Origin of the sequence: Mucilaginibacter sp., assembly GCF_039207105.1 — a bacterium.
In the GTDB taxonomy this organism is placed as follows: Bacteria; Bacteroidota; Bacteroidia; order Sphingobacteriales; family Sphingobacteriaceae; genus Mucilaginibacter.
In genome coordinates, this window is sequence record NZ_JBCECK010000038.1 from 1 (window position 1) to 41,087 (window position 41,087).

A 41,087-nucleotide genomic window follows, 5' to 3' on the forward strand; every position below is an offset into this window, starting at 1 on the left:
TCCTTTTTAAATAATGGGGCTGCCCACCGGTTTATCAAACTGAACGGCCATCGTAATATGTGTTGGGTATAAAAGGGCTATCATGGGTAGGTTATAGATCTCCTTTACGAGATAAAAAAACAAAGCGGCCCGGTCGTCACAATCACTGTATTTGGCAAACAGTGTTTCTTCGGGCGAGAGGCGTTTCTCCTTACCGAAGTTATTTTCATCATCCTCATACAAAAACGCGTACCGGGTAAAACGCATGAGGTAGTCCACCCCTTTTTTCTGGTTCATGCCTGCTGTATTCTTTTTCAGCAGCGGTATCAGCGACCCATAGGTTTCTTTACTCAACGGGATATTAAAGTACGAAGCAAAATCAACCACAGGGTAATTGGCAAAAATGTTTTCTACGTCCCGGCTCAGTTTGATGTTGAAATAATAAACCTTGTGCTTGTAAGTAAACTGTAGCTCCTTATCAACATAATCCTCGGGTTTAAAATCGGGCATTCGGGTAACCTTGTAGGAGAAAGCGTTAACCGCACCAGCAATATCAATAGTCACCGGCACCGGCGGATCAAGGTTTAGATTAGCGTTAGCATAATCATGATAGTTAAGGCACATGTACTTTTTATTATCTACCATAAAAAATGGGATGTCCTCAATATCCTCATCGTTATACACATAAAATATAATCTTATCACGTGTAAGGGCCAGCCGGGCATCATAACCTGATTTAGCCAGTAAAAACCATTTATACAAGGTATACAAACTATAATTTGCTGACTTGGGACTTATTTGTTGAGCAGTTTTACGAATTAGTTGGTAATAAAGCCAGTCATTTAAGTTATACCTTTGCTTGTAGGTGATGAGTGAATCAACCAAGGGTTGGTAATTACCGGCATTAATCGTTTGATAGAATGATTTGATAGCTTGCGGCGATAGCTTTTCGGCAATACTAACCTTCAGGTTCTCGTCTATGCCGCCGTTGAAGGTGCTTCCATAAAATTCAAAGCAAATGCGCTCGTCGTTACGCTGACCATAAACAATTGTCGTTGTAATGACCAGCAAAAATGTAACGAATACATGGATGAGCCAGCGCATGAGTGCATGATTTGAATATATTAAACTTACATAAAATTAATAATATTTTAATATTAAGTTTATGTAAACAATACTCAACACACCATTACTGAATCATGGTTAATTAATGATTATAAGGAAGATACAGGTTGAGATCTACATTTTGCTCTCTTCTATTAATTGAGCAATCCGGTATTGGTAGTATTCTTTTTTTACCGTATCCAGATCAAGGTACAGGGCTTGGGCAAGCTCCTTTAATTTATCAACGTTCAATGATTTTTTGCCGCATTCTACTCTGCTTAACTGCGCACGTTCTATATTGATCTTTTTAGAAAAATCTTCTTGTGATAAGCACAGTTCCATACGACGCTTTTTTATAAATGCGCCAAAACTGGTAAAACTACTAATGTGTTCTTCCTTTTCTTCTTTTTGGTTTTTGAAAACTGCAGGAACAATTACTGGTTGGGGCACATCAACCTTCCGGGGATTAAGCTGGCTAATGCTTTGAAACATATTGGTAAAACTCTCTGCAATTTGTTTTGATACGTTTTGGTCAATGCTGTAGGTAATTTGTCCTCTGGCGCCGTTGATCTTCAAAATTCCGGCTGCCTTTAGCTCCAGCAAATGTTTATTAATGTTTTGCTCGGTAAAAGCATGAGAGTACAACTGCTGCTTGCTGATAGAGTTATCATGCTCAATGATCATTCTGATAATAAAAACCCTGATGGGCAGTGCAAGTACACGTGCAAACTGCGCCAGTTCAAAATCCATATTGTGCAAAAGAGAATGCAGAGGAGCCATCAGAATGCTTAGGTTGTAATATGTTTAGTTGAATAAAGAAGCCTAACTAAATATAGTCAGGCCTCTTTACTAAATTATTAAGCGCAGATTATTTTCCGTAAACAGTCCAGGCAGCTTTTGACCAGTCGTTTGCAGGGTCAATAGCACCAATGTAAGTTGTTTTATCAAAGAAAGCATCGGCAAAAGCACCATCAAATTTACCGGCGACAAGTGCAGGTGAACCTGTTTTAGGGATCAGGTTTGGCGCAGCGTTGTTAAACGGATCGGTTAACTGTACATCAGCAGCAGTTGCAAACAGTTTAGTACCGTCACGACCTTCAACCAAAGCCTTTAAACCGGCAGCATCTAATACGGCAGCTGTAAGCTTATCCAATTTATAAGGCTCAGCAACAGCAGATAATAAGCTATTTTTAAGCGTGCTTGCTCCGTCTTTATAAGCCTGGGCAGTAACATCATTATCAATATCCAAACCAGCTTTTTGGCCGCCAATTACTATAGCGTTTACTAAATTAACTTTAGCACCTCTTCTCCAACGGATACCGTAACCATAATCGGCAGATGTACCTGCAGCATTGTTAGGGCCAATAGCCGTGAAGTTTGATAATACCGGTGAAGTTACCGGGGTTAATAAGTAACCTTTAGCATCAACCGTGTTATCAATTTCAAAGTTGTTTGAAATATCACCGGTAGTACCTTTAGCATCAGTAAAAGCAGGATCTTTTACTGAAACCGCATACTGGATTTTACCGTGGTATCCGTCGTCAAAATCAAAGTCGTCATCAGCGTTATTGTAAGCTATCAGGTATTTAGCGTTAAATGAACCGCCAAAAAACTCATAAGCGTCATCTAAACCGCGTAAAACCTCAATATGGTCAACTTTGGTAGCGTTACCTACGGTGTACATGCTTAGTCCGTTAACCTCATCGCCGGGGTTAACCGCTTTACCGGCATACTCAATGCGTACATATTGTAATACACCAGAGTTATCAGCATCATTAGTGCCGCCAAACTGTTGGTGAGGTACGTCAACACCACCTTCTAAAACAGCATGGTTACCGTTACCGGTTGCTAAACCAACTATTACAAGGCCGCCCAAATCGCCAGGTTTTGGAGATGATTCGGCAGATGTAATTACGATTGGTTTATCAGCAGTACCTGCAGCATTGATCTTGCTGCCTTTGTAAATGATCAATACACCCGCTGAATCTTTATTACTTACAATTTTAGTTCCCGGATCAATGGTTAATGTAGCGTTGTTATCTACATAAACATAACCACGCAGTCGGTAGGTAACACCGGCAGTCCAGTGGGTATCTTTGGTGATACTTCCTCTAACATCCTGCTTAGTTACCGTAGGCGGAGGTGGAGGGTTAGTACCCGGATCGGTGTCGTCATTTTTTGAGCAAGAAGCCAGACCTAATACGGCCAATGAGCTTAATAAGAAGATTGCTTTTTTCATAATAATCGTTAATAATTCTTGTTTATATTTCTTAGTTTTTGGGGTAAGGTTTATTTTTTGAAATCAAAGTTGTACTTGAAAGACAGCGTAGTTCCGAAACCGGCGTATTGGCTGCGGATAATCTTGTCTTCCCTGGCGTTATAAGCTGTACTGTTTGCCGTGCCGTAATTGTTATACCATGAGAATGGCTGGGCTAATATGTCAGATACAGTTAACTTGATCTCGGCATGTTTTTTAAACAAGCCTTTGCTTAGCTGCATATCTATCACGTTACGTGGTTTTTCATAGATATCAACACCACCGGTTACAGCCCTGAAGCGCAGGCGCTCACCGATACGGTTGTACAGCACGTTGAATGAGAAATCGCTGCTGGTAGGCGTATAATAAAGGCCGGCATTGATAAGGTAAGGCGATTGCCCCTGTAGTGGTGTTGAAACATTACGGCCGTCGGCAAGTTTTACTTTAGCGTTAATGTATGATGCATTTACATAAAAGGTTACATCCTTTAAAAAGCTGCCCTCGGCTATGAAATTCAATTTTTTGCGCAACTCAGCTTCAAAACCAAGATCTTTTGCATCAAGTGCGTTTTGATAGGATAAAATATCGTTACCCTGGTTAATTTGCTCAATAGGGTTCTTGAACTTTTTATAGAATGCCGAGATAGAAACGATCTCGCCGCCAGATGGGTAAAATTCAAAACGCAGGTCGGCATTATCAACAGTACTGCGTTGCATATTAGGGTTACCAGCTATGATAAAGTTGGTTTGGTAATCAAAATACCTGAAACTTGCCAACTCCCTGAACTCAGGCCGGTTTACCGAACGGAAATATGAAGCCCGCAGATTGGTTTTTTCGGTTAAGTTATACGTTAAGTTACCTGATGGCAAAAGATCTGTATTGGTATATTTTTGTTTAGGCTGCCCCAGCGGACTAAGGGTTTGAGCGTAACGTTCAAGCCTGGCGCCCCAAACCAACCTAAGCTTATCATTAAACTTGTTATCAAGCATTACATAGCCCGCATCTTGGTCAGCTGTACCTTTATAATCGGTTGAGCTTAGGTCAAGGCGCGACAGATCGATACCGTTTTGCTGTATACTTTGTGCGCTAAAAACGTTAAAAATAGTATAGCCGTTAGTAAAAGGAATAACCTTATTACCAAAGCCTATGGCGTCGGTATAACCCAGCGCGTCTATGCTGAAATCACGATCGCGACGCGATACCAAGCCACCAAATTTTAACCGCTGCGGCTGATCCATCCATTTAAATGGTATGGCCAGGTTAGCTTTGGCACCATAAATATTTTCATTCAATTTTGAATATACACGCCCCAGGTCATTAGGCTTAGGGCTGTTTTCACTTGATAAAGAAATATATTCAGGCTGATTTACCGGCGTATAAATAGTTACGATACGCTGATCGGGCTGGTTTCTGTATGACAAGCCGTATGATGCGTTCCAGTCAAAAATAATATTGCGCTTACCCAGGGTGTGCTGGCCTTCTAAAACCGAACTGTAAATACCGTTCTGTGTGGTTTCTACAGAATAACCTCTGTACCTTAACGGATTGGTTTGGCTGGTTTCAAAGTTTAAGGCATTGCTGGTTTGCTCATAATCAACCGCGAAATCATTGTTATATAAATTTCGTAACGCGATTTTATTTTTACCAAACGTGTACGCAAAGTTTAATAAGCCGCCAAGGCTTTTGTAATTGGTAAATATGTTACGGTCAAAGCTGTACAAGGGGAGCTCCTTAGTAGCATCGTTAAAGCCGGTATATCCTATCCTATCGCCAAAGGATGCACGATGACCATTGCTATAGTTGAGGCTAAAGTTATAACCAAAACGGTTGTTGTTTTTGGTGGTTTTTGAGTTTCCGGTAGAAAGCTGGAAGCCTATATTGGGGATACTTTGCTGGCCTTCTTCATAAAAAAACGTATTTGGGAACTTTTGGGCAATGGCAATCTTTTGTTCGCTGGTTGTTCCGGAGGTATAATCTTTTTTAACGTTGGAATAAGCAGACGGCAATTTTCTTGATCCATCATCAAAACCCAGGAAATCCCATTTACCCGATGGCCTTGCATCAATAAAGTTATTCTTAAAGGTTGTTTTTGAATTGTAGCCAATACTTAAGGCAGCTTCTAAAAACTGGTTATCAGGAATATCTTTAGTGATGGTATTGATGGTACCGCCCGAAAAATCGCCGGGCAGATCAGGAGTAGCTGTTTTGTAAACCACAATATTATCAACAAGGCTTGAAGGGATAATATCAAAGGCAAATGCCTTACGGTCGGGCTCAGAACTTGGCAGTGTTGAGCCGTTAAGCATATTATTATTATAACGCTCGGCCAAACCGCGTATCACCACAAATTTACCGTCCTGTACAGATGTACCGCTTACCCGTTTCAGCACATCGCCGGTATTTCTGTCGGGCGAGCGTTTGATCACATCGGCAGAGATGCCGTCCATAACCTGTACGCTATTTTTTTGCCGTGCATATAAAGCGTTAACCGATTCCTGGCGGTAGGTAGCCTTAATGGTTACCTCTTTTAATGCCTGGGTGGTGGCCTCATCCAATGTGGCATCAAGCTGGGTTACCGCGCCTGCTTTAATTTCAATATCTGAAATAGATTTGCTTTGATAACCGATGTAACGGATAATTAATGTATACCTGCCAGGTTGTAATTGGCTTAATATATACCGGCCTTCGGCGTTGGTGGCGGCGCCTTTGCTGCTGCCTTGTATGCCTATAGTTGCACCAATAAGTGTTTCGCCTGTTTTTCTATCTGTGATCTTACCTGCTAATTTACCATCGCTTTGTGCAAAAAGCTGAGTATTACTTAACAAGAACGAAACAATTAAAAGAATGGAGTATTTGATTTTCAACATAATATTTTATGACGGGTCAAAACTACCCCGGCACAGTTAAGCTTATATTATCTGAATATTATCAAATCGAATATCTTAGATAATAGATTAAACATTGTGTACACATTAGTCAAACCATAGTTTTATGAAGAAATTATGAAGAAATTATGTGTAAAAGTTATTTTACAATGAAGGTTATTTTATGATCCTACCTTTGCATACTATAATGGCTAATCATAAAAAAAGCGAATTTGCGTCGGTTGATCAACATATCTCATTAGTTGGGAAGGCTATGTCGCACCCGGCCAGGATCGCCATACTACGCATTTTAGCAGAAAACCCAGGATTTACCTGCGGCGAAATTGTTGAAGTATTACCACTGGCGCAACCCACCGTATCGCACCATCTGAAAGAATTGCTTGACTCAGGACTTATCACGGTAGCAACAGATGGTAAAAGATCATTATATAATGTAGCCTGGGTAAGCTGGAATGAATATACCCAGCAGTTTAGCCACCTGATGGAAGCTATGCACAAAAGGCAATCAATTGCCTCATAGCCCCCAATAACAATACTCTAACATCACCTATATCAATAAAAAAGCCTAAAGAACAGCAATGGTCTTTAGGCTTTTGTTTGTTACATGGCCCAACAGGCCTGCATTAAAACTTATCGTCGTTTATTTCTATCCAAAAGTTATCAGGATCTTGCAGATAAATCTGTTTAACGCCATCGGGCCTTAATTGCGGCGATTTTGAATTGCCTTTCCAGTTACCATATTTTACATGCATTTCATCTAAATGCTTGCTGAACACAGCCAGGTCAGGTACCGAATAAGAATAATGAGTGTTGATATCATGCTGCTCAATCGCGGCAGCTCCTTCAATAACATGCAATTGGGTATGCTCGCCTGTGCGGAACCATACGTGCTTGTTATCATGAAAGGGCTCTGGAATTACCTCCAACTGTATTACATCTTTATAAAAGGCAGCGCTCTTTTTAAGATCTTTTACAAAAATGGCTACGTGGTTTGCCTTTGTTTTGCTTTGTGCAAATACCGTTGTACCGATAAATGATAATAAAATTATTACCAGCGATTTTCTTGTCATGTTTAAATAATTTAAGTTTATCACAATAATAATAATCTGACAGCACTTACCCCGCATATAAACTTTATATAGCCAACTATTTACAATTGGCACCTTTTTAAGTCTATAAAAGATGAACAGCCGCTGTTACCACTAATGGTAACAAGCGGCTGTCATCCCACTTATCAATCAAAAAAATCTTAGCAAAAATTAATTAGCCGCAACTGCACTATTGAGCTGAGCTATTAATTTTTGAGCCACCAATAAAGCCGACGCAGGATTTTGACCGGTGATCATTAAACCATCCTGAACGGCAAATGGCTGCCAGTCCGTACCTTTTTTATAATCAGCGCCATTTGATTTTAACATATCCTCTAAAGAAAACGGAACCACAGTTGTCAATTGTACTGCAGCTTCTTCGGTATTGGCAAATGCCGATACTTGTTTTCCCTTAATATAAGGCTCGCCGTTGCTGGCTTTAACATTTTTCAAGGCAGCGGGTGCATGACAAACCAATGCAATTGGCTTATTGTTGCCGATAAAAGCTTCTAATAACTGAGCAGAATTCTTATCTTCAGACAGATCCCACATCGGGCCGTGACCACCGGGATAAAAAACAGCATCATAATCTTTCTGATTAACTTTTGACAGTAAAACAGTATGTGCTAATTTTTTTTGAGTAGCCGGATCAGCGAAGAATTTCCTGGTAGATTCTGTCTGAAATGAAGCCTCATTACTTTTTGGGTCAATTGGGGCCTGGCCCCCCTTTGGTGAGGCTATGGTTATTTTTGCTCCCTGGCTAATTAAATAGTAATATGGGGTAGCAAACTCCTCTATCCAAAGACCGGTTTTTTTACCCGTACTACCCAGTTGATCATGTGAGGTTACAACAAAAAGGATCTTTTTACCTGAATGTGTTGCTGGTTGGTTTTCCTGAGCAAAACCCGTCAGACTTACTATAGAAAGTAATGCTGACATTATTAATTTACCTGTGAATTTCATTTGTGTTTTTATATTTTACACAAAGGTGTAACGATTACAAAAAACCTCACAGGACGTATGTCACAAAATGTATGTGATCTACATCAAATTATTTTGCAGCTCCATACAGCCTGCTCAAGGTTTCCCGCGTAACGCCCAAATATGAGGCTAACAATTGCTTCGGTACAGTTTTAAATAATGCGGGGTATTGTTTTAACAGTTGTTCATAACGGTCTTTGGCGTTACTATTCAATAAGCTTAATATCCGTTGTTGCAAGGCGACATAGCCCCAATTTGTTTTCTTTCTGAAAAAATGTTCCACCTTATGCATCTCGGAGCATAATTTATCTTTATTCTCTGCGGTGATGCTCAGTATTTCTGCACCATCAATTGAATCTATGTAAAGGGTACTTGGCGTATTGCTATATAAGGCCTGGTAATCGGTAATCCACCAGTCAGGAAGCGCGAATTGCAGAATATGGGGTTTGTCCTCATTATCAACCATGTACGATTTCAGACACCCTTTTAATACAAAATATTCATTGTTAACATGATCTCCCTGCTGAATAAGAAACTGATGTTTTATTATTTTCCGATAAACAAAATGATCAAAAATATAGTCAAACTCACTGTCGGTTAACAATATGTTTCTTTCAAAATGTGTTCTGAGTAATTCTTTCATCCAGGTTATGAGATTGAACGACAAAATTGCTAATAATCTACCTTATTTATCTATCCTTAAAACACTTCTCCCAAATACCATTGAGCATTATCAGAAACTATTTCTCAGGAAAGTCTGGCAAACCTGGCGGCCATCGAGTATAGCCAGGTAAGCCGGATCGAGCGGGGACTACTCAACACCAGCATCTCGGTGGTCTTCGCGTTGGCCAAAGCACTTGAAATAGAACCGGCTAAACTGCTACAACGCTAAACTAACATGTGTCAGATTATCGGTCGGCATATCAATGGACCAGAAAGGTTTGGAAGCAGTGTTGAGGCGGTTTGAAGTATTCCGTGACGGTACTGTTGTGTTGGGATACACGGCCGCAAATCGTTTCACCATAGAGGTATTGGAGAAGATCACCGCCAAAAGTAAACCGACAAGGTGAGTCAGGCAGTGATTATCATCCCGATGTGATCTGGTGAAACAGTTCAGATTGCAGCCGCGTCATATTAACGGCGCTAAATGCATCTAAACTTTTCTCCTTATAAACCGGCTTTGGGAGTGTTCCGGCGATAAATTGTTTTATAAAATCGTGAATATGAGCACCCAACCGGGCGGACTGGTATCCATAAGCATGCTCAGCACCACAATGATGTAATGTTTTAAGGGCAGGACTGTCACTATTGAAAATAGCCAAAATGGGCTTCCCGCTTAACAAATAAGGGTAAAGCTTGGACGCCGTGTATTTCGGGTCATCTGAACCGGGAAGAAAAAGCGCATCTGCTTGTTGTAAAGTGGATAGTGTATGATAAAAGGAAATCCTGTCACTGATTTCGACTACATGATTTTGCAAGCCATAAGCAAGCGCCAGCGGCTGGATACTTGGTTTGCCCTGACCGGCCGGCGCGTAGCTGGTGCCAATAAAATAGATGCGGAATGCAGACAAACTGTTATCCTGACGTGACAATAACGACGATTGAAGGCACTCAAATAATGGAATAATGGCTCGGTACATATCCTCCCCTCCTCGCCCTACATAGACCAGATTTTTGCTTTCTGCTGATAATAAATCAGGGTAATCTTCTTGATTTGCCCGGGCGACGGCAACATCGTTTTCATCAAAACCGAAAGGGATGACCGCCGCGGGCACTTTCCTTACTGTCGGATAACGTTCACTTAAGTCTGTCAGGTAAGCAGCCGAAACACTAATTAACCCGTCGACGTGCCGCATGGCGATGGGCTCAAGATACTTATTAAGTCGATAAGAGAACCAGTATTTCGGCGGCCGCTGCGATTTAGGTTTATCCATATAATAATTCGAGTGCCAGGGATCTTGAAAGTCGATAACAAATGGCACCCCAAATTTTTTCTTCCAATAGGTTCCTAATATACAAACGGGAAATTGGGTTGTAGAGAAATAAATGAGATCGAACTTACCTGTCTTTAACAAGCGGTTGATCTTTTGTTTGTAAAACCAAAGTGAACGCAGTGCGAGGCTGCCTAATCCAAATTTGGATGTCCACTTCTTATCAAGCGCGTTTACTTTATGAACTTTGATAGTTGTAGGTAAACTTTGTAGCAAGAGTTCATCTTTAGACGAGTCGGAATAACGTTCATCAACTGTAACTACCTCTGCTTCCCAGCCAAATTGCAGAAAATAGGGCAAGCTCATCCGAACACGCTGCATGTCGGCGGCATTAGAAGGTGGGAAGTATGGCGAAATAATGAGCAGTTTTTTATTCAATGCTTACAGCTTTTGTATAAGGTTTAAAAATTGACGGCTTTCCAGTTCCCAGTTTAACTCCGTTTGGCCAAGCTGATAGTTTTGCAACCGGGTTTGGTGTAAAGTTTCCGGGTTCTGGAGGTAAAAGTTGATGCAGTCTGTTAGTGATTGCAGGTTACTTTTGTCGTACAGTATCCCGGTACCGGGATATTGCTCCATAAAAAGGGTTTGCGCTTGTGTGTCGCTTGCAATCATGGCTAGGCCGCATTGCACATAGGTGAAAATCTTATTGGTAAGGCAGATATTCCTGTTTAAAGGCACACTGGTTTCGGTTGCCATGCCGATATCAAATTGCACGGCCAGCTTAAAAATTTCATCAGGTGCAACAGGCCCATAAAACCATAGTTGGCCCTGTTGTAATTCAAACTGGGCGGCAAGTTGTACCATGGCCTGTTTATTGCCCTCGCTGCAATTGCCTAACAAGTGCAACTGTACATGTCCTTTGCTTGCTGCCATCGCTTTAATAACGTCTTCCAGGCCGCGTTCGCGGCCTATCGTTTGCGAAAACCAGAATAGTTTTAAAGGCTGGCCGGGTTTGTAGTTTTGGCCGATGTTCAACGTTGTTTTTGGAAATACATTGTTTATAACAACCGGGGCAAGGTAACTGTATTCGTGCTTGTAATACCGGGCAATGAGCGGACTGGCCGCCGTAAAATAATCAACCCGCCCAAAGTATTTTTCTTCAATGTATTTATTGAGCCGGTAGCCCTCATCAGCAGTTGAAGCAAATTGGCCAGAATGCATATCCTCAGCATCGTAGCCAACTTTTGCCCCGGTTTGCTTTGCTGCCAGTACGGCCGCAGGCAATGCGCCAAGGTTATGGGCTATATAAATGTCTGTTTTTATTTTTTTGGCGATGGCCATGGCCTCCGCATGGCAGCGGCTTATGGCATTTTCCGGCACACCAAAACCGCGGGTATATTTAAAAAGTAATGTGCTTAGCTTTTGGCGGAGCCGGGTTTTAAAATAAGCCGCTTTGCGTTTAACCGGATCACCGCCGCAATAAATGTACGTGCCCGGGTATTTGCGGATTAATTCCTCATCAGCTTTTTGCGCCCAGCCCTGGTAAAAGCAGCAGATCACTTTTACGGAATAACCCAACCCATGCAAGGTTTCGGCTTCTTTAACCAACCGCGGATTGGTTGCCGGCTGACCGGTAGTTATAAAAGTAACGTGCTTCAATTTTTGCCTGTTGCCAATTGGTATAAATCTTCGTATTGTTTGGCCAGTACCCCGGCGCTGAACTTTTGCTCTGCCACCTGCCTACAGGTTTTCCTGCCTACACTGCCGATATTATTTATAGCGGCTTCCATCTCGGCTTCACTATCGCAAACAAAACCATTAAAGCCATTTGTTACCACTTCAGGAACGGCGCCGCGTTTAAAACCGATAACCGGTGTACCGCAGGCTAAGGCCTCAGCCATTACAATGCCAAAGGGTTCATCCCAGGTTACGGGCATCAGGAAAGCTTTTGAATTACGGAGCAACTCGTTTTTCTGGCTGTCATTAACTGGGCCTATATATTTGATCTGCTCGCCATCAATATGCGGCTTGACCTGTTCATTAAAATATTGCTGGTGCTGGGCCTCGTTGGGGATGTTGCCTGCGATGACCAGTTTTTGATTTGTTTTTTTTGCCGCCTGTATAGCGATAGCTGTCCCTTTTTCCTGTTGGATGCGGCCTAAAAAAGTAAGTGGGGCATCTTCGGCAATATGGGCATTAAACTGGTAATCATTAATATCAACGCCGTTGTAAATGGTAGTTACATTAGCAAAGGGACTGATTTTACCTGCTATATAATTACTGCATGCGGTAAACCTGAGTGAGTTTTTAGGTGCAATACTTACGGCTTTTTTTACCTGCGATACCGTGGGCGGCAACTGGTACGATACTATTTTAGGGATACGGCTTAGCATGAGCAGGGCAATGTTGTTCATCCTGCCGAAGGTATGCACGAGATCAAAATGCTGAAAGGCAATTTTTGATGTAAGCCGGTTGATCCTGAGCATGTCTTTAACGCCATATTGTGCTGATTCGCGGTAGCCGATAAGTTTGCAGCCCGGCTGCGAATGTTCATTGGCATACAGGGTAACATCGTGCCCGTTTTCGATCAACTCCTGTATCAGCATAAAAACAATGCGTTCAATGCCGCCATATTGCTCAGGTGGTACAGGGATCAGCGGATTTACTATAATGGCTATTTTCAATTTTGTTTGTGTTGTTCACCTTCCCGATACCGCAACTGTGTTTGTTTTAGCAAAAATGCATAGGTATCCCGTTGCGATGCAAGATATTGTTTCAGGTAATTTAATTTGTGGCCATTGCCCAGCAGCCATTTGCCAATGCTAAGCCAATCGGTAAGGGTAAAGTATTTATATAATCCGCGATCCTTCAGGATCAAATAATTGGCCAGGAAAAAATTAGCCGTGGGAACCGGCCGCTGCATCCGGTAATATGTCAGGCTTTCTCTCATTGTTTTATCGCTATCCTGCGAAGCGGCAATAAAGCTGGCCAGCAGCATCACCTGGGTACCTATCCATGTGTAGCGGTCATTATCGCGGTTTGTAGTGAGTGTAATCGCAAAATTAGCGAGCGGCTTGCCCTGCAGGTAAACAGGATGTTCAAATGAACGTTCCCTTACCAATTCAATGGCGTTAAGCAGGGTACCGGAAGGAGCGAGATAATTTGAGGCGTATTGCCCGCGGTATAGCATTGCCCCTGTTGAGTGTAAAGCATTTATAGCCTGCCTTATGTGAGGCCACTCAAAAAAGCGCGATTCATTGGATGGCCATGTTGTTTTGCCGGTATCTGTCCAGGTATTTCCTGGTTCTTCCTGCCATAGTTTCATGTTGCTCCATGATACTTTTATGGTAGGATTGACATCCATAACGGCTATCATATCTTTTAAAAAATCGGGTGCCCACCAGTTGTCATCTTCCAGGATGCTTGCATAAGATTCGGAGCAGCCTGCAAATGCGAGGTTGAAGCTAACCACGGCGCCAAGATTTACAGGATGGTTCTTGATTATAAATCTCTCGTCGTTTAATGAAGCGATGAATTCGGCAGGAAAGCCATCCTCAGGGCAATCATTATGTACCTCGCATACCCAGTCGGTAAAAGTTTGATCGATTAAACTTTTCACAGCGCGCGGCAGCAGGTGGTTCCTTTTATAAGTAAACAGGTATATGCGGCAGCAGGCCATTATTTAGGGCCTCCCGATAGCAAGAACTTTAGTTTTTTAACATTCTTCCAGCCGATGACGCTTTGGAGCAAACGGGTATAACCGCCGGATAGAAAGGGAGCAGTTGAGCCCCCAAGTTCTTTTACCTTACTTTCGGCAAGGTTTACCAGCGCTTTGTGGTAAGGATAAAACGAATAAACAAAGTTTTGGAAGCAGGCGGCGCATACCTTTCTTACGCGGTTGCTTTGTTCAAAGGCCAGCATCTGCGAGGTACCCCAATTTATTGAATCGTAAGCTGATTGAGCCCCTTTTTGCGATTTTAATGAAGATAAAGAATTTGGCAGGCCGCTCCTGTAATAAAGTATGGAGTTTTCGGCAAAGCGGATCTCTCGCGCGTAAAGCAGCACCCTGATGATAAATTCAAAATCATTGATGAGGCTCAGGCGCTCGTCCCATAAACCCGATTCTTCGAGTACAGCCCTTGGGATAAGCCATATGGCGCATTGCATCATGACCTGCTTACCATCCATTGATGACACCAGCCAATCGATAGGTTTACTGTCATGCCTGATCAGATCGTCATTTAATTTAAAGGTGCTGGTATCATCATTGTAAAACCGGCCCCAGGCAGCAGAAGCTATAACATCATCACGGTTATCAATGCGTTTTACCTGCCCGGCGATATATCCGGGTGATATCATGTCGTCGGCATCCATGAATTTAATAAACCGTCCTTTTGAAAAACTAAAAGCGCGGTTAGCAGCCGCGCACTGCCCGCTGTTTTGCTGCTCGTAGATCCTGATCCGCGGATCGGTAAATTGCCCAAGCACGGTAGCTGTATCATCGGTCGATCCGTCATTAACAATGATCAGTTCCCAGTTGGTATAGGATTGCGACAATACCGATTGCACAGCTTCGGCAATGTATTTATCTGCGTTGTAGGCAGGCATGCAGACAGAAACTAACGGACTGTTTTCCATTCGGAAGTAAAATAAGGCTTTTTAGCCTTGAAAATATAATGGCGAACTATTTGTGGCTGCGTTAAATCGGGCTTATCGTCGTAAAAAATGGTGTACGTTCTTTCGTCAAGAGGCAGGGCGTTTTGTTGATACAGCACATAACTCATAAGCGTTTGCTCAACTTGTGCAGGGCCGGCATTTGGATATTGCTCAAGGAGCAGCTTTGCCTTCGCTTCCAGATCAGCATAATCTACCTTATTATTATCGTAAGCTATGATGCCGCCATTAACACTTTTAATGCAGTCAATTCCATATTTATCCCTCAGCAGTTCCTCATTATCAACAAAATAAGAATCTGTTAGCCCCTCCTTCATGTACAGGGCTGTCTTACGCTGATAAGCATCCAGAATCTGTACGGGTTTATCGAAAAAGATCATATCGCTATCCAGGTGGATGGCCCATGACGGCGAGGTATGTATATCTATCAGCCGGCGGAAAAACGGGTGCCAGTTGCGCAAATATCGTAACGTTGGGAAGCTATCCTCAGGTAAAACAATATCGAGCTGCCTCACTACCTCTGTTTCAGAAACTGCTTCAACGCCAGGCAATGCTTTTTTGATATAATCGATGTATTCATCGGTCAGCGTTCCATCCGAATAAAGTTTAATGCCCACCTTGCCATCCAAATGTTTGGCCAGCGTGTATGCACAAAAAATGGTTTGATGCCAATGCAGGGCCCCGGTAAGATAATTAACTTCAAGTGTTTTGTTTACCGATAAATTGATAGGCGGCAATTTCAGGGCACTTTTTCGCATTTGCCGCTCGCCACGCTCCATATTATACGACCCTATTAACCCAAAATGACCGATATAATACCTGATTTTCAAGGTAGGTTTAAAAAATAGCTTATAAATTATACTGCCTAATGTCATTTAGGGAAAAAGTGTTTCCAGCCCTGTTTAAAATAACCCTCTTTTGAAAGATCAACGTAATGATGAAGAACGCCGGTTTTATTCTTAATCTGATCTTTACCAGGGTTTACGATATATGTTTCGGCTTTTAGAGTAGTGGCATTGCCATCGCCTATCAGCATGGCCGAAAGGGCTTGTTCGAGATAGTAGGAAGTACCTTCCTGTTCTTCCATAACTTTGATCCAGTTTTCCAGCCCCTGCCAATTAATTTCTTCACTTTTTAAGCCAATGGCGCCCACGTTAAGCAATGGTTTTATGGGCGAACCGGCCAATTGTTCCATCAATTTCTGCGAATAGCCGTAGGCCTCAACACAATCAATCATATGCAAAGGCTGCTGCGGATGCCTGAGCCAGCTTAGCAAGTCGACAGGTTCGTTCCAGAACAACATATCCGAATCCAATACCAGTTTCCATGCATTGCCTGGAATGGTATGTACATCGGTTAATTTCCTGAGGTGGGGATATACTGCTCTTTTTTTACGAAGATTAGGATAGCGCGATTCGGGCAAGGTGTTTTGCAGGTTTCTATTGATCTCACCAGCAGTAAATACCCGCGCACCGGGCAGTTGTTTATTCACCTGTTCAATCAGCTGGTTATCGAAACTGCCATCATCAACCAAAATAAATTGAAACTTGTTAGTTGTTGTTTTGCTGAGTGATTGAATGCAGTATAACGTTTGATACAGGTAGTTTTTACCAGTTAAAAAGTAAACTGGCAATCCATCAGCATATGAGGTTACCGGAGGCAGTTTAACCGAATGCTTTTCCATTTCCCGTCGACCGTTCATCATGCTGCGGTAATTGAAATAACCACCAAAGCGCTTGAACTTTTGTAAATGCGAACGCGGGTTGCGGTATAAAAAATCGATGACTCGCTGTAACAAGGTTGTTTATAAATTAAAAAATGCGTCGCGCCAAAACAGGTGCCTTACATTGGCGGTATAGTGCCTGCCTATCACATCTTTTGGAGACATGGGCCTAATCTGCTGGTGGTCCAGGTTGTGGTTTTTGATAAGATCCCTGGTCCAGGGCATACCGATTGATTTACTGGCTATATGAGCAAAAATAGTTTGTTCGGTAAAATAATGCACATAATTGCTTACTTCAAGCAGTAACTGCTCAAGCTGAAAATCGTCATAAATAGTGGGCCCGTAAATATTCAGTAAGCCCGAGCTGAAAGTATAATGATCATAAAGGTTGTTTTTATAAAAATCCAAAACGCGGTCATCATAAAGCGAGTGTCCTTCCTCGCTGCCGCCGCAAACAAAACCGCTATGGTGCGTAATATATTTGTTAAAGTCCTGGTAAAAGATAATGTCGCTATCCACCCATACTACCGGCTGTATTTCGGCCTGGTGAAGAACAACTGCAAGCTTTTTTCCAAGTACATGGCTTTCGGCGTATTTTAAAAGATTTACCCTGTTTTTTTCACGGTGATAAGTTTCACTTTGCTGCCAGTCATTTATAATCAGCTCGCCGGGCCAAAACCTGAGCTGTTTTTTAATTTCGGCAGCGGATACGGAGCCATCGGAGCTTACGATTAGTTTAGGGAGCGTATCCCAGTTTTTAGCGATGGAAAAAACGGCAAGACGGGTAAGGTCCATGATCTTTTTGCCGGCCATCATGAGCACCACCTGATCTGATGTGCTTTTTTGCGATTTGATAACAAGTGGTTTGTACCGGAGTAACTTGCGGTAAAGGAGCGGTAAACGAAAAGCCAGCGAGTTATTTATTTTCTTGATCATGTATTGTTTTGGTGTACAAGTCCATCATACTGGCCGCAGGCGCCCCGCCATTTGATATAACCTGTTTTATTTTTCCATGCACGGTAGCTAAACCATGCCTTGGTTTTTCTGAGCAAAGCGCCGGTTTTTGTTATCGGTTTCCATGGGTTTATGCCCTGGCTTTGTAATAGCTGCGCCCATGATTTATTAGTGTTATTAAGCAAGCGGGCTATGTAGCCGGGTTGCATGCGCTGAACTGGTATAATGTGCTGTAATATAAGCCCGGGAAAGTACCCAACCTGCCAGCCGCTTTTAAGGATCTCGATCACCATATCATTATCACCGCCCGAGCTCAGGGAATTGGCTGTCCGATCGGTAATGTTATTTTGGCCTGAGCTTATTTTTTTTATGTATGCCGATAACGCATCACGCCTGATAGCCATTCCGGCGCCGATAGGGGCGGCAGTTGGATATTCATTGTTCCAGGAGGCCGTCATCGGTTCATTGCCCAGGTTGCGCAGTGCAAGGCTGTCATAAAATTCGCTCAGCCATTCGGGCGGTTCTGTGTCAAACAAGGGAACGGATTTGCCGCCGATGGCGCCCAATTTGGGGTTTTGTTCAAATATGGCTAAAGCTTTCTCCAGGTAATCGCTGTTTAAAATATTATCGTCATCAACCATTATAATGATACCGCCTGCCGATTCGTTAAACCCTCTAAGCCGGGCGTAGGTAAGCCCCTGTTTTGTTTCCTTTACAATTTTGGCTGCCGGATGCCAGCTTAAGTTAAGTTGCCGCTCAAAATTGTTGGATGAGTTATTATCGATAATGATAAGCTCCCATTGGTCTATAGCCAGCGACTGGCCTTTTAACGCCGAAAGCGTTTGCTCCAATCTTGTCAAATGGGGGTTATAAGTTGGGATTATTACCGAGAGCAGCATCAGTTAAAATCAGCAATGAGTTTGTTATAATAAGTTAGAGAATTTACAGCCAATTGCTCGCCTGTAAATTTATCTTCGACAGTTTTGCGGGCGTTTTCGCCTAATTGTTCTCTTAATTCTTTGTTATTTACAAGCTGTATAATTTTATCGGCGAGGCTTTGCGCATCGCCGGTTTCGGCAAACAGGCCGTTGTATTGATCTGCGATAATTTCAGAAACACCGCCAACATTACAGCCAATAACCGGTTTGCCGTAGCTCATAGCCTCAATAAAGATCAATCCAAAGGATTCATACCGCGAGGGGGCAACAAATACATCGCATGTGCGGTAAGCCTGCGCCAGGATTTCGTTATCAACCTTTCCCCTGAAAATAACTTTTTGGAAAACCGGATCGGCGTTACCGGCCCTGAACCTGTTCTGGTAATCGTTGCCGGGATCATTACCAACCAGTTCAAACAAAACATCCGGATTTTGCGCCAGTGCAAGCGGGATGGCAGCAAGCAACACATCGGTACCCTTACGGTATTCCAGCCTGCCTGTGTATAATACTTTGATTGACCTATCTGTGGGTTCATTTTTATTTATCACAGGCAGGTTAACACCATGCGGGATAATTTCAAACCGCGCCGCGTTAATACCATAAAGATGTTCCAGCTCCTTTGCATGGCTATAAGCGTGAGTGAGCAAATGCCTGCTCCTTTTAATAAAGCGGATCTCCATATTGGCTATCAGGTCCATCACTCTCGATTTAAAAGGATAATGTTCATTCATAATCTGCGAAAAGGTAGTACTTACCCTTACAGCCACCGGTGCTTTAATTCTTTTTTCGTTCAAAAGGTGGCACAATGAAAAATAGCTGGTGGTTTCAATAACATCAACATTATACTGCAGTACAATTTTGCTTACTGCTTGTGATGCGACGCGCATACTGGTTAGCTTCAATGCAAAATCAATAATGGCCCACTTATGTTTAAAAAATCTGGCTACGAGACCGGGTGCTTTTACTTTGTAAGTGTGCACCGCAATATTTTCGGTAAGGAAATATTGGCTAAAATCATCAGCATCTGTTTGGTAACGCGGGCGAACATGCAGCACAATAACACGGTTCCCTTTGTCTGCCAAACTTTGGGCCAGCAGCAGGTAGTGATTTGCTATGCCGCTATCGATAGTTTGCTCATCGGGCAAATATGGTGTTACCAGTGCTATGGTCATGGTTTTAGAGCCTTGTTGGTTTCATTTACCCAAGTATCCAGCCCTGCCGGGTTCCAGTGCGAATCGGAGCGGTAAAACAGGTTGCGCCGATCTGTTTTGAAGATCTTATACAATGGTACCGTAGGCAGATCGGTTTTTTGTTCAACCCTTTCGAGCAGGTGGTTATATGGCATCCGCTTATCATCATAAACCGAAGCCGGGTTAGGTATTATCGACAGGAAAACTTTTTTAAATCCGATGGAGCGATAATAATCGCGTGCCAGATCAAGATTTCGAACAATGGAATCTACGGCCTGGTCGCTCTTAGGCCTGAAGGCTGATTGCTGGCTTGCGGTATCAACGGTGATATTAAAAAGCAATCTTTTTTTATCGGTACTTACAGCTACCTCTTTCGCAACGCGGTCAAAAAGCTTGTAGTTTAAAGCGGCTTTGGCCTCATGAAATGGCGCTGCCAGTTTATTATCAAAAAGGATAATTTCGAGGTTGCGGCTTAGATCTTTATTGAAGATAATTTTGTTAATCCTCTCAAAAATTGATGCGGAAGGCTGGCTTACTGCCTGTACCGGCGTGTTGCGGAGGTTAACCTTATTTTTAATCTCGTTTTCTGTCCAGCGCACTTCGTCGGTTTTATTGATGTCGTAGCCATTCAAGTTGCGCTCGGCAAATTCAAGCAGCAGGTAGTTTTGTTTGGTAGTATCAATTTTAGTTGGTCCGAAGGCAAAGCGGCGGTCGAGAAAAATAACGTTGTCAAAATCATCAAAAGCGCCGGTAAGAGTTTTGTCAGCCAAAAAGCTATCGCCTATAATATACAATATATGGTTGGTGCTTTGCCTGCCTGGTTTAGGGATATAGCGCTTAAAAGGCTCCAGCTCAAATTTGTACTGACGCAAAGAACTCATTCCATAAAGATCGCCATAAGCCCATTTGTTTGAATGAACGAAGGCGGCTTTAAACAAAGGGCTTTCATGTACTGCCTGCGGGTCGAGGTGATCGAAATATTTTTCAGACTTTATTTTATTAATGAACGATTGGTTCATCGCGCTGCCCAACAGCATAACGCTTACTATCAATATAACCAAACCGGCGATCTTACGCATCAAAACTGAAAATATATAAATTGTGCCTCATTAAAAATCCCCAGGAAGTAACAAGCAAGTGCCAGGCCGCTTATGATCAATACTTTTTTTGCATTGGAATAATCTTTTGCCTTGCGCAGATAGCGCTCGCCTAAGAGCAGGGCTATGATGATGAAAGCACAATACCAAAGTTCATGAACCGACATCAGGCTGTTTGCCGAATAACTAAAACCATTGCCCGTAAGAATTTTATTTAAGATGTAAAATGCATCGATAACGGTATTGGCCCTGAAAAACACCCATGCAAGGCAAACCAGGTTGAACGTAATGAGCCACTTAAAAAAAGTTAAGCCTTTAATACGGATGTTAAATTTATTTAATAATTGATAGGCTACCAATAACAGGCCATGAATTAAGCCCCATACCAGGTATTTCCAATTAGCGCCATGCCACAACCCGCTTACCATAAATACAATGAGCAGGTTAACACAGGTTACCCCAAAATTTACCCTGCTGCCCCCCAGCGGGATATACAGGTAGTCCCGAAACCAGGTGGAGAGGGAGATATGCCAGCGTTTCCAGAAATCAGAAATATTTGAAGCAAGGTAAGGGAAGTTAAAATTCTGCATAAGCTCGATACCTAAAACCAATGCGGTACCTATTGCAATATCCGAGTAGCCGCTAAAGTCGCAATAGATCTGGAAGGCAAAAAAATACGTGGCTACAAGCAGCTCAAGTGCCGAATGCCCATGCGGATTGGTAAACACCGGGTCGACGTAAAGGCCAAGCCTGTCGGCAACTACCACTTTTTTAAACAGGCCCATCGCCATAAAAAAAAAGCCGGTTATTAAGTTGCTGCTCTTGAAATTATTAACCCGGTGCAGTTGCGGTAAAATATGCTGGGGCCTTTCAATAGGGCCTGCCACCATTTGCGGATAAAACATCACGTACAAAGCGTAGAGGCCAAAATGCCGCTCTGCAGGTTGGTTGCGCCGGTAAACCTCGATGGTGTAACTCATGGCCTGGAACGTATGGAATGACAAGCCTATAGGCAAAATAAAATCAAGCAACGGTATTTGCGGGCCATGGAATGCGCCGGATAATATGTTCAAGTTGCCGGCCAAAAAATTAAAATATTTATAAAAAGCCAGTACCCCAATATTGGTAACCAGGCTTAAAATAAGATAAAACTTGCGGGCCCTGCCGGAAGATTTTTCGATCAGGATACCTGCGCCGTAATCAACAATAATGGTGAAAAGGATAATGAGGATATAAATTGGCTTAAAGTACATGTAAAAATAGCTGCTTGCAGCTAACAGCCACATCCACCTTAGTTTATGGGGCAGCAGGTAATAAGTGATAGTGATCACCAGGAAAAATACAAGGAACAGCAGCGAGTTAAAAAGCATTAAAACCGGTTAGTTGAGTTTGAGTATCTTATATAATTTTATCCTGATCCTGTTTAAAAAAACAATCCTTTTCCACTCGTGCACGGTGCCGTGTGCATCGGCTGCCCATATTTTTTGATGGTCTTCTTCCCACCGGGCCTTCATTTCTGGCGAATGGGTTTTGGCCTGATCGTGTACGTTGGCTACCGAAAGTGGTTCTTTGATCAATGCCCTGCTGTGGCCTTTCACTAGTCTGAGCCAAAGTTCATAATCCAATGAACAATGCAACTCTTCCCAAACCGGTTCATGAATGCGCGCACTCCAAAAAGCAGACGGCTGCATGAGGGTAGGGATTTTAATAAAATAATCAATAAAGGGCAACACTTTGGTTGTTGTCATTTGGCCCGATAGCACGTTGTATTGGTTCCCGTAGCCATACACAAAATCAACTTTGATGCTTATAAATTTGGTTATCACCTTATAAAAAACGTCTTTAATGTAATAGTCATCGCTGTTTATCCAGGCATGATAAGTACCCGATGAAAGGCTAAAGCCCAGGTTAATAGCATTACTTTGCCCGCCATCTTTTTCGCTTTGGTGGTAACTTAGCCAGGACGCATACTTTTCGAGGATCTGTTTGGAACCATCGTTGCTACCGCCGTCTATAATGATATATTCCAGATTGGGGTAATTTTGCAAAAGCACCGACCTGATGGTTTGCTCCAAGAATTCGACCTGGTTGTAAGAAGGGGTTACTATGGTAAGCTTCGGCCAGTTTATTTCAGGATCATAAATTACCGGATCAGTTTCCTGGCCCCATGGCCAGCCTGTTTTACCGGCAGGTGGATCAGGGAGTTGCCCAAGCAAGCCGTCTGCATCGGCCGGTACTACTGTTAGCGGCAGTGCTATCCCTTTGCTGGCAAAACTATTCCGGTATTTATTCAGATCAGGAAGGTTCATTTGCCTGTGTTATTGTTGAAGCAATGAAGCATGTATTTTTTTAACGTTACGCGGTCAATTAACCGAAGCAGTTTTGGGTGTGCTGCTTTAAGCATTTTATACTGCAATGGGTTAAACAAGCTGCTGCCGGCAATGCGGTAAATTAAACGGATGCCCCGGGCGTGTTTTTTAAGATGATTATCAATCCATAAAAACTTTTCGGGATTTAGTGTCCGTTCAATGTTGATCAGTTCCATGAACCGGTTTACATTATTGTCGTTTGATTTTTGATCGCCATGCACGCGGTACACGGCGTAATATTTTGCCGAAGGGATAAAGTTTACTCCTTTTGATTGGGCACGGGCATACCATTCCCAGTCGAAACCAAAATGCAGGTCTTCCCTTAACGGACCAGTAAGTTCAAAGGCCCGTTTTGTCCAAAAGCTACTGGGCTGTACAATATAATCGCCCTGCTTTATATCCCAGTTTTTAAACGGATCAAAATAGCTGCCATATGTTTGATTGTCTTTTTCATTCAGGTGGATGCAATTGCCAAACACTAAATCCAAGCCATTTGCGGCAAGCCTGCTGCCAATATCAAGCAGTGTTCCGGGCAGGTAATAATCGTCAGAATTCAGCCAGCATAATATATCGCCGGTGGCGCGGGCAAAGCCCTTATTAATGGCATGGCTTTGGCCTGCATCTTGCTCGCTCAACCAATAAGTGATATGATCTTCATATTTTTTAATCACATCCACGGTATTATCGGTGCTGCCGCCATCAATAATGATATACTCCAGGTTAGGGTATTGCTGCCCAATTACTGACAGGATGGTTTGCTCAATAAAAGCGCCCTGGTTGTATGATGGGGTTATAACAGATATTTTGGGGAAAGACATGTACTGCTTAATTAATTATCTGAACAAACCGCGGAGCAGTTTTTTTACCTTTTTGATAAAAATGTTCAAAGGTTTTTTATCTGCGTAAAACGCCCTGATGACCTGCCAGTCGTTACCCATTGGTTTTTCATTGATATCAACCCTTTCACCTATAAACCGGTATCCATCTCTTTTAGCCGGGAAGGGCGAACCTGAAAAAAACTCGTCATGAATGGTTGCCGAATCCCGGAACCGGTTATAGATCTGGTTCAGAAATACCTGGTCGCTGCCGTAGCCGAGTTCTTTTTCGGTACAATTTGCAGCAATCAGTTCTTTCATGTTAACCAGGCCGCCCTTAATGCCCCACATCCCACCTAAAATATAATGGGGGGTATTATCTACAGGGTCGAGGTGATAGGGGTGATCGCGCATAATATGGATGGTGCTATCATTTGCTATCCACTCATCCACTGCCAGCCGCTCCCGTTTGGATAGCCTGGAATCGCTGTCGCGGAAAATAACGCGATTGCAGCTGGGTAAATCGACAGCCAAAAAACGCCAGAACATACCGTAAATGCCGCCTGTCATATTAACAGTAAGCGCACCCGCCGCCCGGATCTGATCCAGCGATTGGACAGGAACCGTATCATCATAATAAACTACAACCTGCCAGCCAGGATAAATGGCATTTGCCTGAGCTATGTTACGCAGCATGCCGGTGTTGTAAAGCGGATTATTTCCCCAGAGGCTGTAAGCGATGTAATTTGTTTCGGGGTGATCCATAAATTAAGTTTAACCGTGCTTTTTTTTGAACATAAACGCCGGCGGAAAGCTGATTGACAACATCATGAACAGGAGGCCTACAACACTGCTGTTCAAACCTGTTTTCAGTGCTCTTTTTGCAATAAACGGGATTTTTTCCTGCAGCATGCGTTGATGATAAAGCTGGTCATCGGTGCTTAGCAAGGCTTTGTGGTAGTTTTTACAGATCACATATAAACTTGCAACAAGCATTGCAGCTCTTTTGGCCGACATAGCATTGTCATGCACCCGGTATTTGAACAGGCGTTGTCCAAGCCCTAAAAAAATGCCTCCTGCGCGGCAGGCCCTCAGCCAGTAATCCCAGTCTTCATTGCCATAAACAATGGGTGTGGTATCCTGCCAGCCTATCTGCATCAAAAATGCCTGCCTCATCATTACCGAAAGCACCGGAATATAGTTGTGCTTCATTAGTACAGGGTACAAGTCCTGGCCGGTATAAAAGCCGCTTAAACTATCGTAAGGTTTTAATTCACCTTCGTGGCCGGTCAGGTAGTAGCCTGATGTGAAAATTACATCAAGCGGTATTTGATGGCTGGCTGCTGCATCTATCTGGACTTCCAGCTTATCACTCATCCACAGGTCGTCAGCATCTAAAAATGCTATCCATGTGCCGGTGGCGAGCCTGAAACCGGTATTCCGGGCAGCTCCAAGCCGCTGGTTTTCTTGGTAATGATAAATTATCCTGCTATCCTGATCTTGAAAACTCTTTATGATTGATACAGTATCATCAGTAGAGCCATCGTCAATAACAATGAGTTCCCAGTTGTGGTAGGTTTGCTGCAGTACAGATTCAATGGAATCTTTGATAAATGCCGAAGCGTTGTATGCCGGCATGATGATACTGATCAGGTCCTGCTGCTTGGTCAAATTTTAATCCAGTTGTTGGGCACTATATTTCCGGCCTGATTGATGGCGCTGCTATCCGCAAACCACTTTTCGGGGGCGATAACAATTTTTTCGTGGGCAGGGTTTAACCAGGCTGCCCACCAGCTGAAAGAGCTATTGGCTACAACCTGGTGGTTGCAACTGCTCATCAACGCCAGATCTACCCAATCCTGTTCGCCAACGTCGGTAAAGGTTATTCGATCCTTTAAAAAGGCAAAGTTTTCCCGGCACCATGGCATATCATCAGAGAAAATGAAATAATGTGCATGAGCTGTGACGCTGTCAACGTATGCAATGGCCTTTGTATAATATGAAAGCGGTAACACGCCGTGATAAGCAGCTATTTCGGGTTTTAAATAATCGCCATGTCTTACGTGAATTGCTACCGATGTTTTACGTGCTTTTATATTGTTCATCATTAGCGCCGGTTTTCCTTGCAATTCAGAAAAACTAAATTCACGAAGCAACAGCGGCCTGATGTGATTAAAGTATTTCTCGCTTTGAAAATAACCATCCAAATAAACAGCGCCTTTCCTTTTTAAATTAAGATGAGTGGCAGGCGAGGTGCCATGATCGTTAATTGTTTTAGAACCGGGCCACAGCAGCTTTTTTAAAAGCCGATAGCCCAAACCTCTGTCCATGATTATTTTCCGGCGGAAAGGTTTGAGCACTTTAACGCTGATGTTCTTAAATACATCCAGCCTGTATTTTCGGCTGGTAAAAGCATCTGTTGAGGTTGTGTTATTTTTTAGGAAGGAAAGATCAACGGCAATAATTTCATCAGGCGAGCAGGCACGCGCCGCTGCATATTGAAACATCTGGTTACCTAAGCCTCCCTGTAGTTTGGTAATGATCATTAAGCCGGGTTAGTTTCCCATGCGTCTTTCCTCAAAAAAATTGTGTTGATATAGGTATCGGCATAAATGATATAACCACACGATACAATAAAATCAATAAGCGCCTTATTCTTAACACCTTTACGTGAGGTTGAGAAAGAAATGGTTTCAACACACATTACAATCGGGTATTTTTTTGAGTAGTTTATTGATTTAATAATCAGCTCATCAATCCCTTCAGCATCTAAATTTAAAAACTGGGGAAACACGCCATGATTAATTTTTTCGATGATATGATGAAGCGAGTTTATTTTGGTTTTAATTACCCCGGTAATCTTGTAATCGCCTTCATGGATATAATTTTCGGCCTCCTGCTTTGAAAACGTGTTTAATGTTGGTGATGAAATAAGATAAAAATCGGCTTCGCCTTCAGTTTCACCAACGCCGATATTTAAGTTGATGTCTTTTTTCCGGTATTTGGTAAACCGTTTAAATAGCAAAGGGTCGGGTTCGATATTGATGCCCCTGCTGCCCGATTGATAAAACAATGCGGTATTGCTCAGGTAAAAAGGATGGTGCGCACCGATATCAATGTATGATGGATTTTTGATTTGTAATTCATCAAAGATGAACCTCACTATCAAATCTTCACCGGATTGTGAATACGAGGGCTTTTGATATAACCGATTTTTAGAGACAGTTAAGCTTCTTGACCGATAGTATATATTCAATATCCTATGCTTTAAGCCGGATAAATTCATGACGATGATGTAAGGTTTTTAAAACTGGCTTTTATTTTTTTAAGGGATAGTAATAATTTAAAGGCAAAAGGGATTTTACCCTGATAACCTGCTGTCCTTATTTCCTTAATGTTTGATACTTTGAACCGGTGTATGAGGTGCAGCAGAAAAACAGCGAAGTTGAACTTTTCAGAAACAGACAACCGAGGGTACAGTTTGTGGTATAAATAAAAGTTTTCAAATATTTCTGTTGCCGCGTTGTTATAGCTAATAGAAGTTACTGTGTGATCTGCATCTGTAACTATCGTCATCAGGTTTTCATTAATATGATAAAACCCGTTTTTTTTTAGAAGGTAACTGATGTAAAAATCTACATCAACCAGCCATTTAAGCTTTTTGTCAAATTTAAGGTTTGTGTTTTTTCGATACAATGTCATGCTTGGGGCACCTATAAAATTTCCGAGAAACAGTACTTCCGGGCTCTTAGCAAGCTTTTGCAGGTTACTTTCGCCGGGGAAGTGAAAACCGTTTTTTTCGCTATTTGCAAAAACAACATTGGCATTTGAGAAAACAAACGATGTCTGGAAATCTTCAATTGCATCAACAAATAGCTTAAGGCTATCAACGGTGCTAAACCAATCATCATGATGCATTATCTTGATATACTCCCCTGTAGCTTTACTGATGCATTGGTTCCAGTTTTCGGGCGACCCTAATGTAACTTCATTTTTATAATACCTGATCCTGGAATCGGGTTGAAATGAATCAACCAGTTCTTTTACTATAGCCGAAGGTGAATCATCTGTTATGACAACTTCAAAATCAGTAAACGACTGGCTGAATATGGATTGTAAAGTACATTGCAGGTAATGGGTATGGTTATAAGCCGGTATACAAATTGAAACCAGTGGCATTTTAATTCAGCCTTTTTAAATATCCATTTACGTTAAACGTGGCATTTTTCCCAAATAGATCGCACCACTTCCTGTCAACTTCAAAGTTTTTATTTGATTGTAAAAATTCACGGATAGCCCTTAACGGCCCCCCGCCATACTGTAGTTCAAAGCCTAATGCGTTAACTATGCCATCCTCCACAATTAAATAGGAGTTTTTGGTTATCAAAGGCGCAAATTTATTTAATGCGGCAAGGGTATTTTGGTAAGTATGAGACGAATCTTCGATAATCAGTACACTGCCGTATCCCTCAGCCAGGCTTGTATCGTAGTTTTCCCAGCCGTCGGTAAATAGCTTTATTCTTGGATGCAGGGCAAGCACCGGATCTGATTGTTTAATTACATCAATAGTATGCAGCAGGCCATGACCGATACTTTCCATCAGGTCTGCAATATATAGAGCACCGCCACCGTTGTTTGTGCCAATTTCAATTACCAGATCAGGTTTTAGTTCACAAATGATCATCTGATAAATAACGTAATCAAAGGGGCAGCGGATGGCTTTAATACCTTTATAACTAACCTTGTGATGACCGTCACTTATGGATTTTACGCTTATTTCAATTTTTTCGTCTGCTGGTGTTTTTTTAAAGAATCGTCTGAGCATGTGGGTCTGAATTAAGAAGTTTTATCTGAGGTCCATTGTAAAAATGGGCGTAACAGACCCGGAAGCCCTCCCCTGTATTCTCCGCGAGTGGGATTATTGTCAGTTTTGTCTACCATGTTAAAAGCAATAATATCAGCTTCCTGAAAATGAATGCTGAAAGGGTTATGCGTTACCATTCCGGCACCGATGATAATTGTCCCTTCAGAAAACGTATTGCCCGGCACACATACCCGCGATTCATAATAACCGGGATCTAATCTTTGATTATAAATGGCGTTAGTGGTCATGTGCGAGTCGAATAAGTTTACCCCGTTGGCGTTCAGGAAATTTAAGGCCGGCGTTAATCTGTGCCCCGCTTGTATGATCTGATATTTTAAGGTGATAAAAACAGGCTCGGTTACATCAAAAACTTCTTTTACCAGCCCCGCCGAATCCATCGCCTGAACCATTAATAATTTTACAATATCATTTCCAGGCGGCGAGCCATTTTCCCAGCTCCTGTAGGCCGTTGTGCCAAAATCTGATCTTAAATAGCTGTCAACTATCTTATTTGTTAATCCAAAATCAGTCAAAAAACCTTTTTTTAAGAGTATGGCATGTGTACAAAGCCTGGTTACTGCATCCATATTATGGCTAACAAACAAAACGGTTCTGCCTTCGCCTTTACTCACATCGCTCATCTTGCCCAGGCATTTTTTCTGAAATTCGGCATCGCCAACGGCCAGCACCTCGTCCACAATTAATATTTCCGATTCTAAATGTGCAGCTACTGCAAATGCCAAACGTACATACATGCCCGATGAGTAGCGTTTAACCGGGGTATCTATATAACGTTCAACGCCCGAAAAATCTACTATCTCATCAAATTTTCGTTTAATTTCGGCTTTGCGCATACCCAGTATCGTGCCATTAAGGTATATATTTTCGCGCCCCGTAAGTTCCGGGTGAAAGCCGGTGCCTACTTCAAGTAAGCTGGCTATCCTGCCTTTTAGCTTTACCGAACCGGTAGTAGGGGAGGTAACGCGGCTCAGGATTTTGAGCAGGGTACTTTTGCCCGCCCCGTTACGGCCTATGATACCCACGGCATCGCCTTGTTCAACTTCAAAATTGATATTGTTTAAACTCCATACCACATCGCTTTCGCCCTTTGTGGCGCGGTCGTTTACTTCGCCTATTTTCAAAAATGGATCTTCCTTTCCGCGCATCCGCGCCCAAAAGCGTTCCAGGTCGCGGGAGATGGTGCCTGTTCCAAAATCGCCTAACTGGTAGGCTTTTGAAAGGTTTTCAACTTTTATTGCCTTGCTCATTTATTCAAATTCATAGCTTCGCCCCGTCAGTCCCAATTTTTTAAGTTCGGACCGCTAATGTTTAACAAGTTGGCTATTCCATAAGTAATTTAAGTCATCACCGCAGGAGGCTATACGCTATAAAGTTATTATTTTAGTTTATTTTAAGCTCCGTCATATTGAGATTATTCTAAAAATTCTTTTAAAAGTTGAAAGTTATTTTGTGGACATGCTATCCATTCTTGAAAATAATATTTACCGATTACCTAATGTAGAATATCCAACAGTGGGATTGCAACCATCAATATTGCCCAACGGAACTTAATAAAAAGCAAAACACTTGAACGTCAGAAGTTTTCTAAATATGACTCTTTTAATGAATTATGGTAGTGTGGATACCTAACAGCTTGAAATGTCGACCCCAAAAATATACCGTTTCTCTTTTTCAGGCAGAAAATGACGAGGTAAACACAGTAAAAATCAAAGAAAGTGTTGTACCTGTAAAAAAATCAGGCTTTTAGGACTAAACCTAAAAGCCTGATAATCAATTTGTGGAGAATATCGGAGTCGAACCGATGACCTCTTGCATGCCATGCAAGCGCTCTAGCCAGCTGAGCTAATCCCCCGTTGCGGGCTGCAAATATATCATATTAACCAATAAAATAAAACTCTCTTTGAGAATTTATAGCATTTATTTGATATTTGATTAATTTATAAATAATGTATGGCTTAAATATCGCACCTGCCCCCAAGGCCAATTTAAGTTACCGATCATTAATCTGACCCTTAATTCAAAACATTTTTTTAGTTTAGTAACCCTAAATACTTTGCATGAATATAGATAATTGCAGAATTTGCGGGAACGCATTTACTCAAAAATTTGATTTTAAAGAGATGATGTTTGGTTTTCGGGACCGGTTTGATTACGCAACTTGCGGTAATTGCGGTGCTTTACAAATCCTTAGCATCCCCTCCAATATCGATAAGTATTATCCATCTGATTACGTATCCTTTATTCAATCAACACTGCCATTGAAAAGGCAACCGTTATTAAAACGATTAGTTAGCGATCTAAGACTAAAACGAAAATACAGAATTTCAAATAGTCATTTACTTGATTACCTAAGGCCAATAAAAGCGAAACCCAGCGCAAAGATCCTTGATATTGGATGCGGAAAAGGAGCACTTATTTGCGCGCTATTTAATCTGGGCTTTGAAAATATAACCGGGGTTGATAAATTTATCCCAAAAGAGGTAGACCACGGATATGGAGTTAAAGTTTTAAAAAAAGACCTAACCGAACTACCTGCCAATAGTTATGACTTATTAATAATGCACCATGTTTTAGAACATGTGGATAACCAAATAGCCGAACTAAAAAACTGTCACAAACTATTGAAAAAGAACGGTATCCTCATGGTTAGTATTCCACTATTAGGAAAGGCCTGGGAAATTTACAAGGATAATTGGGTACAATTGGACGCCCCGCGTCATTACGTATTGCATACGATGAAAAGCATTTCGCTTTTAGCAGAAAGAACCGGCTTCAAAATTGGTCAAACAATATTTGACTCTACTGCTTTTCAGTTTTTGGGCAGTGAGCTATATAAAAAAGACATACCACTCACAGATCCGGAAACTCATGAATGGATTACCTTCGATAAATATTTTACGGCAGAAGAAATAGCGAAATTCGAAAAACAAGCTCAAACGTTAAATGCTGCTCAGCAGGGCGATGCCGCAAGGTTTTATCTGTACAAGCTTTAGTACTTTACGTATAACTTCTAAAACTTTCTATAGCCAAACACTCAATTAAACAATGGAGAATATAATTGTTTTTACCATTTAGGTAACCTTATAAAATAAGTAAAGCCCCTGATGGGCAGGGGCCTTTACTAACCAATTATAAACCTAAATTATGAGAAGACTTTTTTGTGTTTTTTATTATGGTGTAAAAGTAACACTAAGTTTTCAAATCACCATAAATTATTTTGTAATTTTTTTGTAACATTTATCAAATAACACCACATCGGCTATTTGACCATCAAAACTACTAATAAAAATTTAACAATATGGTAATTTTTCAAAATCAACATTATATTACCTATAAAGAACAGATCATTTGTTAAATTATCTCAATAAAGCACTTTTATTTTAACATTTTTATAAAATTCAGTTAATTTAAAGCCAAAAAAAATTCAAAAAGCTTATAAAAAAGCAAATAAATTGCAAATAGCATTAAAAAAACAACATAATCACTTAAAAATAGTTATAAAACAAAAATACTACTCCATAATTGAAACAAATTACTTAAGTAAGTATAATTATTTATCAAAATATAAAACTCCCGAATTTGGTTCTTATTGTTATTGTGTGAGAAAAATTACTTAAAACAGGCATCATTTTAAAAATGCTTTGTCACTTTTGCAGCAGATTTATATACAAAAGGCAATGACCACTACCACGGCTACTAAAACTCATCCGCATTTAACGCAGTTTACTTTATGGATCATGACCATAGCAACCGCATTGGTTGTGGCCAATATATATTATAACCAGCCCCTATTGGCCGATATCGCGCATACTTTTCGCATATCTGATAAAGATGCTCAGCAGCTTTCTTTATTTACACAAATAGGTTATGCCTGTGGTTTATTATTCATTGTTCCGATGGGTGATATGGTAAAACGCAAGCGACTTATATTGATAGACTTTGTTTTGATGATCATATCGCTGCTCATCAGTGCCGTTGCTCCCTCTATCCTGGTATTAACTATAGCTGGTTTTTTACTGGGCTTATCGTCAATAATACCTCAGCTATTAATACCTATGGCGGCCCATTTGGCACAACCGCACGAGCGAGGCAAAAAATTGGGCTTCATCATGAGCGGCCTACTTATCGGTATATTATTATCACGTACCTTAAGTGGTTTTATCGGGGAGCATTTTGGCTGGCGATCTATGTATTATATAGCTACCGTCCTAATGGTAGCTATGTGGCTAATGATATTTTTCTTTTTACCTGAGGTTGAGCCCGATTACAAGGGCAACTACAAAAAGCTGATGCAATCACTTATCCATTTGATTAAAACACAGCCGAAGCTGCGCATGGCATCGTTCAGGGGTGCTTTGTGTTTCGCCGGGTTTAGCGCTTTCTGGACCACCCTGGTGTTCTTATTAAAACAACCGCAATTTAATGAGGGTAGTGCCGCCGCCGGTGCTTTTGGTCTGGTTGGCGCGTTTGGCGCTTTGGCTGCCGGGTTGATGGGCCGTTTAAGCGATAAGATGGATGCCTTTAAACTATCGGGCTACACCTTGTTGCTGGTAGTAATATCTTATGTGATATTCTATTTTTCGAGTCATAGCATGGTTGGGCTTATTGTGGGCGTAATTATTTTAGATATGGGAGTACAGGCGACGCACATTTCTAACCAGTCTATCATCTTCGCGCTGATACCTGAGGCCCGTAACCGGTTAAATACCGTGTACATGGTGTCTTATTTTATAGGCGGTGCCTCCGGAACCTTTCTGGCCAGTATGCTTTGGACCAACTTTGAGTGGACAGGTGTTTGTGTTATAGGCGGCGGTTTAGCCGTTGTAGCACTCATCGTACACTTGTTTAGCCACCATAAAACTGTACGAAAATAGTACTACTGTACGGCTACTGACCGCTTTTGTATAGCATCCTGAATATTGAATTTTATACATCTGTATATAAAAACCGAATTTTTATTTAGTATAAAAACCTGCCGGGAGGCAGGTTTTTTCATGTTGCTGCAATATTTTTCACATACTTCTGTGACTTTTTTTACTCCATTTAATTTTTTGGCATTGATTTGGAATAGTACTTATCAAACGTAACTGTTATGGAAACTAAAAAGAAAGCAACGGTTAAGGAAGATGAAAAAGAATGGGAGAACCCGGTTGAACCCACCAAAACATCAGACGAACGTGACGAAGAACAGTTATTAAGGCAGTACAAGGAAGCTAAACGCCGGAAAGATAACCTGACTGAGGACGAAGACACTGAAACAAAACATTAAGAAATTTAAAACATACAAAACACAAAACTATGAAAGCCTCTAAAAAACCATCTATCAGCAAATTAGTAGCAAGCTTTGATAATCAGCTTAAAAAAATAATTATGAATGATTTGAAAGCTATAAAAGCTAAGACTCCGTTTTTGTCAACTGCCGCTTAATACAAAAATTACCTATAAACTACCACATATATGAAAACCACTAAAACACCATCTGCAAGTAAATTGGTTGCCCGCTTTGACACCGAATTGAAAAATATTTTATTGGAAGATCTTAAAAATTTCAGAGCGAAAAATAAAGTAATGAACATCAATCCTCAGACTGCCGATACTGAAACACGTTCTGCAGCCTGATCAACATATACATCACACACCTATGAAAACGATAGAGCCCTGTACCAGCAGGGCTTTATTTGTTTTTAGCATATTTGATGATCAGATCGGCTGTTTTTGCTGATGCTCCCGGCTCACCCATTCGTTCGTCAAGTTCGGTATAATTAGCCAGCATGGTATCCCGGTAATCCGTATCATTTAATATCAGATCAAGCTCTGCATTAATTTTTGCGGAGGTGCAGCTTTCCTGTATCAGCTCTTTGATCACCTCCCTACCCATGATCAGGTTAACCAGCGACAGGAACTCCACTTTGATCACCATACGACCTACGGCTATAGTAAGCGGATTTGCCCTGTAAACAACTACCTGCGGTACCTGAAACAGGGCTGTTTCTAAAGTGGCGGTACCCGAAGCCACAACGGCCGCTTCAGCATGGCTCAATAAATTATAGGTAGCGTTAAATATTATAGGGATGTTTTTATCCCCCATAAACTGTTTGTAGTAATCTATCTGAAATGATGGCGCTCCGGCAATTACTACCTGATGACCGGGAAACCTATCGGCCACTTCCATCATACAGGGCAGCAAATTACTAATCTCCTGTTTGCGACTTCCAGGCAGCAGGGCAATGATCTTTTTACCTGCAAGCCCTTGTTGCGGCAAAAAGTCAGGATCGGGTTTAAAGGCAGCTATGGCATCCAGCAGTGGATTGCCCACGTAATCAACCTCCATACCCCAGCTTTTATAAAAGTCAACCTCAAAAGGCAAGATACAATACAGGTGATCAACTATCTTTTTGATCTTAAGCACCCGCTTCTGGTTCCAGGCCCAAACCTTTGGCGATATATAATAATTTACATCCAGGCCAATAGTTTTGGCGTATGCAGCAATTTTAAGATTAAAACCCGGAATATCTATCAATATCAGCACATCAGGTTGCCAAGCCTTAATATCATCCTTACATTGATGAATATTTTTGAGAATGGCCCGCAAATGAACAATTACCTCTATCAAGCCCATGAAAGCCATTTCGCGGTAGTGTTTTACCAGCGTACCCCCTTCGGCCAGCATCAGATCGCCGCCAAAAAAACGAAACTCCGCTTCAGGGTCACGTTCTTTCAGTGCTTTCATCAAATTAGCCCCGTGCAAATCGCCCGAAGCCTCGCCGGCTACCAGGTAATATCTCATCGTATAGGTTGTAATTTAAATACAAACACAGCTATCAAAAATATAAACGACACAGCAATGATGCCGGTGGCTATTTTATCCATGCCTTTCCGGGCGCAATAGCGCATGATCAGTAAATTAAAAAAAACAGCTGCCATGTACGGCACACCGGGCTTGTTGAGTATTACAAATTCCCCTTTTAATATGTACAGAAAAATGAACAATGATATTGCCGGCAATATCAACCCGATCATAATGCCCCTGGTTATGGTATTAACTTTAAACATTAAACTTCCAGTTGTTTAAATAAGGGATGGCATGATGAGCCGTCATATCAAACTGCACAGGCACTACTGATGCGTAATTATGCTCCAGCGCGTAAACATCGGTATCCTCGCCGTGGTCATTTAACTGAAAAACACCGGTGAGCCAATAGTACGGGCGTTTATGCGGATCAACCCGCTCGTCAAACTCCTCGGCCCATTTGGCCGCCGCCTGCCGGCAAACTTTGATACCCTTGATGTTATTGGTATTGGGGAAATTTACATTAAGCAAAGTAGCCTGCGGTAAGCCATTGGTCAAAACCTGTTGTGCCAGTTCTTTAACGTATTTAATGCAATGGCTAAAATCGGCCTGCATGGTAAAATCATCTAACGAAAACCCGATAGACGGAATACCTTCGATAGCGCCTTCCACAGCCGCCGACATGGTGCCGGAGTATAATATATTGATAGAATTATTTAAACCATGATTAATACCTGATACACACAGATCGGGCTTTTGACCTTTGAATATTTTATTCACAGCCAGCTTTACACAGTCAACCGGGGTACCTGAGCAGCGGTACATCTCAATGCCTTCGTATATTTCTTCCTTGTCTAACCGCAATGGTTTACCAATAGTAATGGCATGCCCCATGCCCGATTGCGGGCTATCTGGTGCTACCACCACTACTCGGCCTATCTCGGTCATAGCATCCATCAAGGCTTTTATACCGGGGGCCGTTATACCATCATCATTAACAACAAGTATGGTTGGCTTAGTATTTTTCATTAGGCGAAAATACTTATATTTTGGTTGATATAGGAGATTAAAAGAAAGGCGCAAAGGGCTATACCATCACGTTATTGACGCGTTTTTAAATCTGTCTGAAAACTTACGAAGTTTTGAAAACTTCGTAAGTTTAGAAATAACGAGGAGATATCCCCTACGCACGCTGGTTGGGCGCTTAAGATTTCTCCTTATGGTCGAAATGACAATTAAATTGAGTTAATAAAGAAACTTTTTACTCCTCTGTCAGAATCGTAAACTCAAAAGCCAGCGGTTCAAAGTTCCGCACAAGTTCATCGATAAAGGTTTGGCCCCATTTTACGTACATCAACCCGAAGTTCTCTGTCCGTTCCTGTAGGCTGTCTTTAGGGAAAAGTTCAGCTTTAATAGCTGATAGCTGCTCTAACCTTACCTCATAATTGCGCTTTTCGGCACGGATCAATTTCTTCTCCAGGTTATCAACTGCATGTTTAAGGCGTGCCTGTACAGCCGCGGCAGATGGTGATAGTGTAGGATCGATCTTGTAAGAGCGTAGTTTTATTTTTTCGAATACACAGGTCAGCTCCCGCCATTCTTCTTCGAGCGACAGGTTATGCTCACTATGTTTTTTGATCCATTCGGTTTGCAGAGCATCGCTTTGCTTAAAAAGCTCGGCTACTTCAAGGTCCATGCGTTGAACTTTGGCAGCTTGTTCTTTACGTACTACAAGAGCCGAGTTTCGTAGAATTAGTATAGGAAAATCAACTTTGTAAAAATCAAAGTTAGCTTTAAGCTCCAGCCAGTACACCACTTCGGCACCGCCACCTATATAAGCTATATTCGGTAAAATACACTCCTGGTACAGCGGGCGCATTACCACATTAGGACTAAAACGCTCGGGATAAGTTGCAATCTCTTGTTTCAGTTCAGCTTCGGTAAAGCTGATATCCGTATTCATTACCTGGTAGTTATCCTGCTCAAAAACTATACGTTCACGAAGCTGATCTTTTAGATAAAAAAAGTTGATCTCGCGCGGATTTACCTGTATGTGCACACCCAACTGGTGCAGTTGCTGGTTGGTAGCATTGATATTTTTAAAGCTGTTTTGGCCTATGATGTCCTGCTCCATGATCGGGGCAAATTGCTCCTTAAACTCATGATCATCGGCATCAATAATTACCAGGCCATAGCTGCCAAACAGGGCGTTAACCAGGTAACGGGTGGCATCAGCCAGCTTATCAAAAGCGGTATATGCAGTTTCCACAATTTCAGCCAGTTCCTGCGAGTAACCCTCCATGCCTAATACCCCCTTGTACTGGTTAAGGGCCTGACGCATGGTATCGGGGTTTATACGCCCTGTAGCACCCGAAGCCTCGTACCACCAATGCACTTTTTTGCCACCAATATTGGTATAATTGATCTCGGCAAAGTCATGATCTTCACTGGCCATCCAGTAAACTGGTACAAAGTTTTTATCGGGATGAGCGGCTTTCAGTTGCTGAGCCAATTTAATAGCTGTAGCAATTTTATAAAGAAAATAAAGGGGACCGGCAAAAATATTCAGCTGGTGACCGGTAGTAATGGTATAAGTATTATCGAGTTTTAAAAGATCGATGTTTTGAGATACAAGAGGTTGTACGTTATAAGTTGTACGTTTTACGTCAACCAATCCAACCTCTATACTTTCTGACTTCCGGACTTCCGGACTTTCAAACTCAAGCGCATATTGCTTAGTTAGCACCCGGTGCAATATCTCCCGATCGGCAATAACCTTCTTACTTTTCAACAGATCGGCAAAACCGTCCATATCTGGGCGGTAGCTGTAAAATGGTCTTAATTCGTTACGGTTCTCGATGTAATCAATTACCGTTGGCGAAAAAAATCCGGTGTTTTTATAACTTGTACAAGCAGCTTCCATCTTTAATTTGGATTTCGGATGTTCGATTTCGGATGTAAGCAAATCTACTTCGAACATCGGCTAAGCATCAAAATATTAAATGCCAATGTCGAAATTAGATTATAAATCTTAAATCACTTTATAACAAGCCACAAATTAGCATTATTTTACAATTTGTCCATAAAGGTCAAAATCCTCGGCGCTGTTAACTTTCACATTTACAAAGCTTCCGATTGTTGCATAATCAATGCTGGCGTCAATCAACACCTCGTTATCCACCTCTGGCGAATCAAATTCGGTACGGCCTACAAAGTAATCGCCATCTTTTTTATCAACCAATACCTTAAAGGTTTGGCCAACTTTTTCCTGGTTTTTATCAAACGAGATCCCTTGTTGAATTTCCATAATAGCGTCAGCGCGTTCCTGTTTCACTTCATCGGGCACATCATCAACTAAAGAATGAGCATGTGTTTTCTCTTCGTGTGAGTAGGTAAAGCAGCCCAGACGGTCAAATTGGGTATCTTCAACCCATTGTGCCATTTCTTCAAAATCCTGCTGGGTTTCGCCGGGATAGCCGGTTATTAAAGTGGTACGCATGGCAATACCCGGCACTTTATCACGTATCTGGTTTACCAGATCAATAGTTTTTTGTTTGGTGATACCACGACGCATAGATTTCAGCATATTATCGCTGATGTGCTGCAAAGGCATATCCATGTATTTGCAAATATTATCGCGCTCGTTCATCACATCCAATATCTCCATCGGGAAACCTGATGGATAAGCATATTGCAGCCTGATCCACTCCACACCGTTCACATCGCTCAGGCGGCGCAGTAATTCATCAAGGTTACGTTTGCCGTACAGATCCAGGCCATAATAGGTTAGGTCCTGAGCAATCAGTATCAGTTCTTTAGTTCCATTTTTAACCAATGCCTGGGCATCTTTAACCAACTGATCTATCGGTGTGCTCAGGTGCTTACCGCGCATTAGCGGGATAGCGCAAAAGGAGCATGGACGGTTACAACCTTCGGCAATTTTAAAATATGCAAAGTGAGATGGTGTGGTCAACAAACGCTCACCAATAAGCTCGTGTTTATAATCAGCCCCTACAGAATGTAACAAGTTTTGCAGATCATTGGTGCCGAAATAGGCATCCACGTTAGTGATCTCTGCTTCCAGCTCAGGTTTGTAACGCTCACTCAGGCAGCCGGTAACAATTATTTTACCTACCTTGCCCTGGTCTTTAAGCTCGCTGTATTGTAATATGGTATCGATAGATTCCTGTTTGGCGTTGTCAATAAAGCCGCAGGTATTAATAACGATGATATCATTTTTGCCTACCTTATCGGCCTCATGCACTACATCAAACTGGTTGCCTTTCAACTGACCCATCAATATTTCAGAGTCGTATATATTTTTTGAACAGCCCAAAGTAACCACGTTAACACGCGGTTTAGCAATTTTGGCCGGACGAATTATTTCTTTAGTTTTCATAACACACTAATCATTGCAATAACCATATTGTCATTGCGAGGAACGAAGCAATCGCGAACTATATAGGGGTGATTTGCAAGAAGAGATTGCTTCGTCGTTCCTTCTCGCAATGATATATTTATTATTCCTTAAATAAGCTATTTACAAATGCCTGCCTGTCAAACAGCTGCAAATGATCCATACCTTCGCCAACACCTATATATTTTACCGGGATCTTGAACTGGTCAGATATCCCGATTACTACACCACCTTTAGCAGTACCATCAAGCTTGGTTAAGGCCAGGGCGTTAACCGCGGTAGCTTCGGTAAATTGCTTGCATTGCTCAATGGCATTTTGCCCTGTCGAGGCGTCAAGTACCAGCAACACCTCATGAGGCGCACCAGGAATTACCTTTTGCATTACATTCTTGATCTTGGTAAGCTCGTTCATGAGGCCTACCTTATTATGTAAACGGCCGGCAGTATCAATAATGGCTACATCATCGCCATTGGCTACAGCCGAGCGCAGGGTATCATAAGCCACCGAAGCCGGATCTGAGCCCATAGCTTGCGCTACCACCTTAACGCCAACACGCTCGCCCCATAGTTTGATCTGGTCAACAGCGGCAGCACGAAAGGTATCTGCAGCGCCTAAAACCACCTGGTTACCGGCCTGCTTTAATTTATGAGCCAGTTTGCCAATAGTAGTAGTTTTACCTACACCATTAACCCCAACCACCATAATTACATAGGGCTTGTGGTTACCATATTCAAAATTCCGGAAATCGTTGCTGTTGTTTTCGGCTAATAGCTGTTGAATTTCATCCTTTAATAAGGTGTTCAGTTCGCCGGTACCTACGTATTTATCGCGGGCCACACGGGCCTCAATGCGCTCAATTATTTTTAATGTAGTACTTACGCCAACATCAGATGTTACCAGCACCTCCTCCAACTCATCCAAAACATCATCGTCAACTGTCGATTTACCGGCAATTGCCTTCGTGATCTTGGAAAAAAAGCTGTCCTTGGTTTTTTCTAAACCGGTATCA

The 41,087-nt window shown here is 41.9% G+C and carries 41 protein-coding genes and 1 tRNA gene; 7 read left to right on the forward strand and 35 right to left on the reverse strand.

The genetic code is table 11. The features are described from left to right. Positions 1–6: 6 nt before the first annotated feature. From AAGC65_RS10175 to AAGC65_RS10190, 4 genes are all read right to left on the reverse strand, one after another. Positions 7–1,083: a hypothetical protein gene (locus tag AAGC65_RS10175; RefSeq protein ID WP_343112338.1), complete on the reverse strand. Its 1,077-nt coding sequence runs from the start codon at positions 1,081–1,083 to the stop codon at positions 7–9. A 135-nt stretch (positions 1,084–1,218) separates the two neighbouring features. After that, positions 1,219–1,833 carry a helix-turn-helix transcriptional regulator gene (locus tag AAGC65_RS10180; RefSeq protein WP_343112339.1) on the reverse strand — a complete coding sequence of 205 codons (615 nt, stop codon included), beginning with the start codon at positions 1,831–1,833 and terminating at the stop codon, positions 1,219–1,221. Positions 1,834–1,951: 118 nt separating this feature from the next. Beyond that, the gene (locus AAGC65_RS10185; RefSeq protein WP_343112340.1) at positions 1,952–3,322 is read right to left on the reverse strand and encodes a hypothetical protein; all 1,371 of its coding nucleotides are present in this window, start codon (positions 3,320–3,322) and stop codon (positions 1,952–1,954) included. A gap of 50 nt (positions 3,323–3,372) precedes the next feature. Then, entirely contained in the window at positions 3,373–6,207 is a 2,835-nt protein-coding gene (locus AAGC65_RS10190) for a TonB-dependent receptor domain-containing protein (RefSeq protein WP_343112341.1), read from the reverse strand. Positions 6,208–6,412: 205 nt separating this feature from the next. On the opposite strand from AAGC65_RS10190, the gene AAGC65_RS10195 reads away from it, so the two are divergent. Next, positions 6,413–6,745: a metalloregulator ArsR/SmtB family transcription factor gene (locus AAGC65_RS10195; RefSeq protein ID WP_343112342.1), complete on the forward strand. Its 333-nt coding sequence runs from the start codon at positions 6,413–6,415 to the stop codon at positions 6,743–6,745. A 103-nt stretch (positions 6,746–6,848) separates the two neighbouring features. Here the strand turns inward: AAGC65_RS10195 and AAGC65_RS10200 are convergent, their stop codons facing one another. The 3 genes from AAGC65_RS10200 to AAGC65_RS10210 form a co-directional block, all read right to left on the reverse strand. Continuing rightward, positions 6,849–7,295, reverse strand: a complete 447-nt coding sequence (locus AAGC65_RS10200; protein ID WP_343112343.1) for a VOC family protein — start codon at positions 7,293–7,295, stop codon at positions 6,849–6,851. Between the two features lie 189 nt (positions 7,296–7,484). After that, positions 7,485–8,252 carry a type 1 glutamine amidotransferase domain-containing protein gene (locus tag AAGC65_RS10205; protein WP_343112344.1) on the reverse strand — a complete coding sequence of 256 codons (768 nt, stop codon included), beginning with the start codon at positions 8,250–8,252 and terminating at the stop codon, positions 7,485–7,487. A 112-nt stretch (positions 8,253–8,364) separates the two neighbouring features. Continuing rightward, positions 8,365–8,937 (reverse strand): Crp/Fnr family transcriptional regulator, encoded by a 573-nt coding sequence (locus AAGC65_RS10210; protein ID WP_343112345.1) that lies wholly within the window; start codon positions 8,935–8,937, stop codon positions 8,365–8,367. Positions 8,938–9,036: 99 nt separating this feature from the next. Between AAGC65_RS10210 and AAGC65_RS26180 the strand changes: the two genes are divergently transcribed. Beyond that, positions 9,037–9,186, forward strand: coding sequence for a helix-turn-helix domain-containing protein (locus AAGC65_RS26180; protein WP_407940664.1), 150 nt, complete (start codon positions 9,037–9,039; stop codon positions 9,184–9,186). Between the two features lie 193 nt (positions 9,187–9,379). On the opposite strand, the gene AAGC65_RS10215 is transcribed toward AAGC65_RS26180, so the two are convergent. From AAGC65_RS10215 to AAGC65_RS10320, 22 genes are all read right to left on the reverse strand, one after another. Continuing rightward, positions 9,380–10,663, reverse strand: coding sequence for a glycosyltransferase (locus AAGC65_RS10215; RefSeq protein ID WP_343112346.1), 1,284 nt, complete (start codon positions 10,661–10,663; stop codon positions 9,380–9,382). Positions 10,664–10,666: 3 nt separating this feature from the next. Beyond that, positions 10,667–11,884 carry a hypothetical protein gene (locus AAGC65_RS10220; RefSeq protein ID WP_343112347.1) on the reverse strand — a complete coding sequence of 406 codons (1,218 nt, stop codon included), beginning with the start codon at positions 11,882–11,884 and terminating at the stop codon, positions 10,667–10,669. Beyond that, positions 11,881–12,909: a glycosyltransferase family 4 protein gene (locus tag AAGC65_RS10225; RefSeq protein WP_343112348.1), complete on the reverse strand. Its 1,029-nt coding sequence runs from the start codon at positions 12,907–12,909 to the stop codon at positions 11,881–11,883. Before AAGC65_RS10225 ends, AAGC65_RS10220 begins: the two co-directional genes overlap by 4 nt. Then, positions 12,906–13,904 (reverse strand): glycosyltransferase, encoded by a 999-nt coding sequence (locus AAGC65_RS10230; RefSeq protein ID WP_343112349.1) that lies wholly within the window; start codon positions 13,902–13,904, stop codon positions 12,906–12,908. Before AAGC65_RS10230 ends, AAGC65_RS10225 begins: the two co-directional genes overlap by 4 nt. Then, positions 13,904–14,863 carry a glycosyltransferase gene (locus tag AAGC65_RS10235; protein WP_343112350.1) on the reverse strand — a complete coding sequence of 320 codons (960 nt, stop codon included), beginning with the start codon at positions 14,861–14,863 and terminating at the stop codon, positions 13,904–13,906. Before AAGC65_RS10235 ends, AAGC65_RS10230 begins: the two co-directional genes overlap by 1 nt. After that, positions 14,845–15,729, reverse strand: a complete 885-nt coding sequence (locus tag AAGC65_RS10240) for a hypothetical protein (RefSeq protein ID WP_343112351.1) — start codon at positions 15,727–15,729, stop codon at positions 14,845–14,847. The genes AAGC65_RS10235 and AAGC65_RS10240 overlap by 19 nt, the downstream gene beginning before the upstream one ends. 41 nt (positions 15,730–15,770) lie before the next feature. After that, positions 15,771–16,697, reverse strand: a complete 927-nt coding sequence (locus AAGC65_RS10245) for a hypothetical protein (RefSeq protein ID WP_343112352.1) — start codon at positions 16,695–16,697, stop codon at positions 15,771–15,773. 6 nt (positions 16,698–16,703) lie between these two features. Then, complete coding sequence (locus tag AAGC65_RS10250; RefSeq protein ID WP_343112353.1) at positions 16,704–17,558, reverse strand: hypothetical protein; 855 nt, start codon at positions 17,556–17,558, stop codon at positions 16,704–16,706. Continuing rightward, positions 17,555–18,475: a glycosyltransferase gene (locus tag AAGC65_RS10255; RefSeq protein ID WP_343112354.1), complete on the reverse strand. Its 921-nt coding sequence runs from the start codon at positions 18,473–18,475 to the stop codon at positions 17,555–17,557. The genes AAGC65_RS10250 and AAGC65_RS10255 overlap by 4 nt, the downstream gene beginning before the upstream one ends. Continuing rightward, entirely contained in the window at positions 18,475–19,686 is a 1,212-nt protein-coding gene (locus AAGC65_RS10260) for a glycosyltransferase family 4 protein (protein ID WP_343112355.1), read from the reverse strand. Before AAGC65_RS10260 ends, AAGC65_RS10255 begins: the two co-directional genes overlap by 1 nt. After that, a complete protein-coding gene (locus AAGC65_RS10265; RefSeq protein ID WP_343112356.1) occupies positions 19,683–20,783 on the reverse strand; it encodes a hypothetical protein in 1,101 nt (366 codons plus the stop codon). The genes AAGC65_RS10260 and AAGC65_RS10265 overlap by 4 nt, the downstream gene beginning before the upstream one ends. Next, a complete protein-coding gene (locus AAGC65_RS10270; protein WP_343112357.1) occupies positions 20,783–22,171 on the reverse strand; it encodes an MBOAT family O-acyltransferase in 1,389 nt (462 codons plus the stop codon). Before AAGC65_RS10270 ends, AAGC65_RS10265 begins: the two co-directional genes overlap by 1 nt. A gap of 9 nt (positions 22,172–22,180) precedes the next feature. Then, positions 22,181–23,110, reverse strand: a complete 930-nt coding sequence (locus AAGC65_RS10275; protein WP_343112358.1) for a glycosyltransferase family 2 protein — start codon at positions 23,108–23,110, stop codon at positions 22,181–22,183. Continuing rightward, a complete protein-coding gene (locus AAGC65_RS10280; protein WP_343112359.1) occupies positions 23,107–23,988 on the reverse strand; it encodes a glycosyltransferase family 2 protein in 882 nt (293 codons plus the stop codon). The genes AAGC65_RS10275 and AAGC65_RS10280 overlap by 4 nt, the downstream gene beginning before the upstream one ends. A 15-nt stretch (positions 23,989–24,003) precedes the next feature. Continuing rightward, a complete protein-coding gene (locus AAGC65_RS10285) occupies positions 24,004–24,750 on the reverse strand; it encodes a hypothetical protein (protein ID WP_343112360.1) in 747 nt (248 codons plus the stop codon). A 9-nt stretch (positions 24,751–24,759) separates the two neighbouring features. Continuing rightward, positions 24,760–25,656: a glycosyltransferase gene (locus AAGC65_RS10290; protein ID WP_343112361.1), complete on the reverse strand. Its 897-nt coding sequence runs from the start codon at positions 25,654–25,656 to the stop codon at positions 24,760–24,762. Further along, entirely contained in the window at positions 25,653–26,531 is an 879-nt protein-coding gene (locus AAGC65_RS10295) for an alpha-1,2-fucosyltransferase (RefSeq protein ID WP_343112362.1), read from the reverse strand. Before AAGC65_RS10295 ends, AAGC65_RS10290 begins: the two co-directional genes overlap by 4 nt. Continuing rightward, entirely contained in the window at positions 26,531–27,148 is a 618-nt protein-coding gene (locus AAGC65_RS10300) for an FkbM family methyltransferase (RefSeq protein ID WP_343112363.1), read from the reverse strand. Before AAGC65_RS10300 ends, AAGC65_RS10295 begins: the two co-directional genes overlap by 1 nt. A 119-nt stretch (positions 27,149–27,267) precedes the next feature. After that, entirely contained in the window at positions 27,268–28,164 is an 897-nt protein-coding gene (locus AAGC65_RS10305) for a glycosyltransferase family 2 protein (RefSeq protein WP_343112364.1), read from the reverse strand. A gap of 1 nt (position 28,165) precedes the next feature. Continuing rightward, the gene (locus AAGC65_RS10310; protein ID WP_343112365.1) at positions 28,166–28,810 is read right to left on the reverse strand and encodes a CmcI family methyltransferase; all 645 of its coding nucleotides are present in this window, start codon (positions 28,808–28,810) and stop codon (positions 28,166–28,168) included. Positions 28,811–28,821: 11 nt separating this feature from the next. After that, a complete protein-coding gene (locus AAGC65_RS10315; protein WP_343112366.1) occupies positions 28,822–30,117 on the reverse strand; it encodes a polysaccharide ABC transporter ATP-binding protein in 1,296 nt (431 codons plus the stop codon). A gap of 531 nt (positions 30,118–30,648) precedes the next feature. Further along, positions 30,649–30,722, reverse strand: a tRNA-Ala gene (locus tag AAGC65_RS10320). A 205-nt stretch (positions 30,723–30,927) separates the two neighbouring features. On the opposite strand from AAGC65_RS10320, the gene AAGC65_RS10325 reads away from it, so the two are divergent. From AAGC65_RS10325 to AAGC65_RS10345, 5 genes are all read left to right on the forward strand, one after another. Further along, on the forward strand, positions 30,928–31,863 hold the full coding sequence (locus AAGC65_RS10325; RefSeq protein WP_343112367.1) for a class I SAM-dependent methyltransferase: 936 nt from the start codon (positions 30,928–30,930) through the stop codon (positions 31,861–31,863). Between the two features lie 684 nt (positions 31,864–32,547). Further along, positions 32,548–33,744 carry an MFS transporter gene (locus AAGC65_RS10330; RefSeq protein WP_343112368.1) on the forward strand — a complete coding sequence of 399 codons (1,197 nt, stop codon included), beginning with the start codon at positions 32,548–32,550 and terminating at the stop codon, positions 33,742–33,744. Positions 33,745–33,962: 218 nt separating this feature from the next. Further along, entirely contained in the window at positions 33,963–34,139 is a 177-nt protein-coding gene (locus AAGC65_RS10335) for a hypothetical protein (protein ID WP_343112369.1), read from the forward strand. Between the two features lie 29 nt (positions 34,140–34,168). After that, on the forward strand, positions 34,169–34,297 hold the full coding sequence (locus tag AAGC65_RS10340) for a hypothetical protein (RefSeq protein ID WP_343112370.1): 129 nt from the start codon (positions 34,169–34,171) through the stop codon (positions 34,295–34,297). Positions 34,298–34,327: 30 nt separating this feature from the next. After that, positions 34,328–34,489 carry a hypothetical protein gene (locus AAGC65_RS10345; protein WP_343112371.1) on the forward strand — a complete coding sequence of 54 codons (162 nt, stop codon included), beginning with the start codon at positions 34,328–34,330 and terminating at the stop codon, positions 34,487–34,489. A 55-nt stretch (positions 34,490–34,544) separates the two neighbouring features. Here AAGC65_RS10345 and lpxB read toward each other — a convergent pair whose 3' ends face one another. The 6 genes from lpxB to ftsY all read right to left on the reverse strand — a co-directional run. Continuing rightward, the gene (lpxB, locus tag AAGC65_RS10350) at positions 34,545–35,657 is read right to left on the reverse strand and encodes a lipid-A-disaccharide synthase (RefSeq protein WP_343112372.1); all 1,113 of its coding nucleotides are present in this window, start codon (positions 35,655–35,657) and stop codon (positions 34,545–34,547) included. Continuing rightward, positions 35,654–35,923, reverse strand: a complete 270-nt coding sequence (locus AAGC65_RS10355) for a hypothetical protein (RefSeq protein ID WP_343112373.1) — start codon at positions 35,921–35,923, stop codon at positions 35,654–35,656. Before AAGC65_RS10355 ends, lpxB begins: the two co-directional genes overlap by 4 nt. Further along, the gene (surE, locus tag AAGC65_RS10360; RefSeq protein WP_343112374.1) at positions 35,916–36,689 is read right to left on the reverse strand and encodes a 5'/3'-nucleotidase SurE; all 774 of its coding nucleotides are present in this window, start codon (positions 36,687–36,689) and stop codon (positions 35,916–35,918) included. The genes AAGC65_RS10355 and surE overlap by 8 nt, the downstream gene beginning before the upstream one ends. Positions 36,690–36,921: 232 nt before the next feature. Then, positions 36,922–38,640, reverse strand: coding sequence for a bacillithiol biosynthesis cysteine-adding enzyme BshC (gene bshC / locus AAGC65_RS10365; protein ID WP_343112375.1), 1,719 nt, complete (start codon positions 38,638–38,640; stop codon positions 36,922–36,924). A gap of 84 nt (positions 38,641–38,724) precedes the next feature. Then, entirely contained in the window at positions 38,725–40,059 is a 1,335-nt protein-coding gene (rimO, locus tag AAGC65_RS10370) for a 30S ribosomal protein S12 methylthiotransferase RimO (protein ID WP_343112376.1), read from the reverse strand. A gap of 121 nt (positions 40,060–40,180) precedes the next feature. Then, the coding region (gene ftsY, locus AAGC65_RS10375; protein WP_343112377.1) for a signal recognition particle-docking protein FtsY at positions 40,181–41,087 on the reverse strand (907 nt) is incomplete at its 5' end.

What these genes read in the sequence shown, in the direction of transcription:
- AAGC65_RS10175 (WP_343112338.1), bottom strand. Translation starts at nt 1,083, where the DNA reads ATGCGCTGGCTCATCCATGTATTCGTTACATTTTTGCTGGTCATTACA.
- AAGC65_RS10180 (WP_343112339.1), bottom strand. Translation starts at nt 1,833, where the DNA reads ATGGATTTTGAACTGGCGCAGTTTGCACGTGTACTTGCACTGCCCATC.
- AAGC65_RS10185 (WP_343112340.1), bottom strand. Translation starts at nt 3,322, where the DNA reads ATGAAAAAAGCAATCTTCTTATTAAGCTCATTGGCCGTATTAGGTCTG.
- AAGC65_RS10190 (WP_343112341.1), bottom strand. Translation starts at nt 6,207, where the DNA reads ATGTTGAAAATCAAATACTCCATTCTTTTAATTGTTTCGTTCTTGTTA.
- AAGC65_RS10195 (WP_343112342.1), top strand. Translation starts at nt 6,413, where the DNA reads ATGGCTAATCATAAAAAAAGCGAATTTGCGTCGGTTGATCAACATATC.
- AAGC65_RS10200 (WP_343112343.1), bottom strand. Translation starts at nt 7,295, where the DNA reads ATGACAAGAAAATCGCTGGTAATAATTTTATTATCATTTATCGGTACA.
- AAGC65_RS10205 (WP_343112344.1), bottom strand. Translation starts at nt 8,252, where the DNA reads ATGTCAGCATTACTTTCTATAGTAAGTCTGACGGGTTTTGCTCAGGAA.
- AAGC65_RS10210 (WP_343112345.1), bottom strand. Translation starts at nt 8,937, where the DNA reads ATGAAAGAATTACTCAGAACACATTTTGAAAGAAACATATTGTTAACC.
- AAGC65_RS10230 (WP_343112349.1), bottom strand. Translation starts at nt 13,904, where the DNA reads ATGGCCTGCTGCCGCATATACCTGTTTACTTATAAAAGGAACCACCTG.
- AAGC65_RS10235 (WP_343112350.1), bottom strand. Translation starts at nt 14,863, where the DNA reads ATGGAAAACAGTCCGTTAGTTTCTGTCTGCATGCCTGCCTACAACGCA.
- AAGC65_RS10250 (WP_343112353.1), bottom strand. Translation starts at nt 17,558, where the DNA reads ATGATCAAGAAAATAAATAACTCGCTGGCTTTTCGTTTACCGCTCCTT.
- AAGC65_RS10255 (WP_343112354.1), bottom strand. Translation starts at nt 18,475, where the DNA reads ATGCTGCTCTCGGTAATAATCCCAACTTATAACCCCCATTTGACAAGA.
- AAGC65_RS10260 (WP_343112355.1), bottom strand. Translation starts at nt 19,686, where the DNA reads ATGACCATAGCACTGGTAACACCATATTTGCCCGATGAGCAAACTATC.
- AAGC65_RS10265 (WP_343112356.1), bottom strand. Translation starts at nt 20,783, where the DNA reads ATGCGTAAGATCGCCGGTTTGGTTATATTGATAGTAAGCGTTATGCTG.
- AAGC65_RS10270 (WP_343112357.1), bottom strand. Translation starts at nt 22,171, where the DNA reads ATGCTTTTTAACTCGCTGCTGTTCCTTGTATTTTTCCTGGTGATCACT.
- AAGC65_RS10275 (WP_343112358.1), bottom strand. Translation starts at nt 23,110, where the DNA reads ATGAACCTTCCTGATCTGAATAAATACCGGAATAGTTTTGCCAGCAAA.
- AAGC65_RS10280 (WP_343112359.1), bottom strand. Translation starts at nt 23,988, where the DNA reads ATGTCTTTCCCCAAAATATCTGTTATAACCCCATCATACAACCAGGGC.
- AAGC65_RS10285 (WP_343112360.1), bottom strand. Translation starts at nt 24,750, where the DNA reads ATGGATCACCCCGAAACAAATTACATCGCTTACAGCCTCTGGGGAAAT.
- AAGC65_RS10295 (WP_343112362.1), bottom strand. Translation starts at nt 26,531, where the DNA reads ATGATCATTACCAAACTACAGGGAGGCTTAGGTAACCAGATGTTTCAA.
- AAGC65_RS10305 (WP_343112364.1), bottom strand. Translation starts at nt 28,164, where the DNA reads ATGCCACTGGTTTCAATTTGTATACCGGCTTATAACCATACCCATTAC.
- AAGC65_RS10310 (WP_343112365.1), bottom strand. Translation starts at nt 28,810, where the DNA reads ATGCTCAGACGATTCTTTAAAAAAACACCAGCAGACGAAAAAATTGAA.
- AAGC65_RS10315 (WP_343112366.1), bottom strand. Translation starts at nt 30,117, where the DNA reads ATGAGCAAGGCAATAAAAGTTGAAAACCTTTCAAAAGCCTACCAGTTA.
- AAGC65_RS10325 (WP_343112367.1), top strand. Translation starts at nt 30,928, where the DNA reads ATGAATATAGATAATTGCAGAATTTGCGGGAACGCATTTACTCAAAAA.
- AAGC65_RS10330 (WP_343112368.1), top strand. Translation starts at nt 32,548, where the DNA reads ATGACCACTACCACGGCTACTAAAACTCATCCGCATTTAACGCAGTTT.
- AAGC65_RS10335 (WP_343112369.1), top strand. Translation starts at nt 33,963, where the DNA reads ATGGAAACTAAAAAGAAAGCAACGGTTAAGGAAGATGAAAAAGAATGG.
- AAGC65_RS10340 (WP_343112370.1), top strand. Translation starts at nt 34,169, where the DNA reads ATGAAAGCCTCTAAAAAACCATCTATCAGCAAATTAGTAGCAAGCTTT.
- AAGC65_RS10345 (WP_343112371.1), top strand. Translation starts at nt 34,328, where the DNA reads ATGAAAACCACTAAAACACCATCTGCAAGTAAATTGGTTGCCCGCTTT.
- lpxB (WP_343112372.1), bottom strand. Translation starts at nt 35,657, where the DNA reads ATGAGATATTACCTGGTAGCCGGCGAGGCTTCGGGCGATTTGCACGGG.
- AAGC65_RS10355 (WP_343112373.1), bottom strand. Translation starts at nt 35,923, where the DNA reads ATGTTTAAAGTTAATACCATAACCAGGGGCATTATGATCGGGTTGATA.
- surE (WP_343112374.1), bottom strand. Translation starts at nt 36,689, where the DNA reads ATGAAAAATACTAAGCCAACCATACTTGTTGTTAATGATGATGGTATA.
- bshC (WP_343112375.1), bottom strand. Translation starts at nt 38,640, where the DNA reads ATGTTCGAAGTAGATTTGCTTACATCCGAAATCGAACATCCGAAATCC.
- rimO (WP_343112376.1), bottom strand. Translation starts at nt 40,059, where the DNA reads ATGAAAACTAAAGAAATAATTCGTCCGGCCAAAATTGCTAAACCGCGT.